The 57,671-nt window shown below is 47.6% G+C and carries 53 protein-coding genes and 1 pseudogene (1 of these 54 running past the window's edge); 41 read left to right on the top strand and 13 right to left on the bottom strand.

From position 1 onward, the window contains the following. From A372_RS0108815 to gyrA, 3 genes are all read left to right on the top strand, one after another. Positions 1 to 68, top strand: partial view of an ABC transporter permease gene (locus A372_RS0108815; RefSeq protein ID WP_019420472.1) — the final stretch only. It extends 922 nt beyond the left edge of the window; the window shows 68 of its 990 coding nt (coding positions 923-990); its start codon lies beyond the left edge, outside the window; its stop codon occupies positions 66 to 68. 142 nt (positions 69 to 210) lie between these two features. After that, positions 211 to 2,202, top strand: a complete 1,992-nt coding sequence (gene parE, locus A372_RS0108810) for a DNA topoisomerase IV subunit B (RefSeq protein WP_019420471.1) — start codon at positions 211 to 213, stop codon at positions 2,200 to 2,202. Between the two features lie 15 nt (positions 2,203 to 2,217). Continuing rightward, entirely contained in the window at positions 2,218 to 4,665 is a 2,448-nt protein-coding gene (gene gyrA / locus A372_RS0108805; protein ID WP_019420470.1) for a DNA gyrase subunit A, read from the top strand. On the opposite strand, the gene A372_RS37910 is transcribed toward gyrA, so the two are convergent. Further along, positions 4,662 to 4,829 (bottom strand): hypothetical protein, encoded by a 168-nt coding sequence (locus A372_RS37910; protein WP_019420469.1) that lies wholly within the window; start codon positions 4,827 to 4,829, stop codon positions 4,662 to 4,664. The genes gyrA and A372_RS37910 overlap by 4 nt on opposite strands. A gap of 311 nt (positions 4,830 to 5,140) precedes the next feature. On the opposite strand from A372_RS37910, the gene A372_RS0108795 reads away from it, so the two are divergent. After that, positions 5,141 to 5,611: a MarR family winged helix-turn-helix transcriptional regulator gene (locus A372_RS0108795; RefSeq protein WP_019420468.1), complete on the top strand. Its 471-nt coding sequence runs from the start codon at positions 5,141 to 5,143 to the stop codon at positions 5,609 to 5,611. A gap of 22 nt (positions 5,612 to 5,633) precedes the next feature. On the opposite strand, the gene A372_RS0108790 is transcribed toward A372_RS0108795, so the two are convergent. The 4 genes from A372_RS0108790 to A372_RS0108775 form a co-directional block, all read right to left on the bottom strand. Further along, positions 5,634 to 7,010, bottom strand: coding sequence for a CapA family protein (locus A372_RS0108790; protein ID WP_019420467.1), 1,377 nt, complete (start codon positions 7,008 to 7,010; stop codon positions 5,634 to 5,636). 36 nt (positions 7,011 to 7,046) lie between these two features. Continuing rightward, on the bottom strand, positions 7,047 to 7,754 hold the full coding sequence (locus A372_RS0108785; protein ID WP_019420466.1) for an RluA family pseudouridine synthase: 708 nt from the start codon (positions 7,752 to 7,754) through the stop codon (positions 7,047 to 7,049). A 6-nt stretch (positions 7,755 to 7,760) separates the two neighbouring features. Next, on the bottom strand, positions 7,761 to 8,624 hold the full coding sequence (locus A372_RS0108780) for a class I SAM-dependent methyltransferase (RefSeq protein ID WP_019420465.1): 864 nt from the start codon (positions 8,622 to 8,624) through the stop codon (positions 7,761 to 7,763). Between the two features lie 480 nt (positions 8,625 to 9,104). Continuing rightward, complete coding sequence (locus A372_RS0108775; RefSeq protein WP_019420464.1) at positions 9,105 to 9,812, bottom strand: response regulator transcription factor; 708 nt, start codon at positions 9,810 to 9,812, stop codon at positions 9,105 to 9,107. 149 nt (positions 9,813 to 9,961) lie between these two features. On the opposite strand from A372_RS0108775, the gene A372_RS0108770 reads away from it, so the two are divergent. Beyond that, the gene (locus tag A372_RS0108770) at positions 9,962 to 12,064 is read left to right on the top strand and encodes a sensor histidine kinase (RefSeq protein WP_019420463.1); all 2,103 of its coding nucleotides are present in this window, start codon (positions 9,962 to 9,964) and stop codon (positions 12,062 to 12,064) included. Here the strand turns inward: A372_RS0108770 and A372_RS0108765 are convergent. The 4 genes from A372_RS0108765 to A372_RS0108750 form a co-directional block, all read right to left on the bottom strand. Continuing rightward, positions 12,061 to 12,387, bottom strand: a complete 327-nt coding sequence (locus A372_RS0108765) for a helix-turn-helix domain-containing protein (protein WP_019420462.1) — start codon at positions 12,385 to 12,387, stop codon at positions 12,061 to 12,063. The two genes, A372_RS0108770 and A372_RS0108765, sit on opposite strands and share 4 nt — an antisense overlap. A gap of 208 nt (positions 12,388 to 12,595) precedes the next feature. Further along, a complete protein-coding gene (locus A372_RS0108760; RefSeq protein WP_019420461.1) occupies positions 12,596 to 12,829 on the bottom strand; it encodes a hypothetical protein in 234 nt (77 codons plus the stop codon). Between the two features lie 272 nt (positions 12,830 to 13,101). After that, positions 13,102 to 13,392: a YxcD family protein gene (locus A372_RS0108755; protein WP_019420460.1), complete on the bottom strand. Its 291-nt coding sequence runs from the start codon at positions 13,390 to 13,392 to the stop codon at positions 13,102 to 13,104. Continuing rightward, complete coding sequence (locus A372_RS0108750) at positions 13,392 to 13,829, bottom strand: membrane protein (RefSeq protein WP_019420459.1); 438 nt, start codon at positions 13,827 to 13,829, stop codon at positions 13,392 to 13,394. The genes A372_RS0108755 and A372_RS0108750 overlap by 1 nt, the downstream gene beginning before the upstream one ends. A gap of 257 nt (positions 13,830 to 14,086) precedes the next feature. On the opposite strand from A372_RS0108750, the gene A372_RS0108745 reads away from it, so the two are divergent. After that, positions 14,087 to 14,650, top strand: coding sequence for a DUF309 domain-containing protein (locus tag A372_RS0108745; protein WP_019420458.1), 564 nt, complete (start codon positions 14,087 to 14,089; stop codon positions 14,648 to 14,650). A gap of 50 nt (positions 14,651 to 14,700) precedes the next feature. Here the strand turns inward: A372_RS0108745 and A372_RS0108740 are convergent, their stop codons facing one another. Further along, positions 14,701 to 15,243 (bottom strand): PadR family transcriptional regulator, encoded by a 543-nt coding sequence (locus tag A372_RS0108740; protein ID WP_019420457.1) that lies wholly within the window; start codon positions 15,241 to 15,243, stop codon positions 14,701 to 14,703. Between the two features lie 311 nt (positions 15,244 to 15,554). Between A372_RS0108740 and A372_RS0108735 the strand changes: the two genes are divergently transcribed. Continuing rightward, complete coding sequence (locus A372_RS0108735; RefSeq protein ID WP_019420456.1) at positions 15,555 to 16,553, top strand: CobW family GTP-binding protein; 999 nt, start codon at positions 15,555 to 15,557, stop codon at positions 16,551 to 16,553. Between the two features lie 70 nt (positions 16,554 to 16,623). Here the strand turns inward: A372_RS0108735 and A372_RS33620 are convergent, their stop codons facing one another. Both A372_RS33620 and A372_RS0108725 read right to left on the bottom strand, forming a co-directional pair. Continuing rightward, positions 16,624 to 17,244 carry a beta-class carbonic anhydrase gene (locus A372_RS33620; protein WP_019420455.1) on the bottom strand — a complete coding sequence of 207 codons (621 nt, stop codon included), beginning with the start codon at positions 17,242 to 17,244 and terminating at the stop codon, positions 16,624 to 16,626. A gap of 20 nt (positions 17,245 to 17,264) precedes the next feature. Next, positions 17,265 to 17,621, bottom strand: a complete 357-nt coding sequence (locus tag A372_RS0108725) for an iron-sulfur cluster biosynthesis family protein (RefSeq protein ID WP_019420454.1) — start codon at positions 17,619 to 17,621, stop codon at positions 17,265 to 17,267. Positions 17,622 to 17,729: 108 nt separating this feature from the next. Here A372_RS0108725 and A372_RS0108720 point away from each other — a divergent pair, with 108 nt between their 5' ends. From A372_RS0108720 to A372_RS33600, 31 genes and pseudogenes are all read left to right on the top strand, one after another. Then, positions 17,730 to 19,244: a carboxypeptidase M32 gene (locus A372_RS0108720; protein WP_019420453.1), complete on the top strand. Its 1,515-nt coding sequence runs from the start codon at positions 17,730 to 17,732 to the stop codon at positions 19,242 to 19,244. A 410-nt stretch (positions 19,245 to 19,654) separates the two neighbouring features. Next, entirely contained in the window at positions 19,655 to 19,915 is a 261-nt protein-coding gene (locus tag A372_RS0108710) for a metal-sensitive transcriptional regulator (RefSeq protein ID WP_019420451.1), read from the top strand. A gap of 179 nt (positions 19,916 to 20,094) precedes the next feature. After that, a complete protein-coding gene (locus A372_RS0108705) occupies positions 20,095 to 21,102 on the top strand; it encodes an ABC transporter substrate-binding protein (RefSeq protein ID WP_019420450.1) in 1,008 nt (335 codons plus the stop codon). Positions 21,103 to 21,146: 44 nt separating this feature from the next. Continuing rightward, a complete protein-coding gene (locus A372_RS0108700; RefSeq protein WP_019420449.1) occupies positions 21,147 to 21,947 on the top strand; it encodes an ABC transporter ATP-binding protein in 801 nt (266 codons plus the stop codon). After that, positions 21,925 to 22,773 (top strand): ABC transporter permease, encoded by an 849-nt coding sequence (locus A372_RS0108695; RefSeq protein WP_019420448.1) that lies wholly within the window; start codon positions 21,925 to 21,927, stop codon positions 22,771 to 22,773. Before A372_RS0108700 ends, A372_RS0108695 begins: the two co-directional genes overlap by 23 nt. A gap of 170 nt (positions 22,774 to 22,943) precedes the next feature. Then, positions 22,944 to 23,930 (top strand): aromatic acid exporter family protein, encoded by a 987-nt coding sequence (locus tag A372_RS0108690; RefSeq protein ID WP_019420447.1) that lies wholly within the window; start codon positions 22,944 to 22,946, stop codon positions 23,928 to 23,930. 124 nt (positions 23,931 to 24,054) lie between these two features. Further along, entirely contained in the window at positions 24,055 to 24,615 is a 561-nt protein-coding gene (locus tag A372_RS0108685) for an outer spore coat protein CotE (RefSeq protein ID WP_019420446.1), read from the top strand. A 240-nt stretch (positions 24,616 to 24,855) separates the two neighbouring features. Continuing rightward, positions 24,856 to 26,469, top strand: coding sequence for a putative amidoligase domain-containing protein (locus A372_RS0108680; protein ID WP_019420445.1), 1,614 nt, complete (start codon positions 24,856 to 24,858; stop codon positions 26,467 to 26,469). Positions 26,470 to 26,574: 105 nt separating this feature from the next. Beyond that, positions 26,575 to 29,364 carry a DNA mismatch repair protein MutS gene (gene mutS, locus A372_RS0108675; protein ID WP_019420444.1) on the top strand — a complete coding sequence of 930 codons (2,790 nt, stop codon included), beginning with the start codon at positions 26,575 to 26,577 and terminating at the stop codon, positions 29,362 to 29,364. Between the two features lie 59 nt (positions 29,365 to 29,423). Continuing rightward, entirely contained in the window at positions 29,424 to 31,598 is a 2,175-nt protein-coding gene (gene mutL, locus A372_RS0108670) for a DNA mismatch repair endonuclease MutL (protein WP_019420443.1), read from the top strand. A gap of 145 nt (positions 31,599 to 31,743) precedes the next feature. Beyond that, positions 31,744 to 32,535, top strand: a complete 792-nt coding sequence (locus tag A372_RS0108665) for a class I SAM-dependent methyltransferase (RefSeq protein ID WP_019420442.1) — start codon at positions 31,744 to 31,746, stop codon at positions 32,533 to 32,535. Next, on the top strand, positions 32,522 to 33,469 hold the full coding sequence (gene miaA, locus A372_RS0108660) for a tRNA (adenosine(37)-N6)-dimethylallyltransferase MiaA (protein WP_026010964.1): 948 nt from the start codon (positions 32,522 to 32,524) through the stop codon (positions 33,467 to 33,469). The genes A372_RS0108665 and miaA overlap by 14 nt, the downstream gene beginning before the upstream one ends. A gap of 50 nt (positions 33,470 to 33,519) precedes the next feature. Further along, positions 33,520 to 33,759 (top strand): RNA chaperone Hfq, encoded by a 240-nt coding sequence (gene hfq, locus A372_RS0108655; protein WP_019420440.1) that lies wholly within the window; start codon positions 33,520 to 33,522, stop codon positions 33,757 to 33,759. Positions 33,760 to 33,954: 195 nt separating this feature from the next. Further along, entirely contained in the window at positions 33,955 to 36,579 is a 2,625-nt protein-coding gene (locus A372_RS0108650) for a transglycosylase domain-containing protein (RefSeq protein ID WP_019420439.1), read from the top strand. A gap of 94 nt (positions 36,580 to 36,673) precedes the next feature. Then, on the top strand, positions 36,674 to 37,303 hold the full coding sequence (locus tag A372_RS0108645) for a YdcF family protein (protein ID WP_019420438.1): 630 nt from the start codon (positions 36,674 to 36,676) through the stop codon (positions 37,301 to 37,303). Between the two features lie 98 nt (positions 37,304 to 37,401). Beyond that, a complete protein-coding gene (locus tag A372_RS0108640) occupies positions 37,402 to 38,379 on the top strand; it encodes an AAA family ATPase (RefSeq protein WP_019420437.1) in 978 nt (325 codons plus the stop codon). 127 nt (positions 38,380 to 38,506) lie between these two features. Further along, on the top strand, positions 38,507 to 39,532 hold the full coding sequence (locus A372_RS0108635) for a methyltransferase (RefSeq protein ID WP_019420436.1): 1,026 nt from the start codon (positions 38,507 to 38,509) through the stop codon (positions 39,530 to 39,532). A 188-nt stretch (positions 39,533 to 39,720) separates the two neighbouring features. Next, the gene (gene hflX, locus A372_RS0108630) at positions 39,721 to 41,007 is read left to right on the top strand and encodes a GTPase HflX (RefSeq protein ID WP_019420435.1); all 1,287 of its coding nucleotides are present in this window, start codon (positions 39,721 to 39,723) and stop codon (positions 41,005 to 41,007) included. 42 nt (positions 41,008 to 41,049) lie between these two features. After that, a complete protein-coding gene (locus A372_RS0108625; RefSeq protein WP_019420434.1) occupies positions 41,050 to 42,309 on the top strand; it encodes a methionine gamma-lyase family protein in 1,260 nt (419 codons plus the stop codon). A gap of 97 nt (positions 42,310 to 42,406) precedes the next feature. Then, positions 42,407 to 42,817 carry a MerR family transcriptional regulator gene (locus tag A372_RS0108620; protein ID WP_019420433.1) on the top strand — a complete coding sequence of 137 codons (411 nt, stop codon included), beginning with the start codon at positions 42,407 to 42,409 and terminating at the stop codon, positions 42,815 to 42,817. A 40-nt stretch (positions 42,818 to 42,857) separates the two neighbouring features. Beyond that, entirely contained in the window at positions 42,858 to 44,186 is a 1,329-nt protein-coding gene (glnA, locus tag A372_RS0108615; RefSeq protein ID WP_019420432.1) for a type I glutamate--ammonia ligase, read from the top strand. A 1,542-nt stretch (positions 44,187 to 45,728) separates the two neighbouring features. Beyond that, positions 45,729 to 46,121, top strand: coding sequence for a reverse transcriptase domain-containing protein (locus A372_RS38115; protein ID WP_026010963.1), 393 nt, complete (start codon positions 45,729 to 45,731; stop codon positions 46,119 to 46,121). 18 nt (positions 46,122 to 46,139) lie between these two features. After that, a complete protein-coding gene (locus A372_RS39035; protein ID WP_202803269.1) occupies positions 46,140 to 46,328 on the top strand; it encodes a group II intron maturase-specific domain-containing protein in 189 nt (62 codons plus the stop codon). Between the two features lie 410 nt (positions 46,329 to 46,738). Then, positions 46,739 to 47,035, top strand: coding sequence for an integrase core domain-containing protein (locus A372_RS35390; RefSeq protein ID WP_026010962.1), 297 nt, complete (start codon positions 46,739 to 46,741; stop codon positions 47,033 to 47,035). 1,124 nt (positions 47,036 to 48,159) lie between these two features. Then, on the top strand, positions 48,160 to 48,465 hold the full coding sequence (locus A372_RS39265; protein WP_443146832.1) for a transposase: 306 nt from the start codon (positions 48,160 to 48,162) through the stop codon (positions 48,463 to 48,465). Between the two features lie 252 nt (positions 48,466 to 48,717). Then, complete coding sequence (locus A372_RS0108595) at positions 48,718 to 49,197, top strand: hypothetical protein (protein WP_019420430.1); 480 nt, start codon at positions 48,718 to 48,720, stop codon at positions 49,195 to 49,197. Between the two features lie 54 nt (positions 49,198 to 49,251). Next, positions 49,252 to 49,710, top strand: coding sequence for a hypothetical protein (locus A372_RS0108590; protein WP_019420429.1), 459 nt, complete (start codon positions 49,252 to 49,254; stop codon positions 49,708 to 49,710). 507 nt (positions 49,711 to 50,217) lie between these two features. Then, complete coding sequence (locus A372_RS33605) at positions 50,218 to 50,478, top strand: toxin-antitoxin system HicB family antitoxin (RefSeq protein WP_337483670.1); 261 nt, start codon at positions 50,218 to 50,220, stop codon at positions 50,476 to 50,478. Positions 50,479 to 51,343: 865 nt separating this feature from the next. Further along, entirely contained in the window at positions 51,344 to 51,496 is a 153-nt protein-coding gene (locus A372_RS37280) for a hypothetical protein (RefSeq protein ID WP_019420427.1), read from the top strand. Next, complete coding sequence (locus tag A372_RS0108575; RefSeq protein WP_019420426.1) at positions 51,493 to 51,804, top strand: hypothetical protein; 312 nt, start codon at positions 51,493 to 51,495, stop codon at positions 51,802 to 51,804. Before A372_RS37280 ends, A372_RS0108575 begins: the two co-directional genes overlap by 4 nt. A 391-nt stretch (positions 51,805 to 52,195) precedes the next feature. Next, a pseudogene (locus A372_RS33600) lies at positions 52,196 to 53,477 on the top strand (transposase). An 816-nt stretch (positions 53,478 to 54,293) separates the two neighbouring features. Here the strand turns inward: A372_RS33600 and A372_RS36270 are convergent. Next, entirely contained in the window at positions 54,294 to 54,632 is a 339-nt protein-coding gene (locus A372_RS36270) for a PAS sensor protein (RefSeq protein WP_083858802.1), read from the bottom strand. 475 nt (positions 54,633 to 55,107) lie between these two features. Between A372_RS36270 and A372_RS0108550 the strand changes: the two genes are divergently transcribed. The 3 genes from A372_RS0108550 (at position 55,108) to A372_RS33590 (ending at position 57,363) form a co-directional block, all read left to right on the top strand. Continuing rightward, positions 55,108 to 55,563, top strand: a complete 456-nt coding sequence (locus A372_RS0108550; RefSeq protein WP_019420422.1) for a hypothetical protein — start codon at positions 55,108 to 55,110, stop codon at positions 55,561 to 55,563. Between the two features lie 114 nt (positions 55,564 to 55,677). Next, entirely contained in the window at positions 55,678 to 56,154 is a 477-nt protein-coding gene (locus A372_RS0108545; protein WP_019420421.1) for a hypothetical protein, read from the top strand. 582 nt (positions 56,155 to 56,736) lie between these two features. Beyond that, complete coding sequence (locus A372_RS33590) at positions 56,737 to 57,363, top strand: D-alanyl-D-alanine carboxypeptidase family protein (protein WP_019420419.1); 627 nt, start codon at positions 56,737 to 56,739, stop codon at positions 57,361 to 57,363. Positions 57,364 to 57,671: the final 308 nt, after the last annotated feature.

The following is a 57,671-nucleotide window of genomic DNA, read 5'->3' as shown; positions in this document are numbered from 1 at the left end:
CCGTCTGGGGGATTGCCGGATTGTTTGTCGCATTCCGTGTCTTTACGAAACAGGACATTTTGAATTAGAATATACAAGAATGCGAAACATCTGTTTGCATCCGGACGATATAATGGTATGGAGGCATACCTTCCTTCGCTCGGACGCGACAGATTTTCTTTTGCCGACGAAAGTTGGAACGCTAAATGTAATTTTGAAGGAGGAGCATGAATGGTCGAGCAAATCGATTCGTTCGGACAGCTACCGGGAAATAAGGGGGCAGCGAGCAACCACAATTCAGACTACGGGGCTGACGACATTCAAGTGCTCGAAGGGCTTGTCGCGGTTCGTAAACGGCCGGGGATGTATATTGGCAGTACAAGCTCCTCGGGGCTTCATCATCTGTTATGGGAAATCGTAGACAACGCCGTCGACGAGCATCTCGCCAAATTTTGCTCCCAGATTGATGTGACGGTTCATAAGGACCAGTCGGTCACCGTGCGCGACAATGGCCGCGGAATACCGACCGGAATGCATAAGACAGGAGTACCGACTCCACAGGTCGTATATACGATTTTGCATGCCGGCGGTAAATTCGGCGGTGCAGGCTACAAGAAGTCGGGCGGGCTGCATGGTGTGGGCGCTTCTGTAACGAATGCGTTATCGGAATGGCTTGAGGTTGAAATTTGTCGTGAAGGAAAGATTCATCGTCTGCGGTTTGAGACTTGGGTAGATGACGACGGCAAGGAACACGTCGGGGAACCGGTTACCGGACTGGAGATTATCGGGAATACGAACCGCACAGGCACGAAAGTAACATTTAAGCCTGATACGAAGGTATTTCACGGCAATATACATTTGAATTATGACAATCTTGCCGAGCGTTTACAGGAGATTGCCTTTTTGAATTCGGGCCTGCAAGTCACATTGAAGGATGAGCGGTCGGGGAAGTTGGAAACTTTCCTATATGATGGCGGAGCGAGTGAATTTGTACGGTATTTGAATGAGGACAAAACGGTCCTGCATGATGTCATCCATTTTGTTGCGGACAAAGACGACATTGAAGTAGAAATTGCGCTTCAATACAACGACGGTTATACGGAGACGCTAGTATCCTTTGTTAACTCCATCCCGACACGTGGAGGCGGAACGCACGAAACGGGCTTTAAGACCGCTTATACGCGTGTCATGAACGAATATGCGCGGAAAAATACGCTGCTCAAAGAGAAGGATAAAAACTTGGATGGGAATGACCTGCGCGAAGGCATGATGGCGGTCATTAACGTCAAGATGTCAGACGTGGAATTCGTCGGACAGACGAAGGATCAACTGGGCAGCGCAACAGCCCGCGGCTCGGTCGACACGATCGTAGCCGAGAACATGAGCATTTTCTTGGAGGAGAACCCTCAAGTTGCGCAAATGCTCGTGAAGAAAGCGATTCAAGCATCGAGAGCACGCGAAGCGGCACGTAAAGCGCGCGAGGAAGTGCGGACCGGCAAGAAGCGCAGTGAAAGCTCCAATTTGAATGGCAAGCTGACTCCGGCGCAATCCAAGGATTATACACGCAACGAGCTGTTCATCGTGGAAGGGGATTCCGCGGGCGGGTCGGCGAAGCAAGGCAGAGATTCGAAGACGCAGGCTATTTTGCCGTTGAAAGGCAAGCCGATGAACCCGGAGAAGGCGAAGCTGGTCGATATTTTGAAAAATGATGAGTATCGCACTATCATCCACGCGATTGGAGCGGGGGTAGGTCCGGAATTCGAAGTAGAAGAGAGCAATTATGCCAAGGTCATTATAATGACCGATGCCGATACGGATGGAGCGCACATCCAGGTGCTGCTGCTCACTTTCTTTTATCGGTATATGAAGCAGTTAATCGATAACGGGCGGGTATACATTGCGCAGCCGCCGCTATACAAGATTACACATAAAAAAGGCAAGCATGCGACGATCCGTTACGCTTGGACCGATGAAGAGCTGAATAGTTACTTGAAGCAGTTCGGACAGAACGCCGAAATACAGCGTTACAAAGGTCTGGGTGAGATGAACCCGGATCAGCTGTGGGAAACGACGATGGATCCGGAGACGAGAACACTGCTGCAGGTGCAAATTGACGATCCGGCGAAGGCGGAACGGCGCGTATTGACGCTAATGGGCGACAAGGTGGAGCCGCGTAAGCGTTGGATTGTCGAGAACGTCGATTTTACGGAGTTTGAGGAATAGAAAGGTGAGAGACACATGAGCGTATCGGAACAATTTAAACCAGCGTTCTTGGAAGATGTGGTAGGCGACCGGTTCGGCCGCTATTCCAAATACATCATTCAAGACCGTGCTATTCCCGACGTCAGGGATGGTCTCAAGCCGGTTCAACGCCGCATTCTGTACGCGATGTATGAATCTGGTAATACGCCGGATAAGTCGTACCGCAAATCGGCAAAGACGGTCGGGGATGTCATGGGTAACTATCACCCGCACGGAGACGCCTCGATCTATGACGGCATGGTACGGATGGCCCAGCCATGGAAGATGGGGCATGTACTCATCGACGGACACGGCAACTGGGGCTCGATTGACGATGATCCTGCTGCAGCGATGCGTTATACGGAAGCTCGCTTGTCCTCTATAGCAATGGAGCTTCTACGGGATATTGAGAAGGATACGGTTCTGTTTCGGCCCAACTTCGACAATACGGAAAATGAACCTTCCGTATTGCCAGCACGGTTCCCGAACCTGCTAGTTAATGGAGTAAGCGGGATTTCTTCCGGCTTTGCGACGGAGATACCGCCTCATAATTTGCGTGAAGTCATCCAAGCGTGCATAGCATCGATCGACAATCCGAACTTATCACTTGATGATCTGATGCAGATTATTCAAGGCCCGGACTTTCCTACAGGCGGTATCATCATGGGGGAAGAAGGAATACGCGAAGCGTATCAGACCGGCAAGGGGCGTATCTACATACGTGCGAAGACGGAAATTGAAGATATGCGCGGTGGACGGCAGCAAATTGTCATTACGGAAATCCCTTATCAAATCGTCAAATCCCGACTCGTCACGGCGATGGAAAATATCCGCCTGGAGAAAAAGGTTGACGGTATAGCCGAGGTTCGGGATGAAAGCGGTCGTGAAGGAATGCGCATTGTGGTCGAATTAAAGAAAGATGCAGATGCGACGGGAATATTAAATTACTTGTTCAAGAAGACTGATTTGCAGGTCACATATAATTTCAATATGGTCGCGATCGTTAACAAGGCACCGCAGCAGCTTGGTCTTAAATCAATGCTGAATTCTTATATTGCTCACCAAAAAGAAGTCGTGACGAATCGAACCCGTTATGACTTGAACAAAGCGGAGGATCGTGCGCATGTCCTGGAGGGCTTAGTTAAAGCTCTGGATATACTGGACGAAGTTATCGCGACGATTAAAGCTTCCAAGAATCGTCAGGATGCACAGCATAACCTGATGGAGAAGTTCCAATTTACCGAGCGTCAGGCGGATGCGATTTTGACATTGCAGCTGTATCGGTTAACCAATCTGGAACTGACGTCTCTCAATAAGGAACTGAACGAGATTCAGAAGAAGGTGGCCGAGTTGCGCGCTATTCTGGATAGCGAGAAGAAGCTATTGAGCCTAATCAAGAAAGAGTTAACTGAAATTCGCGACCGCTATGGTATTGAGCGGCGCTCTGTCGTCCAAGGCGAAGTGGAAGAGATCAAAGTCAATTTAGAAGTTATCGTGAACGCGGAAGATGTTATCGTGACGCTGTCGAACGAAGGATATATTAAGCGTACGAGTCAGTTGTCGTTCACCCGATCCGGAGGCGAATGGGAGAAATCGGGCGTGAAGGAAGGCGACTTTATCCGCCAGATTTTCGAAGTGAACACGCTGGATCGGCTGTTGATCTTTACGAAGCGGGGGCAATACTTCTCTTTGCCGATTCATCTTATACCGGAATTCAAATGGAAAGATAACGGTACTGCGATTGTCAATGTCATTCCGATCGCCAAGGAAGATCGGATCGTCAGTGTCGTTCCTATCAAATCGTTTGATAGCGAGCAGGCATCGCTATTGTTCGTCACTCGCCGCGGTCAAGTGAAGAGGACGCTTCTCAAAGAGTATGAGACGAAGCGGAGTGGGGCAGTAGCCGCGTGTAAAGTGGCGGATAACGATGAATTGTTGAGCGTCATGACGAGTGACGGTGAGATGGAGCTGCTTCTAGTCAGCAATCAAGGGATGGCCATCCGTTTCCTGGAGCGTGAGGTCAATGCGATGGGACGTGCCGCAGGCGGAGTCCGCGGTATGCAGTTAAAGGATGACGATGAGATCGCTGCCGCTATTCGTGTGAACGGCGATGAAGGCGAAATCACGGTGCTGACTGATTTAGGTTGGAGCAAGCGTTCCCTGCTGCTGGATTACCCGACCCAAGGGCGGGGCGGGAAAGGGATGGCTACGTTTGAATTCAAGGAAGGCAAACGGGTGAAGCCGAACGGAACGAAGCTAGTCGGGGCTTATTTCAGCACAGCAGCATATCCAATTACGCTCGTTGCGGATTCGGGCAAGCTCCATCAGTTAATTACAGAGCATGCCCCTCTTATGGATCGGAAGTCGCAAGGCCGAGCCGTAGTCGCATTGGATAAAAATGAACATGTCGTTGATACGCTCGTTATTGCGCCGATTTCAGTTTAATCGAAAGGCTTGTGCGGCGGATTTAATACATCGTGCAATCGCATAACCATTTCAAGCAGGACCCACATGGGAACGGGCTCATCGAGTCGTTCCATCCATTGTGGGTCTTTTACAATTCCAATTTCGATTGCTCTGCGAACCATTTCCTCTTTGACCTGTTCCATCCGAAGTTCCTCCTTTGCGGGTGATACGGGACAGATGCCCATATATTAATTATATGATCCTGCAAACCATCATGTTCCGATTCGTGGAATGTTCCGGTCGGTTGCTTTATTGTTGACAATATGATCACGATAGATGACCGAACTTTGAAGCTGTGGTATAATTTAGTTGTTTTTGATCGTGTATATGAATCAACTTCTTAACGCGGTCGCCCATCTTCGAAAGACATCGATAGAAGTGTATCTGAAGGATGAGTAGGGTTGAGATTCAGGTAGTACAAGATCGGTATGGAGAAAAGGGGGAGTCGGCAATTATGCACGTAACGGAATTTGCCAAGCTGTGGTTGAAGCTATCGAAGGAGTATAAAAATGTGATGGATGAGGCGCTTGCACCGAGTCTGACCGAAAGCCAGCTAACGGTATTGGAGTGGGTGACGGAATATGGCAAGGTGAAGCCTTCAGATTTGCTCCCGCACTTAGCAACGACTCCTGCAGCGATAACGACCCTCATGGATCGGATGGAGAAGAATGCGCTTATTGTCCGCGAACGTGATCAAGGCGATCGGCGTATTGTATGGATACAGGCAACTCCATTTGGAGAACAAGAAATGCGCCGAGGGATTGCGACTCGGGAATCGTATTGGACCGATATTCTTCATCGCATCTCGACGCATAATCAGCAATTGCTTATTTTGTTGTTAGGCAAGCTTGCCAATGCGCCTCAGCCTCAGCCGCAGGTGAACACGACGCGCGATGCTATTGCAGCAGGCAATAAGCGAGACTAGTCGGCTAGCTGGCTATTAGACGTCATTCTGAAGTCAATAGCACCGGAACCGCGGACATCGACTGCAGATGACGGTTCGTATTGTTCAACATGTTCTGCAGCCGTTTGAACTGATTCGTATTTAAGCGTTTATCCGAATGCGACATGATGGTGTCAGACATGGGCAAGACACGGTATTTGCGCTTAGGTCTCGGGCCATCGATATGAACCCAAGTCGGCTCTGCCGTAATCTCTTTCAATTCTATACGTCCCTCAGGCATATGCTTAACCATTTCCACACCGAAGATTACACCGATATCTTTCCCGTCGCCCGTTTGGTTAGAAATAAAATTTCCTAATGAATAAATAATGATTGCATCTCTTGTGTGTCCGTCTGCTTCTTGTACGGTTACCCGTTCATAAGGCTGTAGGACGTGTGGGTGCGAGCCTAGAATTATATCTGCCCCGGCTTGGACGAGCGTACGAGCCAGTTGTATTTGCTTTTGATTCGGTTTGTCTTCATATTCGTTGCCGAAGTGAAGCGCTATGGCGACGACGTCTGCACCGGCTTCCTTCGTCTTCTTAATGTCTCTAATCATCCGTTCCTCATCGATGAGCGACACCAGGTAAGGTTTCTTCTTCGGCAGCGGTATCCCGTTCGTACCATAGGTATAAGCCAGTATCCCTAGCTGTATGCCGTTCTTCTCCAGCAGCGTAACTTGTTCGGACTCCCATAGCGAAGCAGATGTTCCTTTCGTTACGAAGCCGCGGTCTTTGAGCACTTCCAAGGTGCGAAGCGCCCCTTGCTCACGCCGGTCGAGCACATGATTGTTGGCGGTTGTTACAATGTTAAAACCAGCATATTTCAAAGCATCCGCCAGCTCTGAGGGCGCGTTGAACATCGGGTACCCGGTATATACTTTCTCTCCGCCCAGCAGTGGCGTTTCTAAGTTGGCCCAACACCAATCCGCACTTTCTAGTATCGGTTTCACCTGACTGAAATAACTATTGAAATCATACTTTCCTGTCTTCGGATTAACGTAGGCGGGAAATTGCGGAGAATGCATCATAATGTCGCCTACGGCCAAAAGCTTGCCCGATAGCGTATAGGGCTTGACGTTGTTCTCAACGGTGGCAACGGAGCTGTCAGCAGCTTCCTGGGACCCGTTAGCGAGAAGCGCGCTCTGGTTGGTACCTCCCTCTTGTTCTCGTGAAGCTGCAGCTTCATCGGAACTCGCTTCTTGTTGAGATGGTGAGGGAAGCTGCGCGTTATCTTGCTCCTGCGTGCTGGCTGCACCATTCGCGGCAACCGGTGACGCCACTTCATACTGCGTGGTGAAGCTGCAAGCCGCAGTCATTAACATAACTATCATTGCCGTAACCATCAGCAGCCATCTGTAGTATCGAAAATCTGTCTTCATTTTTATTTTACCCCTCCGAACTGTTGCAATGGGATGTTACACCATCGTAGCAACATCCCATTGATTCCAAGGAAATTCCCTTGGCGGAATCGATCGGAATTCCATGTATTCCTTTGTCGTCGGATGAGGAAAAGACAGCTGAACGGACCATAAAGCGATCTGCTGTCCCGGTCGATTCCAGTTGGCCCCGTATTTCTGATCTCCGTATAACGGACAGCCAATGGCTTGCATTTGCACCCGAATCTGATGGGGGCGACCCGTATGCAAACGAACGCGAATGAGTGATAAATCTTGACTGTTGCTTGCCACCTCATAGCTCAATCGTGCTTCTTTGGCCCCAGCAGTGCCTGCCGGTACCGTACGAACGATATTGGTGCGCGTGTCTTTATGCAAATAGTGTGTTAAGTCTCCTTGCAGCTTGCGCGGACAGCCATGCACGACCGCCATGTACAACTTACCCAACTCATGGCGGCGCACGACATCCGACAGTCTGGAAGCAGCCTTAGACGTCTTGGCAAAGACCATCGCCCCTCCGACAGGTCGGTCGAGGCGATGTACAAGTCCGAGAAAGACATTTCCCGGTTTTTCGTATCGGATCTTCAAGTCTTGCTTCAATAGAGTCAGCATATCCACGTCATTGCTGTCATCAGCTTGAGACAATATATTCACGGGCTTCTCCACGACGAGAACGTGATTATCCTCGAACAGAATGGGGATATGTCCTTGAGGCATAGGTATGGACATATGATGTTATGCCTCCCAGCGTCCTAATATTCCGCAAGGCAGAACCAGACCGGACTGTGTGATAGGAAGTCCAATCTCTCCACAAGTCAATTGACCGCCATAGCGCTTCTTCATCGTCATGCTGAGCAGATTGTTCAGCACGGATGGAGACAGACCGGTGGTATAGGAGTTAATGAGCATGAACAACGGATTATCCGACATAATCGTCGTACAGAACTCAAGGAACGGGTATAGGCTTTGTTCCAATTTCCACGTTTCGCCGCTCGGTCCGCGTCCGTACGACGGCGGGTCCATAATGATGGCATCATATTTATTGCCGCGGCGTTGTTCGCGCTGAACGAATTTGAACACATCATCTGTAATAAAGCGAACGGGCTTGGAGGAGAGACCTGACAGTTGCACGTTCTCTTTTGCCCATTGCACCATGCCTTTCGATGCATCCACATGGCATACTTCCGCACCGGCATAAGCGCAGGCAACGGTAGCGCCCCCCGTATATGCAAAAAGATTCAATACTTTAATTGGACGATTAGCCTGCTTAATCTTGTCCATCATCCAAGCCCAATTGACCGCTTGCTCCGGAAACAACCCCGTATGTTTGAAACTCGTCGGACGAATATAGAACTTCAAATCACGGTATTGGATCGTCCAGCGCTCCGGGATAGGCTTCTTCATATCCCAATTGCCGCCGCCAGAGGAGCTTCGATGATAGTGTCCGTGCACATTACGCCACAGGTTGCTTTCTTGTTCCAGAGGCCAAATAATTTGCGGGTCGGGACGACGCAGCACGACATCTCCCCATCGTTCCAGCTTTTCACCGCCCCCGGTGTCAATTACTTCATAATCTTTCCAGTCGTTAGCCATGTACATTGTGTGTGTGACTTCCTTTCTTCATATGCGTGTCCCCTAAAGACCACTTTTCAGCACCGAGAAGCACAAGTTTACGCAAGAAAACTTCATCGGAAGCATTCTTCGAAGAAGAGCGGGTGTAGGCGAGACTACATGAGCACCTGAGATGTTTCCAACGGAAACATTCTTCGGAAGCATAAGCTCTTCGAGAGTGAATGCAAGATTCGATGTCGAATCACATCTTGAGATGCTTCGTGATCAAAAGTGGCTTTCAAACTCACTAAGCGCTATTGTACTATAAATGCGCCTATGCTTACCAGAAAGTAATACGATTTCTCGTGCTGGCGATGATGCGGTGTCACACGCAGCTTCTCAAGACAAGCGGACTTCCTGTTCGCCATCATGAAAAGAAGACCGTCAACCTGTGCAGGATGGCGGTCTCTGGCGCATGGATGGATATACTAATAGTGCGTGTTCAAAAGAGGACTTTTTGAGCAGCCTCTAATAGGAATCGGCCTGAAATTTGTAACCTACACCTCTCACCGTAACGATATACCGGGGTTGTGTTGGATCTGGTTCGATTTTTTTGCGTAGATTGCTTATATGTACCATAAGGGTTCGTGTATCCCCAAAGCTTTCCGTGTTCCAAATGTGCTGATACAATTGCTCCAGCCTAAACACCTTGTTCGGAGATTGAGCTAAGTAGGCGAGTAAATCGAACTCTTTGGCGGAAAGCGCCACAGACTTTCCTTCTATTATTACATTGTGGCTGTGCAGATCGATCTCCAGCGCTCCAAAAGCGAGCTTATGCTGCGGCGGTGTCGGATAATTCCGGGACGAGAGCGAGTTTCTGCGCAAATGTGCTTTGACGCGTGCGACGAGCTGACTCGGACTGAAAGGTTTCGTTATGTAGTCATCCCCTCCGACTGTAAGCCCCATAATGATATCAACGTCATCGCTCTTGCAGCTGACAAACAGAATCGGCACGTTCGAAGTCTTGCGTATCTCCTTGCACACTTCAATTCCGTCAAGCGACTTCAGCAAAATGTCAAGGATGATCAAGTCCGGAGTCACTTCCTTCACCATTTGCAGTGCGGTATAACCGTTATCTGCAATGAAAACGTGATAACCTTCGCGTCGCAAATACAACGATATGAGCTCTGTTATTTCTAATTCATCATCTACGATTAATATCTTAAAATCGTTCATTGCAGGCCGTCACCTCCGTCACTCCTTCCATTATAGCGAACGTTGTCAGAAGATGACAATCTATTCCTTTTTTTTCGGCAATATTTGCTCGATATATCGTCAAACAGTCCCCTGTGTTATAAAATGGTAGGGTTAGAGGGGGAAACGAAATGCGCCGAATCACTTTTCATATTATGATGGCGATGACATTAATAACGATTCTAGTCCTACAGGTGGTCGGCTCGCTAGTTGATGGCAATGCTGCTCCGCAGGTGAGAAATGGAGTGATGGATGTAAGGGGATGGGACTTTAGGAGCCAAGGCCTTGTTCCTCTGAACGGACAGTGGGAGTTCAACTGGCATGAATTGCTGTCTCCAGCCGCCGCTACCGCCCCCCGCAAGGTGACGTATTACGCTCCTGTTCCAGCATCGTGGAATCAGTTCCAGCTTCAGGAAGGGAAGCGCTCGGGAGCAGGTTATGCTACATATCGTCTCCACATTATGAAAGACGACATTGATTCTCTATATGGCGTATGGCTGCCCAGCATATACAGCTCCTATCAATTGTGGGTGAACGGCAGGCTCGTATTAAATGAAGGCACCGTATCCGAAGACGAGAATACGTATGAGCCTTCAACGAGACGGCGGATGGCTATGTTTCACATGCCGGGGGAGCAGGCGGAGATCGTCATTCAGGTTGCAAATTACTCGCACCAACGCGGGGGAATATGGCAATCCCCGTATTTTGGCCTCGCTGAACAAACTATCCGCAAAAGCAAAATGGAAACGGTTCGTGACAGCATCCTCTTCGGGTGCTTGCTAATGGTCGGCTTATATCATATTGGGCTGTTTATCGAACGGCGCAAAGACAGGTATACAATCCTGTTCGGCGTGTTATGTATTGCGATGGCATTCCGTATTGTGACTTCGGGGGATATGCTGCTGCTCTCTTGGCTGCCGATGCTGTCGTGGAGCATCAACACTCGGATAGAATACATTTTGATGTTGATTGCCGCCATGACAGGAGTCGGTTATATTCGCTACTTGTTCACCGAGGACGCGGACGCCTGCTTGCGCACATATCGGTTCCTCATCGGCGGGGGCAGTCTCCTTATCGGAATGACTGTGTCGCTGCCTACGAGCGTTTTTACGTCCTTCTTAAGCGGCTATCAGCTTTATATCGTCGCTGTTGTGCTTTATATTTTTGCGATGAATTTCAGAGCCATCCACCATCATAGATTAGGAGCATATATTGCGCTCATCGGGTTCGCCGTGCTGAGCGTGCTGGTCCTTAACGATATCCTCTATAGCCATGAGCTTGCTCCTATTCGGGACTTGGCGCCGATTGGGCTTGTCGTGTGCATCTTCTTGCAATCGCTCGTCATTTCGCTGCGGTATTCGCAAGTATTGACGGATCTGGAATCCGTCTCGACGGAATTAATCGAGCTGAACGCCAGCTTGGAACAGAGGATTCAAAAGCGCACAGCGGAATTAGTGCACATGAACGCACATTTAGAAAAGAATAATAAAGAGCTGGAACGTATGGAAATATCCCGACGGCATTTATTCACCAACATATCGCACGATTTACGTACTCCGATTACGTTGATTAGAGGGTATTTAGAAGTGCTGCAGGATGAAATCGTGTATGACAAGGCAGAGCAAAAGAAATATATCCGTTTGATGCTCAACAAGATTAACAGTCTGAATCATCTCATCGGTGACATGTTCGAACTATCCAAGCTGGAAGCGGGGCAAGTCCAATTCTCGAAGCAAGAGGTTCTTTTGGAGCATTTCATCACTCATTTGGAAGATAACTACAAGCTGGAGCTTTCCGGAAAGGGGTTGATCTTCGCTTGTTATAACGAGACGTATCGGGATGTTCCTCCAGCCAGCATCGTTCTGAGAGTTGATTTGGACAGAATGACGCAAGTATTCGATAATCTCATCTACAATGCGGTTAAGTTCACGCCGGCAGGCGGGTCGATTACGATTCGCATACAATACACGGCAGAGAAAGAAACCATACATATCGAGGTGACAGATACAGGAATCGGTGTGAGGGAAGAGGACTTGCCTTTTATTTTTGATAGATTTTATAAGAAAGATAAATCACGAAATTCGTCAACTGGAGGAAGCGGAATCGGTCTGGCCATTGCCAAAGAAGTAATCGAGCTTCATTCTGGTCAGATTGGAGTAGAAAGCGGTCAAGGGGCAGGGACGACGTTCCATATCGTGCTTCCTGCGTATCGCATATCTAGCCCACAACGTTAAGGTTGGGCGGGATGATCGGCTTGTTGAATGGACTGGCGCAATATATAAAGCGTATGTTGTCTTGAAGAATGATCCAACGAATGCCAGAGCTGCAGTAATTGTTTTGTTTCACGAGCATAGTCGGTGCGGTCCTCATTGAGAATATAGTCGATCGGAACGTCAAATAACAGAGCGAGCTTATTCAAATTGCTATATACAGGCTGTCGATTGTTGATCTCATAATGACTATAGGCCGAACGAGTCACTCCGATATGACGAGCGACTTCTTCCTGCGACATATTGCGGGCAAGACGCAAGCCGCGTAAGCGCTCTCCAATGGTCATGGTAAAGCTCCTTTATCCATTCTAAAATCGTATAAAACGATTCTATAGCACTATTTGTACTTTATGATACAATTTGTATCGTGTCAAGTGTATTTTTCCAGATGGTTGCATGAGCCGGATGAAAAAGAACGGCGCATATCCTTTACGGGATATGCGCCGAATTCCAATGCCTATTCATCATTTGGTTAGGTGAGAAGTGAGAAGTAAATCAGTACAGGGATAGCGCGAGCGTGTCCATTTCCCGTCTCGTATGTAGGATGGCTTCCGATCCTACGATTTCAATGCTGATTAACGTTTCCAAGCAGGTTTTAATGGCCCGCTTGCCTGTGCGGACTTTGCGATTTAAGGCATCCATAAGCAAAGAAAATGTATTTTTGTGCGATATATTAGTGCAAAACACGGGTACTTGTCGTTCTTGAAATTCAATGTAAACTGTTTTCATATAGCAACAAACCTCCTACTATTAGTGCGTGAACACCGTAATTAATCTTATTCCATTATACCTATCATACTTAAGCAACATTAAATAAACCTTAAAAACAAAAGACAATGTTGTTACAAAATACAAAAAAATGTTCACCAAATCATGAATAAGCAGGAATGAATTTTTGTCACTTTTTCAAGTAAGAAAAACAAAAGGCAATAGTTGCTTGGACCATCACGGAACATCATTGTGTGGATCCAAGCACTATCGCCTCCATGTACTTATGTGATTTATTGGCTTGTATCGATATCTGCCCAGATTTCGTCGTCGACATCCAATGTGATCTGGTGACGAAACACCCGCTGGCCGTATTCTTTATATACATATTGCTCCACGGCTTCGAGCAGATTCGTTTCTACCAAATACTGTTGCCGACCATGAATCCATACTTCGGCAGTGAAGCCATGCTCCTCATCCCAACACAGTTCGACCTGAACGTCTGTCGGCTGCACTTGTCTGCGCATTGCCATGTGGAGACACACCGCGTTGATGAGTTCATCCATGCTGATGCGCATGTTCATTAATTCCACCGCCCGTGTTCCGGCTTCGGAGGATTGCGGCGTTCCTTAATCTTGCGCACGACTAGGAGGACGAGCGATACGAGAAGGAACAACGCCATCAGGTTCACCATTAATCCCAGCAGTTCGCCGAAGAAGCCAAGGTTGCCGAACATGCTGCCGAATAACAGTCCTGCGAGGCCGCCAATCATCAGGCCTTTCATCAAGCTTCCTCCGCTGAAGAAACCGCGTTTCTGTGTTGTGGCGGCTCCTGTCGATTTGGAGTTATTCGAGCTGTCGGAACGATTAACTTGATTCTTATTCTCTGTTTTTTTCGGAGCAGGATTGTAATTCTTAACTCCGGAACGGAAAGACCCTCCGCGCTTGGCATCTACCATAGACGGTGTAGTTACCGCAAAAATAAGAAAGAATGCCATAACAACCATAATCCACTTACGCATGAATTGCCTCCTCATAGAAGAATAGATATCATCCGATACCTAATACGAACGGAGTATGGTGAGGTTTCAAAAAAAGTTGATTTGATGAAAAACATTTACAATTTGCAACTCTCGTTATGCTGTTAATACGTGTTCAAAACACGTTAACTATTCGATATATGTTATTATTAAAAAGCAACCTGCATCTGTGTCGAATATATAGTATAAATGGTTGTTGAAAAATGAGTTATTAATATGCTGTCGGAGGATGAGAAGGTATGCATTATCCGAAACCTTATATCGAGTATTTACTGCACTTTCACGGGTCGCGGGATTGGTTCGAATGCCATGAGATTATGGAAGAAATGTGGAAGGCTGAGACGTCGATGGAACGTAAGCAGTGGTGGCTCACGCTAGTCCAGATTGCCGTAGGTCTATATCATGAGCGCAGAGGGAATACAGCAGGCGCGTGTAAAATGCTAAGAAGCGCGATGTCGCACGCCAATCAAGTTCCTTGGCACGACCTTGGGTTGGATGGAGAGCAATTGTTAAGCCAATTAGAGGCCAAGTTGACAGAATTGAATAGATCAGGGACAGCAGGTGAGAGAATATCGGTCCGTCCTGACTATGAGGAATGGAATCTGCCGATTGCTGATCCAGACTTGTGTGAGCAGTGCCAGGAGCAATGTGAACACCGAGGGTGGACATGGTGCTCAACGAATAGTCATGTAATGGACGATGTCGTTCATCGACATATGCTTCGTGATCGACAAGACGTGATAGCCGCACGGGCGGAAGCGCATCGTCTTAAGCAAAGGGAAAGAGGAGCTGAATCATGCTAATCATCCCGCTCTATTGCACGTGGAGCGCCACAGAGCGGGACGGATATTTCTCAAGATAGCTCTTCTTCTTGTTCCAGCATATTGACAACCCAACGGCACCATTCGATTTGCGCTCCGGCCAATGAAATGGCGCGGTGAAGAAGCACGTAATCGCCAAAATGCTTTGAATGCACGTGGCGTTCTTCCTCAGGAATGCGTTGGAGCAATTTTTCATAATAAGCGGTTCTCGTCTCCAATTGCTTCAGACGGGTTAAAAATAAAGGGATCGAAATGTCGCGCTGCGTCATCCAAATGCACTTCGTCTTTAAGCTCAATTCATCGCGCGAACTCTGTTCTGCAGGCGGTTCGCCCAGCCACTCGAGAACAGCTTCGGTACCTTTCTCGGTTAAGGAATATACTTTCTTATCTGGCTTGTCCCGCTGTTCGATGCGGACATATTGAACGAACCCTTCCCGTTCCAGCTTGGCTAACAGGGGATAAATTTGACTGTGCTTAGCCTGCCAGAACGGTTGAATGCGCAGCATTAAATCATATCCAGAGCAAGATTCGCTCGCGAGCAGTCCGAGTAATCCGTAAGATAACGTATTGAGCATAATAACACCTCCACAGAATGACTTGCTGCTAGACGGCATACTTTCCTTATTGCATCTGTTTTGAACAAGTCTCCAATGATAGTATATGTAATGATTTACATAATTGCAATACTCTATTTCACAACTTCTTTTTTTGTATATATATTCTATCACAATTAGCAAGTTCCCTTCCTTTGAACCTTCTTTCTGTACCGCTTTTTGGCTGTGGCCAAGGCCTTTGTTGCGCCCTTAGTATGAAGGTTGTATCATGTGATGGGAACAGAGAAGACCACAATCAATTTTTGCACTAGATGAAATGAGGTAATGCAATCATGTCCGTTCACGAACAGAATAATAATACGACGATTCCCGTTGTCATCTTATCCGGCTTCCTCGGTACCGGTAAGACGACCTTATTGAAGCAGTGGCTGCAGTGGAGCATGGAACAAGGGTTGAAGCCTGCGGTCGTCATGAATGAAGCGGGCGAAGTGAACTTGGATGGACAGCTGCTGCCAGCTGACGTTGCGATGAAGGAAATGCTGAATGGTTGTATCTGTTGCTCCATGCGGGGAGATTTCGGCTTGAAGCTGTACGAATTGGTTCAAGAGGAACAACCCGATATCATCTATGTGGAATGCACGGGGATTGCTGAACCGATGGAACTCGTGGATTCGATAACGGAAATCTCGCTCTACACGAACGTCGTGCTGACGAGCATCGTTACGTTGGCGGATGCGAAGCATTTAGCCGATCTATTCATCCCGGACTCGGGAGCGGAGCGCGGGACGAGCAACCGCAAAATGATGCATTTGTTGAAAGAACAAGTTCGCGCCGCTCAACTGATTCTGCTTAACAAAGCAGATCTCGCAACAGTGGAGCAGCTTGAAGCGGTTAAACTGCGTTTGCGAGAATGGAATGCCGGCGCTCGAATAGAGGTTACAAGTCATGCTAAGGTGGAACCGGAACTGTGGAGAAGCTGCATGGATGCGAAATTCTCCCATACCGCTGCTGGCAAGTCGAATTCCTCCGCAGGTGAGCACCACCATCATCATACTCACGATGCCGTAACCGTATGGACCTATACGATGCCGCGCGCTGTCGACAGCGAACGATTTGAACAGTGGCTGATGTCGCTGCCCGCGAATGTGTACCGGGCGAAAGGCATCGTTTCCTTCACGGACACGACAAAGCGATATATGTTTCAGTTTGCTTATCGCGCAACCGAATTTGTGCCGATTACGCCGCAAGGTGATGTGAAGGACGTTATCGTCGTCATCGGTGAACAGATGGACACGGCTGCGCTCGAGCAGTCGCTGCAGGCATGTGAATGAACAACCAATAAAAGCTCCTGTCACAGAACGATGGTTCTGAAGCAGGAGCTTTTCCCGTTACGATAACGGCTTAACGAGTGGCGGAAGGAGAATGCTCTTCGTGCGAAGACTCGGAGTTCTGCTCTTCCAAATAGCGATAACCGTCCGCAATCCATTCCAACGCGCCGGTGTCTGGGTGGATGACCATACCGTGAACCGGCACATCCGGTGGCAGGAGCGGGTGCTTGCGCAGGATGCGAACGCTGTTCAGCACGCCTTCGTGCACGTTATCGAAGCCGCGCAGCCAATGATGTAGCTTGATGCCGGAGTTCGTCAACGTATCGAGGACGACATCTTCGATCCCGCGCTCCTTCGCTTTATCGATAATGCCTTGGGAGTTGAGCGCGGTCATTCCGCATTCATAATGGCCGACGATGACTACTTCGGTCGCTTCCAATTCATAAATCGCGACCAGCACGCTTCGCACGACGCTCCCGAACGGCTGCGATATGATAGCGCCTGCGTTTTTGATGATTTTGACATCGCCGTTGCGCAAATTCATCGCCCGCGGCAACAGCTCGACCAGACGCGTATCCATACAGGTGATGATGACCATCTTCTTGTCGGGAAATTTGTCGGTCAAATACTGCTCGTACTGTTTACTATCCACAAATTGACGATTGTAATCCAAAATATTGAACATATTGGACATGTGCGGTTCCTCCAAACCTGTTAGTTTGCATGAGCTCTGCGATGATCTTCGCATGCGACGTGCGTGGAATAAATTTGCTGCGTGCTGCTCAACTTGAACATTCCTGTCGTGCCGCTCACGTCCAGAACGAGCGCCTCATCGAAAAACACCATCTGATGCTTATCCATCACGAGTGTCCAGCTGGTATTCGTGTCCACGGCCAGATCGAATGGGGCAGGCTCATCGATCAGCCACAAGGCCGGCACTCCATTGACAGCGCAGCCGCAACCGTCCGTATCATAAATAAGCTTGATGATTCCTTTCCCAGAGCAGGATGGGACAAGCCGGTTCGCTAGCGCGGAAGCGGCCGCTTCCGTAATTTGAATTATAACGGACATCTGTTCCAGCTCCTTTACGCGATACAACCGTTATTGAAAGTTGATTATATCGTTTACACCACGTATCATCAAGAGGAAAGGGATTACGTAAATAGAGGTGAATGGAACATGAGTACACAAAATCAATCGGTTTTGCAGCAATTTCATAATATCACTGGAAAATTGAAGAGCTATGAAGAAGCGATCGGCCTGATGCAGTGGGACTTGCGCACCGGCGCGCCGCGCAAAGGCGCCGAGCAGCGCGCGCAGACGATTGGCGTCCTGTCAGGCGATATGTTCAAGCTGTCCGTATCGAACGAGATGGGAAGCTGCTTGGATGCGCTTGAGCAGCCGGAGCAATTCGAAGCGTTAAGCGCCGCCGATCGCAAGATGGTGACGGATGCCCGCAAGGAATTTAACCGCAGCCGCATGATTCCGCCAGAGCTGTATCAGGAGCATGTCGTGCTTACGTCTCATGCGGAGACAGTGTGGGAAGAAGCGAAGGAGAAAGCCGACTTCGAGATGTTCAAGCCGTATTTACGGGATATTGTAGCGAAGACTCAGCAATTCATTGATTACTGGGGCGTTAAAGATACGCGCTATGACACTTTGCTCGATATGTATGAACCTGGGATGACCGTAGCTAAGCTGGATGAGACGTTCGGTCAGCTGCGGGACTCGTTAGTTCCGCTTGTACAATCCGTTCAGGCTTCATCGCAGCCTGAATTCGAGTTCCTGTATCGCGAGTGCCCTATTGAAGGCCAAAAAGTGATTAGTCTTCAATTGTTGAAAGAAATGGGCTACGATTTCGATGCGGGCAGATTGGATGAAAGTGTGCATCCGTTCATGATTGGCTTGAATCCGGGTGATGCGCGGATTACGACCAACTATAAGACGGACGATGTGGCCAGCGCCATCTTCAGTTCGCTGCATGAAGGGGGCCACGCGCTCTACGAGCAAAATATTAGCAAAGAGTTCGCAGGGACGCCGCTCTCGAGCGGTACGTCGATGGGAATTCATGAATCACAGTCACGGTTCTGGGAAAATGTAGTCGGCCGCAGCCGCCCGTTCTGGCAGCACTATTATGGATCATTGCAAAAATTATTCCCGACTCAGCTGCAGAATGTAACCGGGGACATGTTCTACCGCGCAATCAACCGGGTGGAGCCTTCCCTTATTCGAATTGAAGCGGATGAGGTCACCTACAACCTACATATTATTATCCGGTATGAGATCGAGAAGATGCTCTTCAATGACGAGCTGTCGGTTGATGACTTGCCACGGGTATGGCAAGAGAAATATGAGTCCTACCTGGGCGTCAGTCCGCAGAACGCCGGTGAAGGCGTGCTCCAGGACGTGCACTGGGCAGGCGGCGGCTTCGGTTACTTCCCTTCCTACTCGCTCGGCAACATGTATGCCGCACAGATTATGAATACAATGCGCAAGGCAATGCCTTCTTTCGACGACACGATTGCGCAAGGCCAATTGCTCCCGATTAAAGAGTGGTTGTCCGAGCAAATTTATCAGTACGGCAAATTGCTGACCCCGTCGGAAATCATCATGAAGGTGACGGGCGAGGCGCTGAATCCGCAGTACTTGGTCGATTATTTGACAGAGAAGACGAAGGACGTCTACGGTATATAATATCGCCATATTATCACACAACGCAGCTCTTCGGGGCTGCGTTTTCATTTTTTTGACGGCTTCTTCTAAGACAGAGATATTCGCCAGCAGATGGAAATATAGCGCATACCTGACGAAAATATTGATTCAAAGCGGGGGCTCTGAGCCAAGCAAACACGCGCTCGGTTCTTCCAATGAGGCACTTGAAAAAAACGGCGGCAACCCGAATAATACTTATTATACAGAAGGACGCACCTTCTTGTACAAAACGGCAGTATGTCGAGATTTTGAAAAACGCGTTGAACAAGGTGCCAAGCCTGGTGGCCTGATGAGTCGGAAAGCGCGTCCTATTGAACCGAAGTCGAAGCCAAGGTATGCTTTATGTATCATATTGAATAGAGGTTTGCCGCTCGATGGGAAGGAGGTATGAGATGGAATATCATGATTCAGTTAAAAATCGGCTCAAGCGTGTGGAAGGGCAAGTTCGCGGCGTGCTCAGCATGATGGAGCAGCAAAAGGATTGCAAGGACGTTGTTACCCAGCTTACGGCGATTCGTACTGCAGTGGACCGCGCAATTGGAGTAGTCATCGGCGCGAATTTGGCTTCCTGCGTGCGAGAGCAGCTGGAGCAGGGCAACGATCCGGACGACGTGATTCAAGAAGCCGTTAATATATTGGTCAAAAGCAGATAAATTGTACCAGCGTACAGCAGAAGCGCATTCCCTTCGAAAAGAAGGGAATGCGTTTTTTTCGTAAACGGGCCAATAACCAATTGTAAGTATGATGCATAGACTGCAATATCCGTTCGACATGGCAAACTGATGGTTTGTCAGACATGGGACTTGACTAAGAAGCAGAGGAGGGAATGATTATGATGCCTAAACGATTGGGTGTATTCGCATTAGCCGCAGTCCTCATATTTTCTATTGTGTTGAGCGCGTGTAGTAGCGGAGGAGACCGCATCAAGGTGAGAGTCGGAGAAGTGACCCGTTCCATATTTTATGCGCCGGAATATGTGGCGCTCGGCAAAGGTTTCTTTGAAGAAGAAGGTTTAGATGTGGAGCTGCAGACGACCTTTGGCGGGGATAAAACGATGACTGCGCTGTTGTCCGGCGGCATAGATGTTGCGTTGGTCGGTTCGGAGACGTCGATATATGTATATCAGCAAGGGACCGAGGATCCGGTCATTAACTTCGCACAGTTGGCGCAGACGGATGGAACGTTCTTAATGAAGCGGACGAAGACGGATTCATTCGACTGGAATCAATTGAAAGGAAGCGTGTTCCTTGGTCAGCGCAAGGGCGGGATGCCGCAAATGGCCGGAGAATTTACGCTCAAAAAGAACGGAATCGATCCACATCAAGATTTGGAGTTAATCCAGAACATTGATTTTGCGAACGTGGCTTCCGCGTATGCGTCAGGTACCGGGGAATATGTTCAGTTGTTCGAACCGCAAGCTTCCATTTTTGAAAGGGAAGGCAAGGGCTATGTGGTCGCATCCTTTGGTGTGGAAAGCGGCCAATTGCCGTATACCGTATTTATGACAAAGCAAAGCTTTATTACGAAAAATAAAGAAACGGTTCAGAAATTTACAAATGCGATAGTTAAGGCACAGCGTTGGGTGAATTCGGAATCACCTGAAGCGATAACGGATGTAATTATGCCTTACTTTAAAGATACAGATCGGGATATCGTCGTTAGTGCCGTGAAGCGGTATAAGGATCAAGGCTCTTTCGCCACCGATCCGATACTGGAGGAGAAGGAATGGAACAACCTGCTTGACGTGCTTGAAGCTGCCGGAGAATTGAAGCAGCGGATCAGCTTGAAGCAGATTGTGAACAACGAATTCGCTCAGGATGCCAAGCAGAAGGTTAAATAAAATGAGGCGCGTGAAGGAACAGAGTTGGGAAAGGGGGCGGACATATGGTTCCAGCGGTACAATTGTCGCAAGTGACGCATGTGTATGTAACGGAACGTGAAGCGAAGCTCGCTATCGACGGACTGTCCGTCACCATCATGCCGGGGCAATTTGTAAGCCTTGTCGGTCCGAGCGGCTGTGGAAAGACGACGCTGCTCTCGATTATGGCAGGACTTATGCAGCCGACCTACGGCAGTGCGTTCGTGTACGGCCAGCTTGTAAACGGCCCTTCGCCGCGTGTCGGTTACATGCTGCAGCAGGACTATTTATTTCCATGGCGAACCATTCTGGAAAATGCCTGTACCGGACTGGAATTGACGAAGCGGTTGAATTCGGCCTCGAAGGAACGCGTAATCAGACTATTGGACGGTATGGGATTAGGAGGGACAGAGTCACTCTATCCTCATCAGTTATCCGGCGGCATGAGACAAAGAGTGGCCTTGGTGCGCACGCTGGCAACCGAACCAGAGCTGCTGCTGTTGGATGAACCGTTTTCGGCACTTGACTATCAGACGAAGCTTCAGCTGGAAGATCTCATTGTAGAAACATTAAAGGCGCATCGCAAGACGGCGGTGCTCGTGACGCATGATCTGTCAGAAGCGATTGCGGTCAGCGATCAGGTCATTGTCCTGAACCGAGATCCTGGCAGTATCCGGCGTGCATTCGATGTGCCGGAATTGATTCGGGAAACCCAGCCTTTTTACGCACGGGAACAGTCGGGATTCAATGATCTGTTTCATGATTTGTGGAAAGAATTAGAAGCGTCGGATCGGAGGGGGATCGATGGCAAAGCAAACGGAGGCTAACAGCGCCGCAGACGAATTTCCTGACTCCCGCAGTATGGTCGAACAGACGTATGCCCGCTATCGCAAGCGGCGCCGCAGATTCGCCACGACCGTCTCCCTGACGCAATTTATCATATTAATTGCATTTGTAGGACTCTGGGAATTAGCGGGCCGCTTCAAATGGATCGACGTGCTGTTGTTCAGTTATCCGAGCAAAATATGGACGCAGATTGTGCAGGATTTTGCCAATGGGTCGATTTGGCCTCATCTCGGCATGACGGTCGGCGAAACGGTGGTCGGTTTTTTTCTTGGCACGGTACTCGGCACGCTGCTTGCGGTATTGATTTGGTGGTCGGAATTTCTCGCGCGCGTGTTGGACCCCTATATGGTCGTATTCAACAGCATGCCTAAGGTGGCTCTGGGTCCGCTGTTCATCGTCGGCTTCGGTCCAGGCTTCACAGCCATCGTCGCCACGACCTTGTCCATTACGGTTATCATAACGACACTTGTCGTCTATAACAGCTTCCGCGAGGTGGATCCGAACTATGTTAAGGTCGTGCGTGTGTTCGGAGGAAGCAAGAGCGTCATCTTCCGCACAGTCATTCTTCCGGCTTCTTTCCCGGCGATTGTATCTACGTTAAAGGTCAATGTGGGGATGGCCTGGGTCGGGGTTATTGTCGGGGAGTTTCTCGTTTCCAAGGTGGGATTGGGCTACTTAATCATTTACGGATTTCAAGTATTTAACTTTACGCTCGTCATGTCGTCACTCGTTATCATTGCGGTTGTAGCCACATTGATGTACAAAGCGGTCGCTTTTTTGGAACGGAAACTGATTCGCCGATCATAACGTTCCTGGCTAACAAGCATGGAGAAATGTCAAAATAAGACATTTCTCTTTTTTTGCAACTATGGAGGGAAGTCGATATAATAAAATATCGGAATGCGTTAAAGTGCGTGTTCAAAGGGGAACTTTTTGAATTACCTTTTATAGACTGGAATGATGAAGGAGTACATATCATGGTGTTTGGATTTGTCGGAGTTCGTGTCATTAAGACGGCGATCGCTTCTATCTTCGCTATCATCACCGCCGATCTTATCGGTGCGATGAATCCGCTTGGAGCGGGTCTGCTTGCCATATTAGGTGTGGACGTAACGCGCAAGCGCAGTGTGAAGACGGTATCCGCACGCTTTCTAGCCTCATTGGTCGGCCTTCTGCTGGCCGCTACATTGTTCGGAGTGCTAGGGTTTCAATTATGGGTGCTTGCCCTATATATTTTGCTTGCCTTTCCCATCATTGCCCGCCTTAACTTTAAGGAAGGCATTGTTACCAGTTCCGTCGTCGTATTTCATATATACGGCTCGGGTGCATTGACGCTGCACGGGATATTCAACGAAGTGCTGCTGCTCATGATCGGATTGGGCGCCGCCACCCTCGTCAATCTCGTCTATATGCCGAATGAAGAAGAGAAGCTTGTTCATATTCGTAAGGAGGTAGATGAACAATTTTCACGTATTTTTATTCAAATCAGCCGGAATTTGCGTGATTCTTCTTATATTTGGGACGGTCAAGAAATTATTGAAGCGGATGCGAAGGTGAATGAAGGGATTGCGATCGCTTCGAAAGCATTGGAGAATCGCCTGCTGCGCACGGAGGAAATTCGAACGGATGAGCAATGGCTTGTCTATTTTTATATGCGCAAAGCGCAGCTGGAGAATGTGCAGAGTATGCTCCAACTGCTATCACAGGTGTTCCAATCGCTGCCGCAATGCTATTTGGTCGCGGATTTGTTCGACCAATTGAGCGACGATGTGAAGGAACCGCATTATACGGGCAAGACCGAGCAGCTTCTAATTGAGCTGGAAGGCGTCTTTCGTGAAATGGATTTGCCTGCTACACGGCAGGAGTTTGAGGTTCGCGCTGCGGTCTTGCAAGTGAACCGGGAACTGCAGCAATATTTAAAAATAGCGAAAAAAGACAAGAAAAGGTTACGAGCTGCACTGTAAACCGCGTCACCATAAGCATTTTTATTCTTTTAAAAAATGAAAGGCCTCTCAAAAATTTTTGTCACCCTAGACGAATGTCCTGCATACACTTTAATTGAATGATTGTATGGAGGAGGTCCATTGGATGGCAATTACAGATAAACACCACTGCCGGCAAATCATCACAAAAGCAATCTGCGGCAAAGGTCGTAAGTTCTCCGTCGTCACACATACGGTCACTCCGCCTCATCATCCGACTAGCATATTGGGGGCATGGATTATAAACCATCAATATGAATCGGTGCGGGCAGGAGATGGCATTGAGGTCATCGGTACTTACGACATCAACATCTGGTATTCGTACAATAGCAATTCCCAAACGGATGTTGCGAAAGAAACGGTGTCGTATGTCGATCTCGTTCCATTGTCGTATGTTGATCCGAAGCATCGTGCCGCTACGGAGGAAGTGTCGGCGGAAGCGCTTCAAGAGCCGAACTGTGTAGAGGCGAGTGTATCGTCAAGCGGAACCGGCGTCATGATTCGCGTAGAGCGTGAATTCGCCGTGGAAATGGTGGCAGAGACAAAAGTATGTGTACGCGTATGTCCGAACGGTTGCCTCGACTTTGAAGATAAAGACTATGATTTTGGCAGCCAGGATGACGGTTTCGACGATTTAGACCCGGACTTGTCGGATGAGGAGTTGTAGTCATCGCCGCAAGCCCTTCACGTTTGCGGCGCTTTTCTAATTTCATTCTCCTTTTTAACTCTCAACCAACATGCGCATGGTGGATGAGTCACGAGTTCTGTCGACAGTCTTCAGTCCTCATCTGTTGTACTTCATATTTTAGAATATGCAGCAATATCATTATCGAAGAGGGCGGGAGCCCTCCTTTTTTTTAATTAAAATGTGATGCTTGACTAACGGCAAGAAAGAGGGGGGAGCCAAGTGAAAGCTGGAGCGATTCCTCATTCTATCCAGCTGCTGACCGACGATGACAGGGTCTGTCAAATGTGGAACGGCACCGGAATCCCGACCGCATTGTGCACGCAAAACAATCGGCTGACGGAATTGGGGCCCGACCGAATGGATGAAGGTTGTCTCGTTGTGCTGTGGATGCGTCGTTCTCACAAGAAGGAGGTATTGCAGGAGTTAACCAAGCGTGCTGTGCGTACTGGGACACAGCACAGGATGATCATCCTGAACCGCTTCGCCCAATCTTGGAATCACCGCACGATGCGCCTGCGCCTGCGCTTATGGGGACTTCCGATCGCGGACGAAGCGGTATGGTCTGAGCCATATCCTATTGAGAACAGCCAGCGGTTTGTTCGGACGTTGTGCTTCTGGGTGAATCAATGCGAAGTCGCCGCTGCTGCTCATTGCATACGCACGCCGCAAGGCGGGTACAGCTACCTTCCGCTTGACGATTGGTCACAGCCTCCGTATCGGCGGCTCGGCCGTATGGCGGTGCGTGCAGCTTATGCACTCGGATGGGATATCGCCGCGATTACGCTCCGGTATCATTCTCAGGAGATGCAGCATAATGCTGAATGGCCAGCAGGCGTTGTGGATGAACCGCAAGCGGGGGACGTTATCGAGCGGGTCGAGCCGGCGCCGCGGCGTCTCCCTGAGTGGGTCATGTCGCGGTACATCGCCGCATGGTCCATGACGCTGGCGGAGACTGCAAGCAGCCGGAATGAGTCGAAGACGTCGTTGAAGCTCGGTCTCGATATGGAACTAATTCTGTATCATCCGGGGCGCCGCAAAATAGTTCCGGCAATCCGGTATTTGCCGCGAGGCGGGGGGGCCGGATGTGATGCGGTGCGCATTCAAGGCAAATTACGTTATCCGCTCATGGAGCTGCGTCCAGAGCCTGCAACGACTCCGGCGCAGCTGCTGCAGCACCTGCGCGATTCCATGGTACGGGCTGCCCGCCTAATAAGAGCGAAGGACGAAGACGGTATCTCGCTGGTATGGCTCGCCGGGAGTCAACCGCTCGGGACCTTTGCGCTTGGCGGACATATCCATGTTAGCGGCATCGCTCTGACGAGCGATCTCGTTCGCATGCTTGATACATATGTCGCACTTCCGTTAGCATTAATAGAGGACTCGCATGGGGCGCTGCGCCGACGGCCTAAGTATGGCACGTTCGGAGACGTGCGCTTGCAGGAGCATGGCGGTGAAGGCGGATTCGAATACCGTACGTTGCCAAGCTTCCTGGGGAGTCCGCAGTTGACGCTGGAAGTGCTTACTTTATTCCATACTGTTGTCGTGCATGGGACCAAGCTTGCGCGAAGAGACAGCGTGCGCGCGGAGATTGTGCGGCGCTATTATCGGTGCAGCGAAGAAGAGGCGGGGACAGAGCTGCGTCCGTTGGCGCTTGCGCTGCTTCAAGAAGTGTTGGACGCGCTGGAGACTGAAATGGGGAGCAACATATCGGGTGTTTCCCGACCTGTCCACGCGGACATTCAAGCCATCCGTTCTCTGTATACGCGAATCAACACAGGTTGGCGCTGGAACGAGAATGATGACATTCGTGCCGCATGGCTGCACGGCAAATAGTATAGAGGGATGTTTAAATACGCACTAGAAGAAAAGATATGCGGCGTGAGTATATGCTCTTTTTTTGATATAATAAAACTCTATTCATGGTAGCGGAGGTTGCTTATGGCGAAACATACGCCGATGATTGAACAATATTTGTCGATTAAACAACAAGCTGAAGACGCATTTTTGTTCTTTCGTCTCGGGGATTTCTATGAGATGTTTTTTGATGACGCCATTCGGGCGGCTAAAGAATTAGAGATTACGTTAACCGGTAGAGAAGGCGGTGGGGAAGAACGCATTCCGATGTGCGGAGTGCCGTATCATTCAGCCGAAAACTATATTCAACGCTTGATTGAAAAAGGGTACAAAGTCGCCATTTGCGAACAAGTGGAGGATCCTGCAGTTGCGAAAGGCGTCGTGCGGCGCGAAATCGTGCGCATCGTCACGCCGGGCACTGTCATGGAAGGCAAATTGATTGATGAGAAATCGAACCATTACTTAGTATGCTTGACCGAGCATGAGGGCGCCAACGCACTGGCTGCCTGTGACTTGTCTACGGGGGAAATGGTCGTGACATCTGCTCCTGCATCCCATTCGTGGCTGCTTGATGAGTTGAATGTATATATGCCGACCGAAATTATCGGCTCAAGCGGACTGCTGGAGCAAGCAGAGCCGATTGCGAAGGCGTGGAATCAGTCGGTGCTCTTTACTTCATGGGCACGGCTGGATGAGTCGTTGGCGCAGAAGCAATTCGGAGAAGCGGAAATGACTCGCTTGGAGCCGGAGCGCCAGCAGGCGGTAGCGACGCTCATGGCTTACTTATCTGAGACGCAGAAGCGTTCTTTAAGCCAATTGACGCAGATTCGCACATATGAGCCTGACCAATACTTAGTGCTGGATTCTTTTACGCGGCGCAATTTAGAGCTGACGGAGACGGTACGCGAGCGGGCGAAGAAAGGTTCTTTGCTCTGGCTGCTGGATCGCACGGAGACATCTATGGGGGCGCGTCTCTTGCGTCGCTGGATTGACAAGCCTTTAATGAATCGCCGCGCTATTGATGAGCGTCTCGAAGCTGTGGAGACTCTTTATCATCAGATGATTTGGCGTGAAGATATCCGCGAGCAGTTGGCTTCCATATATGATTTGGAGCGCTTGGTCGGCCGCATCGCCTTCGGTACGGCGAACGGTCGCGATTTGGTGGCATTAAAAGCATCGCTGCACAAAATTCCAGCCTTGAAGCAGCTCTGTGCGGACACGTCCTCGACGACGCTCCAAGCGCGGGTGGCGGAGCTGGATTCGTGTGAGGATATCCTGGAATGGATTGAGCACACCATTGTGGACGAGCCTCCTATCTCGGTTCGAGACGGCGGCTTAATTAAGCCAGGCTGTGACGATTATCTTGACCAGCTGCGTGAGGCTAGTGTGAACGGTAAGCGCTGGATTGCGGAGTTGGAGCGGAGAGAACGGGAAGCGACGGGCATTAAGTCGCTGAAAATCGGATACAACAAGGTGTTCGGTTACTACATCGAAGTGACACGGTCCAATCTAGCTGCACTGCCAGAAGGCCGGTATGAACGGAAGCAGACGCTCGCCAATGCGGAACGGTTCGTCACAGCCGAGCTGAAGGAGAAGGAATCGCTCATACTGGAAGCGGAAGATAAAATGGTCGGACTCGAGTACGAGCTGTTCAGCGAACTGCGGCAGCGCGTCGCCGAGCACATTCGCCGGTTGCAGACGCTGGCGGAGACGGTGGCTGAGATCGATGTGTATCAATCTTTGGCCAATGTGAGCGCTGCGAGACGATTTGTCCGTCCGCAGCTTAACGACGGCTATGACATGCATATTGATGCGGGGCGCCACCCTGTCGTAGAGGCGGTTATGCAAAGCGGCAATTTCATGGCCAATGACACGCTGCTGCAAGAGGCGGAAGCTGGGATGCTGCTCATTACAGGACCGAATATGGCAGGGAAGAGCACCTATATGCGCCAAGTTGCGCTTATTTCCATCATGGCGCAGATCGGCTGCTTCGTTCCAGCGGAACGGGCGGAGATGCCGATTATCGATCGCATCTTCACCCGCATCGGGGCGGCGGACGATCTAATTGGCGGCCAGAGCACGTTCATGGTCGAAATGATGGACATTCAAGTAATGACGGCGAAAGCCACACGGCGCAGCCTTGTCATCATCGATGAGCTGGGGCGGGGGACATCGACGAGCGAAGGGATGTCCATAGCGCAAGCTGTCATTGAATTCGTGCACGATGAGATTGGCTGCAAAGCGCTCGTGTCAACTCATTTCCATGAGCTGGCGCATTTGGAGGAACGATTGCCTCACTTAAGAAATGTGTGCATGGCTGTGAAGGAAAGCGGCAATCAAGTTGCTTTCTTGCGCAAGTTGATTCCGGGCGCGGCGAGCACAAGCTACGGCATTTATTGCGCCCGTCTTGCCGGAATTCCGGATTCGATTATTACACGCGCATATGACCTGTTGAAGCAGTATGAGCCCCGGACCGCAGCAGAGTCCCTGCTAGATGGGCCATCGAGCTTGCCAGCAGCTGGTGCAGCGGAGGGCTCAGCAGAGGGTGCTGCTGCATCGCTTGCGACTGCAGAAGCACACGTGAGCGCGAATGGTGTGGAGCAGCTGTCGCTATTCGGATGGGGCGAATCAGCAGCAGCGGCAGAGCGGGCTGCAGAAGCCGTGTCTTCGCATGACGCTGGCCAAGATGACGGATTGACGCAAGCTCACCCTGCAGCCGGTACGCCGCAGCACGCTTCAAATGCTGTCGCGGCAGGTGAAGGGGCACAGCTCATCCGCGAGCTGCAGGAAGTGGACGTTTTGTCGATGACGCCGCTCGAAGCGATGAACCGGCTGCACGATTTGATGAGACAAGCTCGTGCATTGAAGCAATAGCAGCCAGGCGGCGTCTGAACACGTGAAGTCAAGCTTGTTGAATAAGGAGGTATCCGAGCATGGCGGTCATAAAAATATTGGACGAGCACATAGCTAACCAGATTGCGGCGGGAGAAGTGGTTGAACGACCGTCTTCCGTAGTTAAGGAGTTAGTGGAAAATGCCATCGACGCCGGCAGCACTCGCATCGACGTGACGGTTGAAGAGGGCGGGCTGCAGCTTATCCGAGTTAAAGACAACGGCTCTGGGATCGGGGACGATGATGTAGAAAATGCGTTCCAGCGGCATGCGACAAGCAAGATTTTAACAGGCAAAGATCTGTTCGCTATCCGCAGCCTCGGCTTTCGTGGCGAAGCGCTGGCGAGTATTGCCGCCGTGGCTAAGGTGGACGTCGTGACATCCACCGATGGCAGCGGCCTTGGGCGACGGCTTGTCATTGAAGGCGGAACCATCAAGACGTTCGAGCCGGCGCAATCGATGCAAGGTACGGAATTTACAGTACGCGAGTTATTTTACAACACGCCTGCGCGCTTGAAATATATGAAGACAATTCAGACCGAATTGGGGCATATTTCCGATTTGATTTACCGTTTGGCTTTATCATACCCGAGCATTGCCTTCACGTTGAAGCATAATGATAATACGCTCTTACAGACGATAGGCAATGGCGATTTGCTGCAGGTTATCGCTGCAGTATATGGCGTCCATACAGCTAAAAGCGTGATGAAGGTGAAGGCAGAGCATTTGGACTTCGAGCTGGAGGGCTATATCGGCAAGCCGGAGATGACACGTTCGAACCGGAATGCGATGTCGTGGTTCGTGAACGGCAGGTATGTGCGCAGCTTTCCGTTGAATCAGGCTGTGCTGCGCGCTTATCATACGCTGCTGCCGATTAATCGCTTTCCTATGGTTGTGCTGCAGGCGCGGATGCATCCGACGCTCGTCGATGTGAACGTACATCCGGCCAAGCTGGAGGTGCGCTTCAGCAAAGAAGCAGAGCTGTGTGAATTCATCGGGAGCACGCTGCAGGAGCTGCTTCTGAAGCAGCAGTTGATTCCGCAGGCGGCTGCCCCGAAAGCGAAGGTGCGCACCTTCGTTGAGCAGACGGAGCTGCAATGGGCTTCCGCCGCGACTGTGGATGCCAACAATGAACAGCAGCTGAAGCCGATGGGAGCATTGGTTCCTTCGTCTGGCAACAAAGGCGCAAGTTTACCGCCTGAGTCTTTCGTCCCTGAGGCGCAAGCAGTGGCTGCTGCAGCTCAGGAAGGGGCCGAAAATGCTGCGGACGTACCAACCGAGACGAAGACCGCGGCAGTAGCGTCTCGTACTGAGCTGAAGCCAACTGTTCTAACGAACAGCGTCATGTCTGTTCAACAGCATGCAGCGGCATCTCACAGTGCAGTTGTTCCGCAAGATGCAGTGAAGCAACAGAGTACATTTTCTAAGCAGAGTGAAACGGCTCAGCATCCTGCAGAAACCGGTGCGCGCGCTTCTTACGTCAATGAATCGAAGCCTCGGTATGGGGAGCAGGAGGGACGCGGCTTCAAGGATAGAGTTCCCCCTTCTGTCTCAGGCAATATGCCGAAGAAGAGCGGAGAAGCATGGAAAGAGTGGATGGACAGCGGCGAACGGTCGGAGGAAGCGACATTGCCACCTTTTCCTGCGCTATCGTTGATCGGACAACTGCATGGCACTTACCTCATTGCTTCCAATGAAGAAGGGCTGTATCTTATCGATCAGCATGCGGCGCATGAGCGCATTAATTACGAATATTATTATGAGCAATTCGGCAGGCCGGCTCAAGCATCTCAGGAGCTGCTGCTGCCGATTACGTTGGAATTCACGCCGTCAGAAGCGGAGCGTATTCGCGAGCGTATGCATTTGTTGGAGCATATTGGTATGCAGATGGAACCATTCGGAGGACAGACGTTTCTGGTCAGATCCCATCCATATTGGTTCCCAAAGGGCCAGGAAACATCGATTATTCAAGAAATGACGGATTGGGTATTGGGCGAAAAGGCGCCGGATATTGCGAAATTGCGAGAAGCGTCGGCTATTATGTGCTCCTGCAAAGCATCGATTAAAGCGAACCAGCGTCTGTCGGATGCCGAAGCGGAGACGTTATTCGCCCGGCTCGCTACGTGCCGTCAACCCTATACGTGCCCGCACGGTAGGCCGATTGTCGTGCGTTTTACTACCTATGATTTAGAGAAAATGTTTAAACGGGTTATGTAAAAGGGCGCGTTCAAAAAGGTCCCTTTTCAGCACGTCGAATGGCCACTTGGGATTCTTCGTGATCAAAAGGGGACTTTTTGAAAAACCTCTAAAAGGATGATATTTGTGTTTCCCTTTCCATAGCGTTTATAATGAGGAGGAGCTAATGATTGTCACAACGGGTGATTTCTCATCCCCGCACATCAAAGAGCGCGCTCGCCACACGGCAGATGCTTTCGGGTATGTCTTTGTTGAGCGGTGCAAGCAATCGCTATCAAGATTGACACGGAAATATGGCGATGATGAATTTCTTGTCTACACGAATGACAGCGTACGCTACACGCAGCTGGGGGTTACGGAATTGACCTATCATCCCAGCATGGCGTTTGTGCGCGCGAAGCGAATTCTGGCCGGTGAATCAGATTCGATGATTAGGGCAAGCGGCGCGACATGTGGAGATGAGGTGCTTGATTGCACGGCGGGATTTGCGGCGGATGCCCTCGTCTTCTCCATAGCGGTCGGAGCCGCCGGGCGTGTTGTCGCATTGGAGAGCGAGCCATCTTTGTTCACGCTGGTACACGAAGGATTGCAGCTGTATGAAAGCGATGTGGTGGAGGTCAATGAGGCGATGCGCCGTATTGAATTGCAGCGCGCAGACCACTCCCAAAAGTTGAAATCGATGCCTGACCGTTCAATGGATATCGTATATTTCGATCCGATGTTCAGGGAGCCGGTTACACATTCGTCCGCGTTTAATCCGATGCGGACGATGGCGAATCATGAAGCGCTATCTCGTCAAGCGATTGCGGAAGCGATGCGTGTGGCGAGAAAAAGAGTAGTCATGAAAGAGCTGCGCAACAGCTCAGAGTTTGCCCGGCTCGGCTTTAACCGTGTCGTCCAGACGGGATCGAAATTAGCTTATGGAGTGATTGACATTGCCGACAATATCATCGTTTAGTAGACCAAGGCTGCTCGTCCTCGTCGGCCCGACGGCTGTCGGCAAGACCAAGCTGAGTTTGAGCGTTGCCAAGCATTATGAATGCGAGATTATTTCCGGTGACAGCATGCAGGTGTACCGTAAGATGGATATCGGTACAGCCAAGCTGTCCGTACAGGAACGTGAAGGCATCCCTCATCATATGATGGATATCCACGATCCGGACGAAGCTTTTTCTGTGGCAGAATTTCAAGATCGCGGCCGGACGCTTATCAGTGAAATTACCGCGAGGAATCATATTCCCTTCATCGTAGGTGGAACCGGTCTATATGTCGAATCTCTCTGTTATGGATTTGAATTCGGCGACAACAGTTCCGATGAGAAGTTCAGGCAGCAGATGGCGGATTACGCTGCTTCGCATGGCACGGAAGCGCTGCATGAGCGGTTGAAGGAAGTGGATTCAATAACGGCGGAGCGTCTGCATCATCATGATCAGCGGCGTGTTATCCGCGCGCTTGAAGTATTCCATCTGAGCGGAGAGCCGTTATCATCTCAATTAGCCCGTCAGAAGAGAGAATCACCGTATGATTTATGCATGATCGGTTTGACAATGGACAGGCAGATGCTTTATAAACGAATTGAGGCCCGAATCGACATCATGCTGCAGGAAGGCTTGATTGACGAAGTTCGCCAATTGCTGGAACAAGGCTATTCGCGTAATCTTGTATCTATGCAGGGATTGGGATACAAGGAAATTGCCGCTTACTTGGAAGGCGAAATGTCATTAGATGCAGCTGTCGAACTGTTAAAGCGAGATACGAGACGGTTCGCCAAGCGTCAATTGTCATGGTTCCGCCGAATGACAGACCTTGAATGGGTTGATGTTACTGACTCGGAACAGACAGACAAACATTTCACACAAATTTGTAAGATCATAGCAGGAAAGTTTCGGTAAGAGGTTGAATATATTTCAACACAATCTCATGATTATTGGGGGTACGGACGATGAATAAATCTATTAATATTCAAGACACTTTTTTGAACCAATTGCGTAAAGAAAGCGTTCCAGTGACGGTGTACTTAACGAATGGATTCCAGATTCGCGGTGTAATCCGCGCATTCGATAATTTCACGATCGTCATTGACAGCGATGGACGTCAACAGATGGTATATAAGCACGCCATCTCGACGTTTACGCCGCAGCGTAACGTATCCCTGATGCAAGATCATCAGAACGAAGCGTAGATGCTTCATGCAGAGGGGCAGAAAGAAATGAAACTTTTTGTCCCTCTTTCACGTCTAAATAATTGAGCCCGCTGCCGAACAACCCTGAAGGGTTGTTCTTTTCATTACGGGTCATATAGGGTATAGGGAATAAGGATTTATCATTCTATAGAGAAAGAGAGAGAAATTCGAGGAGAATAAGGGAGTCGAATGTAGATGGCAAAAGATAAGGATACACCACAGCTTTCCCGCACAAGAACGCCGGCGAAAGGAAAGCCGAAGCAGCAGCAAGCGAAAAAACGCAAGAAGTGGTCTATGAGAAAAACGTTCTGGCTTATGTTCTTTACGGCCGCGTTCGCCATTTTCTGTGCGGTGGGCGGATACTTGTTCATTCTGTTGAACGGCGAACGTCTCATGCAAGAATATAAAGACGCGGACATGTTCCAGCTAGCCGAAGTTTCCACTGTCTATGATATAAATGGCAATGAATTTGCCAAGCTTGGAAAGGGAATCGAGCATAGGGAGATTGCGGAGGCGCGAGAAATTCCTGAAGAGCTGCGCAATGCCTTTATCGCCACTGAAGACCGACGGTTCAAGGATCACCAAGGCGTCGATTTATGGTCTATCGGCCGCGCGATGGTCAAGGACATTGTATCTAGACGGCTTGTTGAAGGCGGCAGCACGATAACCCAGCAGCTGGCAAAAAATATGTTCCTGACGAGCGACAAGACCTTCTTCCGGAAGGCGACGGAAGTGTCCATCGCGTTGGCGCTGGAGAATCACTTCACGAAGGAAGAAATATTAACGATGTATTTGAATCGGATATACTTCGGTAAAGGCGCTTATGGAGTCAAAGCGGCGGCGATCAAATATTTTGATAAAGAAGACTTGAATCAGCTTGAAGTGTGGGAGTTGGCCACGCTGGCGGGGATACCAAAAGCGCCGTCCCACTATAATCCGATCGACAATCCGGAACGCTCGAAGGAGCGCCGCCAGATCGTATTGAAGCTTATGTATGAACAAGGCTATATTACCGAACAGGAAATGAAGGAAGCATCGGAAGTGGATTATGAGCCGAAAGAATCGAAGGACGGCACGCAAACGGACCAAAATGGGACGGATGCCTACCAATCGTTCCTCGATTACGTGGTGAAGGAAGCGGTCGATAAGACTGGATTGAGCGAGGATGAGCTGAACCGCGGCGGCTACCATATTTACACGACGATGGATGCGTCTGCGCAGCGCATCATGTTTAACGCTTTTAACAATGATGAATTGTTCGAAAAGAGCAAAGACGATATTAAAGTGCAAGGAGCCATGGTCATCACGGACCATAAGAACGGGGCGGTTATGGCGATGATGGGGGGCCGCGACTACATTACCAAAGGGTTGAACCGCGCCACGGTTCAACGCCAGCCAGGCTCGTCGTTCAAACCGATCGTCTCCTATGCGCCCGCAATGGAGACCGGAGAATGGTTTCCGTGGTCCAAGCTGAATAACGAGAAGCAATGCTTCGGCGGCTATTGTCCGAGCAACTTGGGCGGCTATAGCGCCACGATGGAAATGAAGGAGGCTGTCAAGCGCTCCGTAAATATTCCGACAGTATGGCTGTTGAATGAGATTGGATTGAAGACGGGCTTTGATTTTGCTAAAAATATGGGCTTCCCATTAACGAAAGACGATTATAACTTGTCTATCGCTCTGGGCGGGATGACGCACGGCGTATCCCCGCTGAACATGTCCGAAGCTTACAACGCGTTTGCGAATGGAGGCAATTATTATCCGGCCTACTCCATTTCTAAAATTACAGACCGGAAGGCACATGATTTCTATGTATATCATGTGCCGAAGCCGAAGCGTGTAATGAGCGAAAAGACGTCCTACTACATGACTGACATGTTGCAGGAGGTCGTGAAGAATGGTACGGGCAAGCAAGCGCGTATCGATGGACGCCAGGTGGCGGGCAAGACAGGGACGACACAGCATTCGGTGCCGGGCTATAACGGCAATGGCGACCGTGATGCATGGTTCGTCGGTTATACGCCAGAATGGACGGCCGCCGTCTGGATGGGGTATGACAAGACCGACCGCGACCATGTGCTGCACGAGAGCAGCCGGGTCCCTTCGCGCATGTTCAGTGAAGTGATGGGCAAAGCGCTGAAGAACAGACAGTCCGGTTCTTTCGGCAAGCCAGATAAGGTCGAAGAGAAGCCGGAACCGGTCAAAGCCGTAAGTGGGTTGAACGCTTCGTATTCTGAAAATACGAAGATGATATCGCTCAGCTGGAACGCGGTAGATGGCGACAATATCGTATATCACGTGTACCGTAAATCGTCCAAGGATAAAGAATACGCCCGTGTTCTGAGCGGCTTGAAGGTAACCAACGCAGAAGATATCGGCGTATTTGCAGGCGAATCATACACGTATTATGTAACGGCTGAGAGCAATAACGAAGAATCGAAGAAATCCAATGAAGTCACGGTGAAGATTGAGGAAGAACAGGTAGAGCCTCCGATCGAACCGATTGAACCACCGATTGTTGATCCGAACAATCCGCTTGATCCGGTAATACCGGACCAACCTGATCCGGGCAATACCGGAGAGCCGGATCCGGGTACCGATCCAGGTGATCAAGGAGGCAATCCGGACGACGGCGCCATCACGATTCCAGGAACAGTGGAACCGGATCCCGGTGACTCGATTGATCCGCCACCTGCGGAGGGCCAAGGTGCCGATAACAGGATCAGCATCCAATCGGATAGTCAAGACAAAAAGGATAACGGACGTCACAACGGGCGGAAGAACCGCGACGCCGATGAAGAACAAAGCGGGACTCCGTAAAGGAGCGCAGCTTAGATCAAAATATGAAGTTACAACATGTGTAACGCGCAATGCACTCATTGCGCGTTCTTTTTTTAAACTGGAGGGGAATCGGTTGCGTAACAGAGGTAAACATAAGGTTTCATTGTGGAGACGCTTGCTCTGGATTGCAGGAGCGGGCATTTTGATCGGCTTGATTTGGTTCGGGTATACGCAATGGAAAATCGGGGGAGCGGGATATGCCAACTTCGCAAATTCATCGAAGCCTACCGAAGTAGGGATTGTACTGGGAGCATCTTTATGGAGAGACAAGCCCAGTCCGGCGCTGCAGGAACGGTTGGATCTATCATTGGAGTTATATGAGCAGGGGAAGTTCGAATATTTCATCGTGACCGGCGGCAAAGATCGTCCTAATGCCCAGTTGAGCGAAGCAGAGGGGATGGCGAACTATTTGATTGAGCATGGTGTGGAGCCGAGCCGGATCGAGATGGAGAAGCACGCAACGAGCACGCTGGAAAATTTAAAATTCAGCCAGGACATTATGAAGGAAAAGGGCTGGAAGAGCGCGACGATTATGACACACGACTTTCATGGGGCGAGAGCCTATGAGATTGCCGATGCGCTCGGGTATGAGCAACCGGAGCTCAAGACGACAGGGAGCAAGGTGCTGTTCCTTCCGTGGCACCGTACGCGCGAGTCACTCGCCTATACGAAATGGAAATGGGACGAACTATGGCTGCGCTAAACTGCTAATAACCTGTTCGACACTAGAATATATTGAACATCAGGAAGATTTCTTTTACATACGGATCAAATTGAGGGATATGATGGGGGGTGTAACTGGTGACTGACGATAACCGTCTAATAACGACTCAAGCCAGAAAAATAAATGTAGTTTTTAAAAATTTTCCTCCCGAACAGATTCGAACTGTCGAAGAAATTCCGGTTAAAGAAACAAACCAACACATGGAAGCTTTTTCGGCAATCTTCAAAGAGCTCGATGAAATGATTGGACTAGAAGAAGTTAAGGAATTGGTGTTTCAAATATATGCGATGCTGCAAATAAAACAGTTGCGTAAAAATGAAGGATTGCAATCAGAATCCCAAGTGTATCATATGTTATTTAAGGGGAATCCGGGCACGGGCAAGACGACGGTGGCACGAATATTGGCTAAAATGTTTCAACAGCTCGGCATGCTCAGCAAAGGCCACCTGATGGAGGTGGAACGAGCGGATCTCGTAGGCGAGTATATCGGGCACACGGCGCAGAAGACACGAGAGGTAGTGAAAAAAGCGCTTGGGGGAATTCTGTTTGTGGATGAAGCCTATAGTTTAGCACGTGGCGGGGAAAAAGATTTTGGAAAAGAATGTATTGATTGCTTGGTGAAAGCAATGGAAGATCATAAAAATGATTTCATCCTTATTCTTGCCGGCTATCCCAAAGAAATCAATAATCTATTAAAAACCAATTCCGGACTGCCTTCCCGATTTCCGATTCATGTCGAGTTTCCCGATTACACCACTGATCAATTAGTTAAAATCGCTTATAAAATGGCTTTTGAAAGAGAATACATTATTCTTACTGAAGCCACAAATAAAATTAAAGAGCATCTTTCTCAGGAAAAACATTTAAACTTTAATTTCAGTAACGCTAGATTTGTCCGTAACCTTCTCGAAAAAGCAATAAGGAATCAAGCAGTGAGATTAATAAGAAAGTCGAGAAAACTAACGAAAGAGGATCTGACGAATCTGACTTATGAAGATTTCCTTATGAGCGAAAAAAGTGAACCTGTCGGAGTGGAAAAAATATCTAGTCTTTAGAGGGTAAATGGTTGGGTGTAAGAGGCGAATTGGTGAAAATATAATTAATTAGGAAAAAGGAGGAATATACCTGTTTATATGGAACTAAATATATGTATCAAAACCATATATTAGGAGGTATATCCATATGTCCATCGTCGTACCCAAATATTTAAATGAATCTGAACGATTGTTGCGTATGCTTGCAGGAAGTCTCATATCACAAGCGGTATATGCCGTAACCCAATTGCGCATTCCCGATTTGCTGGCAGAAGGACCGCGTACCTGTCAAGATCTTGCCAGTCTGACACAGACAGAAGCTTCTATGCTGTACCGTACGATGCGTTTCCTCTGCGATGAGGATATTTTCAGGGAGACGGATGAACAAACATTTGAATTGGGTCCGCTGGGATCGTTTCTTCGTTCTGATACGCCCGATTCTCTGTACGCGCATGCCCTGATGTACGGGCAGCCATGGCACTCGCAGCCGGCCGGTCATTTTCTGGAAGCTCTGACCAAAGGGGTTTCCGCATTTGAAGCTTCGTATGGCATGAACGTGTTCAGCTATTTAGCTAAACACCCGGAGGCCGAGCTTATTTTTCAAAACTCTATGAGCGCTTACTCGCGGAGCATAATTCCAGCCGTCCTCGCTGCTTATGATTTCTCGCAATTCGACACAGTTGTTGATATTGGCGGAGGGCATGGGATATTGATGGAGCAGCTTTTGACATCTTGTACGCATACGAAGGGGATTGTGTTCGATCAGCCCGCAGTCATTGACAGTGCCAAGCAATACATAAAGAGCTTGGGGCTGGAAGCGCGTTGCGATTGCATGGGAGGCAACTTCTTCGAATCTGTGCCGCAGGGTGGAGAAGCCTACGTGATGAAACACATTATCCATGATTGGAGCGACGAAGAGTCCATCTCGATCCTAAGCAACTGCCGCAGTGCCATGAAGGAAGACGGCAAGCTGCTGCTCTTGGAAGTCGTGCTTGCTTCTGGCAACGAGGCTCATTTTGGCAAACTGCTCGATATGGAGATGCTCGCGATGTCAACAGGGAAAGAGCGGACGCAAGCGGAATATGAGCGTTTGCTCCAGCAGTCCGGATTCAGGCTCAATAGAATCGTGCCGACCTCCACTCACGTATCTATCATTGAAGGCGTGCCCAATTAAGGAGAAGTGAGCATCAATCATGATAAAGTTCAGCCTGCCGAGCCCCCTCGACAGGCTGTTTAAGCATGGATTTGTATTTCTGCTTTTATACATATCCCTCATGATTTAAATTTAGAGCCGAAATAAGGTATACTGGGTATCGGACCTTGACGTGCTTCTAACATGAAATTGAAGGAGATTTCGATTGCATGCGAAAAATGAACTATGAGACCAATCAAAATATACAGGACCGTGCGGTGCTGGTCACGTTAATAACCGATGAAGTGAAGCGGAGCGGAATTGATCCGCAATATTCGTTGGAAGAATTGATGCAGCTGGCCGAAACGGCAGGTGTCGAGGTGCTGACGACGATGACGCAGCAGCGGGATACGAAAGATTCGAAATGGTTTATCGGAAAAGGGAAGGTCCAAGAACTGAAAGCGGTCATCGAAGAGCTGGGGGCAACAACGGCCATCTTCGATCAGGAGCTGTCTGGGGCCCAGGTCCGCAATCTGGAGGAATCGCTTGATGTAAAGATCGTCGATCGGACCCAGCTCATCCTCGATATTTTCGCACAACGCGCAAAGACGAGAGAAGGGATTATTCAGGTGGAGCTGGCGCAATTGTCCTACCTGCTGCCGCGCCTGTCCGGGCACGGCAAAAATCTATCCCGGCTCGGCGGGGGGATCGGGACTCGAGGTCCAGGGGAGACGAAGCTGGAGACTGACCGCAGACACATTCGCAACCGCATAACTGACTTGAAGCGTCAGTTGGACGAAGTGGTTCGACACCGCAACCTGCATCGTGAACGCCGTAAAAAAAGCGGAGTCATTCAGGTGGCACTGGTCGGTTATACGAATGCTGGCAAGTCGACCTTGCTGCGTCAGCTTGCGCTGGCTGATGTGTTGGTGGAGAATCAATTGTTCGCGACGTTGGATCCGACTTCACGGCAATGGGAGCTTCCGAATGGCCAGGAAGTCGTGCTGACGGATACGGTCGGCTTCATTCAGAACCTTCCGCATGACCTCGTTGCGGCTTTTCGGGCGACATTGGAGGAAGTGAACGAAGCGGATCTGATCTTGCATGTCGTGGATGCCTCGTCACCGATGCGCGAGGATCAAATGAATGTTGTCGAGGATATTTTGCAGCAGCTTGGAGCGGGCGCCAAGAACGAGATTGTCCTTTATAACAAGAAAGATCTGTGCACGGAAGAGCAGCGTCAGCTTCTTCCACAGAACGGCAATCACTTCACGATTAGCGCTTATGACGAGGCTGATCTGGAGCGGATTCGGCAAGCTGTACAGAAGCAGCTTGTCGGACAGACGGTAACGTATCGGATTCCGACAGACCGCGGTGACATGATTGCTCTGGCCTATCGAATGGGAGAGGTGCTGGAGCAGGGTGTGGACGATGATGATGTAGTCATGCAGGTTCGTCTGGACAAATCGCAAGCGGAACTGCATGGTTACAGACTGGACAGTTATAGGGAAATATAAGGATGGCACATCAGTGCTTTCACACATATAAGGGGAATGAACATGATGCAATTTACATCTGAGTTAATGCAGCTTGACGAGAAAGTGGAAGAAAAAATCGTGGCGCAAGTACGCAGCATTGAACATATTGCGGAGCGCAATCAATGGAAAGTGATTCAAGCGTTTCAGGAACATCGCGTCAGCGATTATCACTTTGCGGGATCTACAGGTTACGGGTACAATGATCGCGGTCGTGAAGTGTTGGATGAAGTATACGCTGCGGTGTTTGGCGCGGAAGCGGCTCTCGTGCGGCCGCACTTCGTATCCGGAACACATACGATTGGTACTGCTCTGTTCGCGGTGCTGCGCCCAGGCGATGAATTGCTCTATATTACAGGTACGCCCTACGACACGTTACATAAAGTAATCGGGCAGACCGGCGATGGCAAAGGATCGCTCCGTGATTGGGGCGTTCTATACAATGAAGTTGAACTGACGGATGCGGATGAAATCGATTGGGATGCCGTGCGCTCCTCCATTTCGGAGCAAACGAAAGTGGTAGGCATTCAACGTTCGCGCGGTTACGGATGGCGGGCCTCCTTCGCTGTGGAGCAAATTGCTGAAATGGTGCGTCAAGTTAAGGAGATCAAGCCGGATGTAATCGTCTTTGTCGATAACTGCTATGGCGAATTTACGGAGCTGCACGAGCCGACAGAAGTCGGTGTGGATATTATGGCGGGCTCTTTAATTAAAAATCCGGGAGGCGGCATTGCGGAGACAGGCGGCTATATTGCAGGCAAACGCCAATATGTAGAGGCCGCTGCCTCCCGCCTCACTGCTCCTGGCATCGGGGGCGAAGTCGGAGCGATGTTGGGGATGACGCGTTCGATGTATCAAGGACTGTTCCTGGCGCCGAGCATCGTTGGACAAGCCGTGCGCGGCAGTGTCTTCGCCGCGGCCCTGTTCGAAGAGCTTGGCTTCGAAACGTCTCCGCATTGGAGCAGCCCGCGAACGGATCTGATTCAAGCGATTCGATTCCACTCCGCCGAGCATTTAATCGCGTTCGTGCAAGGGGTTCAGAAGGCTTCGGCAGTAGATGCCCATGTCGTTCCTGAGCCATGGGATATGCCTGGATATGAGCATCCGGTCATTATGGCGGCTGGCACGTTCATTCAAGGGGGCAGTCTGGAGTTGTCTGCTGACGCACCTATACGCAAACCTTACACAGCATATATGCAGGGTGGGTTAACCTATGCGCATGCGAAGTTAGGTGCGATAACGGCGTTACAAACGATGATAGATAGAGGTCTGCTGCAGCTATAAAATATTTTTGTGAGTTTTCCTGACATCTGTTGACATGTTTATGTGCGGAGGATAGAATGAAGAAAAGAACGGCATAAAAGAGGAAGGTTGATGAACGGTGGGAGATGAAATTCGCAGAAATATGGCTTTGTTTCCAATCGGCATCGTGATGAAGTTAACGGATTTGACAGCACGCCAAATTCGCTATTATGAACAGCATGAACTAATTATGCCTGCTCGTACATCTGGAAATCAGCGTCTTTTCTCGTTTAATGATGTGGAACGTCTACTTGAAATTAAAGCGCTCATTGAAAAGGGCGTGAACATTGCTGGAATCAAGCAAGTGTTGAATCCGGTCTCCAAAGAATCGGAGGAGGCGACAGTGCTGAGTGCCGATTCGGAAAGCAAGCGCAAAGAACTGTCGGATATCCAACTGCACCGCATGCTGAAGCAGCAATTAATGACTGGGAAAAGACCGGGTCAAGTATCGCTAATTCAAGGTGAACTGTCTCGTTTCTTTACGAAATAATCCAATCTATACTAGGTTAACAAGAAGGAGATGTTACCCTGTGGGCTACACCAAAGATGATATTACACGAATTGCGAAAGAACAGAACGTCCGATTTATCCGTCTTCAATTTACGGATTTGCTCGGAACAATTAAGAACGTCGAAATTCCGGTAAGCCAATTGCCTAAGGCGCTGGATAATAAAATGATGTTCGACGGCTCTTCCATTGAAGGCTACGTCCGTATTGAAGAATCGGATATGTATCTCGTGCCGGATTTGGACACTTGGGTCGTATTCCCATGGGTAACGGAAGATCGTGTCGCACGCCTCATCTGCGATGTGTACACTACGGATGGAACACCTTTTGCTGGCTGTCCGCGCGGTATTTTGAAACGTGCGTTGAAAGAAGCGGAGGAAATGGGCTTCACTGCCATGAACGTCGGACCAGAACCAGAGTTCTTCTTGTTTAAAACGGATGATAAAGGAAATCCGACGATGGAGTTAAACGACCAAGGCGGTTATTTCGATTTGGCGCCAACCGATCTGGGCGAGAACTGTCGCCGCGAGATCGTCTTGAAGCTGGAAGAGATGGGCTTCGAAATTGAAGCGTCCCACCACGAAGTGGCGCCGGGACAACATGAAATTGACTTTAAATATGCGGATGCGATTAGAGCAGCCGATCAAATCCAAACGTTTAAGCTAGTCGTTAAGACCATAGCGCGTCAGCATGGCTTGCATGCGACATTTATGGCGAAGCCGTTGTTCGGTGTTAACGGTTCGGGTATGCACTGCAATATTTCTCTATTCCAAGGCAAAATGAATGCGTTCTACGACGAGTCTGATAAGCTCGGCCTAAGTAAAGAAGCGCGCCAGTTCATGGCTGGAGTATTGAAGCATGCACGCGGCTTTGCTGCGATTACGAATCCAACGGTTAACTCTTATAAGCGTCTTGTGCCTGGCTATGAAGCACCATGCTATGTTGCGTGGTCTGCCAGCAACCGCAGTCCGATGGTGCGCATTCCGGCTTCCCGCGGGTTGAGCACGCGGGTTGAAGTCCGCAATCCTGACCCGTCAGCGAACCCGTATTTGGCGTTAGCGGCAATTCTTAAAGCCGGTCTCGAAGGCATTAAGAAGAAAAGTGATCTGCCGGCTCCGACGGACCGCAACATTTATGTCATGACTGAGGATGAGCGAATCGCGGAAGGCATTCCAAGCTTGCCGGCCAGCTTGAAAGAGGCGTTGGAAGCGCTGCTGCGCGATGAGACGATCTGCGATGCGCTAGGCGAACATGCACTGCAGCATTTCTTGGAACTTAAAGAAATCGAGTGGGATATGTACCGCACACAAGTTCATCAATGGGAACGCGATCAGTATATGACCTTATATTAATCTTCCAAACCCTTGCGCCTCTAGGCGTGAGGGTTTTTATTTTGTGGCGTGCCCAGAGGCACGCATTATCTTGTTGGTGCAAGTCCAACCGAAGGAGCGGCCAAGCCACCTTTGTAGCTAGGATACCTACGTATGGCGAAATCCGTGCGTAGAAGCGTATCGACGAAAGTACTTGTCAGAGACAGGGCGAGCAATATGCCAGGCCGTAACATGAAGTGAATCCTGCCGCGTCGTCAAAAATGTCTCGCAAGAGGGACGAGAGGAAGCCGAGCCCCTTATATGGGCGAAGGCCAAGGAAACTGTATAGAACTTGGAACAGCAGTGAAGAATCCTCCGGCGTACGGGGATCGGCATGGGATAAAAAGATAATGCAGTGAACAGGGGAGACTCTCCCCTGCACAGATAAAAAACAGGCATGCCCTTCTTCTGCTGTGAGAAGAAGTGAGCCGAAGTGGCGGTGACTTGCCGACACTGGCAAGGTGACGTAGTCCGTGGGAAACGGGGCTTGCGGCGAAGCGGCTACGCCCAGATGAGACTCTAGGCTGAGCATGGGAAGGTTGAGGGACACGAACCTATTAAACCGCATCTGAGGGTTGAAATGTCACCCCTGCCTACAGCGCTTAACAGACAGGTCGCGGACTGAACTTCCGTTAACCGTATTGACGGAATTCACGAAAGTCGACTAGACATGTAAGCTGATCGACATGGAATCATGAGGAGCGCACAGCTAGAGTGTGAAGTCCGCGAAGACTTGCAGAAAGCAAGGACAAAGGCTGGGACAGGCAACCTAACCTGTGTCTAGAGTCCAACATGTGAACTGGGGAAAGTCTGCATAAATGCCAAGGGAGTGTATTCTCCGATTATGTGCAGACCGACGGAGCCTTCGTAGTAGTCCGAGACCGGGAAAGCCGGTTACATGGCGAAGGGAGACAGTTTAAGTGGTTTGTTTAGCTCATTAACTGACCTTAGTGAGGTGAAGACCTTTGATAATCAGTGAAATGCAAAGCAAACTGGCGACATGGTCAACAGAAAACAAAGAACGAAAGTTCGATCGTTTCCTGAGACTTATTGCTAGCAGATCATGGTTATGGGAAGCCGCTCATAATACTCTGGCATCCAGCGGTTCCCGAACACCGGGCGTAGATGGCGTTGACAGACGCAGAATGGAAGAGAATCTCCTAGACGAATTGAAGACATTCGTCACGAATTGCTGACAGGTACCTACAATCCAAGACCTGCTCGCCGTGTGTACATCCCGAAAGAGAATAGCAAACTCAGACCATTAGGTACCCCTTGCCTCAGAGATCGCATCGTGCAACGAGCGATGCTGATGGCCATGGAACCCTATGACACCGACATCACCGTTTGCTAATGAAGTCAGTCCGTAAACGTATCTCTGACAATAGGTTCCTTGCCTTGCTTTGGAAAATAATCAAGGCAGGGTGCGTAGACCGTGGATTATTCCGCGCCTCACGAAGGCGTTCCGCAGGGCGGGGTCATTTCTTCGCTGTTATCTAATATCATGTTACACGAATTTGACCAGTGGATGGAAGCAAAGCACCTAACAAAAAGGTGTGGAAAGATCGCTGGGCATGGAACTTTGGTATTCTGAACCAGCGCCCCATCGCAATACGTGAAAATCGGCAATGGAAACCAGCGATTTCTTATTACCGCTATGCGGATGATTTTGTTGTGGTTGTTAAAGGAACAAAGGCACACGCGGAAGAAACACGTGAAGTTTGTCGGGAATTTCTCAAAGATACCCTGAAGCTAACGCTAAATATGGAGAAGACAGATATTACGCACGTGAACAACGGTTTTGTTTTCCTCGGACATCGCATCATTCGTAAACGGGGAGCTAAGGGACGCCTGTGTCCTATCTCGTCCATTCCATGGGAGAAACACCGTCGATTTGTCGAGAAACTTGTCAAGTAACTATCAGGGAACTACAGCATGAACGCCATGGACTTGGTTGAAAGCCTAAACCGACAACTTGCAGGATGGGCAAACTTCTACCAATATACCGACCACACAGCAACTAAATATAACAAAGTGGATCGCACGGTATTCTGGAAACTCGGATACTGGCTAGCACGAAAGTATAGGTGTGGCTTCCGAGCGTTGATGCGAGAGTACGTCTGATCACCAGAGAAAGGAAAGGCTAAAATCTGGGTGTTACAAGGTCAAAACAGCCGGGGATTTTATCAAGAGTTGGCACTGAGAAGATTGATAACTAGTCGCAAAGGTTGGTTTAAATGGCGGAGTCCAGATGAAAATCCATATATTCTGCGTCCAGAGAAACAACGTACCATTGAATCCTATTATAACGAAGTCGCCTTTGCTTTGAGCAACACTTAAATGGAGAGCCGGATGCGCTGAGAGGTGCAAGTCCGGTTCGGGAAGGAGAGGTAGGGAAATAGCTCGACTACGCCCTGGCTCTTACTTCACTCCGCATGGCAAAGGATTCATGTACCTGTTCAATATTATTGGCTGGTACAGCCGTAAGGTGATGGATTACGAGCTATCCAGTACGCTGGGAGAAAGGCTTTATTTTGACCTGCCTGAAACGGGCTTTTCGTCGCTGTAAACCGGAGATTACGAACAGCGACCAAGGCTCTCATTTTACCAATGCGTCTTACCTGGAACTGTTGGAAAAGGAGAATGTTAAGATCTTCATGGGCGGCAAGGGACGGGCTACAGACAACAGCCGTACCGAGCGTTATTTCAGGTCTTTAAAGTACGAGTGCATCTTTTTGAACGAGTTTGAAACGCCCCGTGATTTGCGTAGGGGCATTACGGATTATGTGAAATTCTACAACTCAAAAACGTCCGCGCCAAGCGCTAAATGAAGTTTCACCAGACAGTATTTATACTCAGCTTTTGAATACGAAAGCTTCTTAAAACCTACCATTTCAAGCAGAGGAGGAGCTAACTTATTTTTTTTGATCTGTGTCTTGACAATGGGAAGCATTACATCTATCGGTATCAGTCCATCAGCATTTGCTTATACCGGTGGGGCTTTAGAAAATATGCCAGTATAAATATTAAATGAGAAAAATGTTGTTGTAAGTGAAACAAATTTAGTTACCGACAACGATGAATCCACCTTTATTGAGGTGCCTTCTAAGTATCATATACACACAAGTGGTATAAAGTATCCTCTTAAAAGTTACAAATTAAAATCTTCTAAAGTAGTTGATATTCGTTTTTATAAGAATTCTACATTAATATATAGCGAAAAAATTCTGGGAGACGGACAAGAAAAATTACTGCTTAATGAATTGTATGATGTGACTGGAGTTGCTATTGTGGGGGGTGGTACAAAGATACATCTGTAATAAATGGGTTTACATACTACTATGTTGTTACTGCGGTTAATCTAGGCGAAGAAAGTCCCAATTCAAACGAAGCATCAGCAACGCCGCATCGAGATGAGCCAACCCCAAACAGAGAACGAGCGATTCTTGTTGTAACATTGATCACTGGACTCGAAAAGGAATACGATCTCTCCATGTCTGAAGTAAATGCTTTCATCGATAGGTACGAAGCTAAATCAAATGGAGCCGGTTCTTTGAAGTTCATGATCGATAAAGGGGCAAACAATAAGGGGCCATTCACAAGTCGTAAGGACTACGTGATTTTTGATAAGATTCTGACATTTGAAGTAAATGAATATCAAACTAAATAAAGTACAGGCCGCTGCTTTGTCAGTGGCATTTTTTTCCCTTACAAATGCCACCTATATATAGACGCATATATTACAGAAGGGAGAACAAACCCGGGCATGGTACGCCAGCTGGGCTCCATTTCTCCGGTGGAAACCGTGCTGCGTCTACTTACTATGTTATTCACACCTTTTTTCCTCTATATAGCCGCTCCTTCGGGGGCGGTACTTTTATTTCTAAGAATATGCTGAACCACATGACGTGTGGCAACCGATTTGATGTAGGTTACAGCCGAACAAATTGCGCAGATGTATAAAGCTCGTTGGCAGGTGGAGGTCTTTTTTCGATGGATCAAGCAACACTTGAACGTGCCGACTCTATGTGGTACGACAGAAAATGCCGTCTATGGTCAATTGTACACGGCCCTCATGGTGTATGTATTGTTAAAGTCGCTGTATGATGCAACAAGTTCAATCCTATCACAACATGTGGCACTGTCATTCGCACGTTTTACACGTTTGCTTGATCTTGGGCAACTCCCAGCCGAATGGCGGTTAAGGCTTTTTCACATTCTTCAAACGGACGAGCAGAACGGGTATAATTGTGTTACATAATTTGGTTAATCAACAGGTGTGTTACTGTATATTAATAGGTTGATAGAGAGCAGATTTCTTTCTGCTCTCTTTATTTTTCTATCAAAGTACCTTAACCGATGCTTTTTTATTTGAATGAAGCCTCCTAAAAATAGCAATAAAGTGGAATAATATAACTAAAGTACTATATACTCCTTCAGTAATATATTGGTATCATCTAGGTGGGAGTTGGAAGTCTTAAACTCTACTACATAGTAAAGGTGGAAAAGAACTATGAGAATCAAGAAGATGATTACTGTTCTTTTTGCATCCATGATGCTACTGACATTCACACAACCAGCTATGGCAGCTACAGGGGTAGCTGACACACCAGAAACCGCAATCACATTAACAACGGAATCTAATACTTTTAGTCTTTACACGAATGGCAAGGGGGATGATGATTGGTTTGCTTGGACAAATAATACGGGAGAAATGAAAAAATTATTTGTTGCAGTAGCAAATGGAACTACAGGTAAAGCAGACTTAATGCTCGGCATGAGAATACAATATAAAAACGGGAAAAAAACGAGCTTAGTCTATGCAGAGAAATTGGGAGGGATTAATTCTGGTTTATTTTCAGACTTCTTAATTCCAAAAGGTGCAACAATTTATTTTGTTGTTAGAGCAAAAGAGTATTCCATGGAACAATACAATTTCCTTTTTTCAGTGTCCAATGCAATAGATTACTATGAAGCTCAACAAGCTAGGTAGCCTCAACTAACACTAATAAGGAAAAGATGAAGACGAAAGGTGGAATACAATAGAATGAAACACAAAAAGTTTATCTCTATGTTTCTTGTATTCGCAATGGCTTTTATATTTTCACAGAGTGCATTTGCTGCTAAAGGGATTGGTGACACAAAAGAGACTGCTATTAATATCTTCCCTAAACAAGAGATTAGGTTATTTATAGAAGGTGATGGGGATAAAGATTGGTTTATCTGGACCAACAATACAGGCGCAACAAAGTATTTATCGGGTGCTTTAGAGCCAGGTGTGGGTAAATGCAGATATAAATTTGGAGTAATTATTGATTATAATAATGGTCGTGTTTCCGACATACTTTTTGCGCAAGATCCAGTGGATATTGGACAGTCCGAGTGGAGTATACATACCATAAATGGTATACTTATTCCTCCTGGCGCAACAGTTTATTATGTTGTGGAATCGAAAAATGGAGTAATGGAAGAGTACAAAATATCTCATAGAATCTCTGATGTGTAATTACCAGGCAAATCAAAGCATCCATTGCGGTGCTTTTCTTTTGGGGGGAGAGAGAGAATGGAAAATTCCTTTAACTAATTAAATACCGGAAAGGTCTGCGCCTACAAATACTGTGGAATCTGTACGAATTTCACTTAGAAAATTCGGCGATGATTGGTATGAGGCACGAATTAGTATTCATGGTATTGATGAGATAGAAAGTTACATTATTAATAATATAGGCCAATGAATCGAGCACCCACACGGGTGCTAACCACCCACAATGTCACCCACAAAATGATGAAATGCTATGAAATCGTATGACAGACGAAATATGAAAAAGGTTGATACAGCGCATATACAATGAAGAAATGAAACGGTATGACAGCTGTGAACTTAAACCGCACACAAGTCCATCAATGGGAACGCGATCAGTATATGACCTTATATTAATTTTCCAAACCCTTGGCGCTCTAAGCGTCGAGAGTTTTTTATTTGGGGGCATGGATGAGATAATTCACGGCGCTGGTGGTGATACCAATATATGGATGTCAAAGCCACGGAGAAACCCCAGAAGAAGCGTTTGCTATGATCCGTGACGCTATGGAGGGTTATTTTGAAGTAAAGCTTGAGCATGGGGATGACATTCCGGAACCGGCTGAAACCGACGCATTCAGCGGGAAATTTAACGTCCGGATTCCGAAGATCCCTCACCGGCAACTGGCAGAAAAGGCAGAGCGTGAAGGAGTATCTTTAAACCGATATGTGCTTTACAAATTGAGTCGCTGAGTAATCAGCGGCTTTTTTGTCAGGAAAGGTCGAGCTTTTATAACGCCTATTGGTGTTCAGTTATAAAAAATGTTGAGATATGTATATATGGTTAAATTACGAATTGTGAAGGGATGAAGGTGAATGAAAAGTTAATGTCTATTTTTTTCCGTAATGTTAGTCTTTTCATTTGCATCATCGGCGTTTGCAGATTCATACGAGCCCAATGACACCATCGACAGAGCCACTTACATAGTCAGTTATGGGACTGTATACGCAAAAATATCAAGTCCTACAGATGTAGATTGGTTTAGTTGGGCTAACCGCTACGGGACTCACAGTGTAACCCTTACAGCTCCAAGCGGATACACCTATTATGCGGAGTTGTATTCCAACATTATTGGAGTTCTACTTGGTCTTATGTGGGTTTTACTAGTAGCAATGGATCTCCTTCAATTATTTTCTATACCGATAGTTCATTAGGGAAAGTGTACAAACTTGTTGTTTATTCACAAGGTGACTGGAGCGATACTGAATACTACAAGCTATTTTTAACGTAATGATAAGGCACCCTAACCAGTGCTTTTTCTTTTGCAATACAAACTCAACGCCGGGGGTGGTGATGATTCAGTGGCAGTAATGCATAAGGAGGCCGAATGAGATTACCTGGAGTTAAATATAAAGACATTTCAAGAAGGTTCAGGCACAAGCCCTATGCAATGTTGTCTTTATGCTATAAAGTGGAAATAACCAATTCAGAGTTAAAACGATAGCAAATATATTGAAATTGTTGGGGTATTTTGATGAAACATTGATTCTGTGAAATGTTTAGAAGATCTCCTTCGCTGTATCTCTGGCGTTTATATTAACCTTTGTAGTAGGCCTTGTGAATCCTTCATCTATTAAAGCAGAAGGACTTAAAAAACTTGATGGAGTGGAAGTTCTCGTAAACAATGAGAAAGAGATTAGATTAAAGACAGAAGTTGATGGTTTCGTTGGAATTTTGGAACAAGACCAAGCAATAAAAGAGATACAATGACTACATATAAAGCGACTGAAGTCAATCCTAATCTTTTTTCTATAAATTCTTTAAATAACGAGGAAGTAAATCAATATTCACTTTGTTTAAATGAATTTACCGATTCAGGAGCTAATATAAGACCTTCATTTGTTTGGTTTGTTCCTCTTGCACAAGTAGTAGGGGCAAAATTGATCGAAGCTTTACTTTTGACTGCGGCTGTTGTAGCAATAAATGAAATCGAATTCGCCAAAACAGATTCTATCGCGGGAAACCTTAGAAACAATAATAAATACGATCACTATTATGCTTGTAGAACCAGAGATTGAAGGCTCTGGCTTAGGGTTTGGGTACTATTATCATTTTCACACTTGGAATCGTGTAGGTGGACATTCGTTCTTTTAAACAAGCGGAGGTGTAGTTACGTGGAGGAACTTCACAAAAAATTCATTGAACAACAATTTCCGCTTAAATATACTAATCTTGCAGTTGAAAGAATGTTAAAAGAAAGATACTCTGCCAAAGAGATCCTTAATCATCATTAAGTGACTTGCAATATGATCGGCAAGGGAATTATGAAAAGATATTTAAGTGAATCAATTTCATAAATCATAAGCCTTAATCTAACAAGGTTTTTTAGACACAGAAAAAGGAGTACCTCCCCAAATCTCGAATAGGTTAAGCGACAAAACCAACCAAAAGAGACGAGGTGGACTCCCTGTGACATATATTCGACACGAGAGCCTATTTACCCTGCAAGATTTATATAAAATGCAACAAAGGTATCGCTTTGAAGCCATTTTTGCAACCCTAGATATTACGCCCATTCTTTGTTTGGTCCGAAAAAAATCCCGTCATGGTGCACCTGTTGAAGTCAATTATTCCGCGATGATTTACTCCCTCATTGCACGAATTGTTGAACGGATTCCAACCATTAAAGATCTATTGAAACGACTTCGGGAAGACATCTTATTTCGCTTGGATTGTGGCTTCTCTCTTGCGGAAGAAATTCCATCGGCAGCTTCCTATTCACGACTTGTGAAGAAGATGAGTCAAAGTTATGCGTTGGAGGAGATTCAAGAGCAAACCCTAAAACAAGCTATAGACGAAGGTTTCATTTTGGATGAAACGGTGGCGATCGATGCCACGCACATCGAGTCCCGGGATCAAGGCCCCGCCAAGGAGGAAAAGGAAAAACCTGAACCAAAGAAACGAGGTCGCAAGTCGAAACAAGAACGTGAAGCCTGGTTAAAACAAAAGCAAGCCGTAGAAGAACAAAAACCAATCTTCGAAAAAGAGATTGCTGCTCAATTAACTGAAACTTATGTGACCTTAAGAGACCAAATTCCACTAGCTCCCCAGTGGGGGGTTAAGAAGAATAGTGAAGGAAAAAACCTCTTCTGGAAATCTAAATGACGGAAAAGCTGCAATTCCATTATTAAAAGGGCTTGCCTTTCAATATCCAAGCTACAAATTGAAGTATGTAACCATGGATGCTGATTATGACTACGAACCAATATACAAAGAAATACGTCAGACTAAGGCCCAAGCGATTATTGCTTACAATCGACGGCGTGAGTCGGAGTTAGTTGGATTCAATGAACACTTTGCTCCAACTTGTGTACGAGAGCACTCTTATCGATATGACAGTTATGATTTAAAGTACGAGACACTCAAATATATTCGACCGAAGGAATGTGAAAGTTGTCCGCTAGCTCGAGACTCGCTTTGCCAGAAGGTATACAAGATGAAGATTACGAAAGACCTCAGAAAATACACGGCTCCAGCTCGTGGAACAAAGTCATGGAAGCAGATCGCAAGACAAAGATCTGCCGTAGAACGTGTAAATGCTTATCTGAAGGGATATTTTCAACTCAATAATGTAAGATACCGTACAGGACAGAAAGCCAAGTTTCACTTTAACTTGGTAACTTTAGTTTATAATTGTACAAAATTAGCTTGTGATCGCTTAAACAAACAAGCCCAATTGGCCGCAGCCTAATTTTAAAAATAATGATGCTTGAGATTGGGTTAGTCTATCGTTTTGTAAAATGATGCATTATGAAATTGATTCAAGTGTTTCGAAATTGATGAGAAAAAGATTTTGAAACGAGTATTTAGTGAGACGGATAAAATGTTTCATGAAGAATACAAGAATGGACGATCACCAAACTCACTTGAGACCGATTGGAGTAAAATAAAAGCCGGAGAATTACTCCGTGTAATTCTGATAAGTGATGATGGCGAAACAATGAGTAATTACACAGTGCAAGGAATTTGTACGGCTTTAGCCAATGATCTCACTGTTATGCTGGGTATTTCCCAAGAAAAATGTTCGCTAGATAACAACTATTATGTGATCTTCAATTGCTACAATTACGAGGTTACTTGTAGTATCGTAATTTTAGGTTAAGAGGATGGTGCTTAGGCATTGTCCTTTTTTTGATATCTATTCAAAACATGGCCGAATTGAACGGCGAATCACCGGGGCGCACCTCTTTTCGCCGTTTCTGTTGAAATAGAGAGCAAAGAAGAGAAGATCGCGCGGCCAATCGGTGTGACGGCGATTATTCGGGGAACTGTGTTTCGACTCCGATTTTCGCGGCTCGGTAGAACGAAGCAATTTTGCGGACGCACCTGCTCGAACAAGACTCGTTGCTCGAATAAACTTAATACATAATCCGAAGTCGCTCATTCCAACAAACCCGGGCATGGTCCGCCGAGGGGCTCCATTTCTCCGGTGTAAACCATGTGACCTCCTCTGACTATGTTAACTTTAACCATAGCCGCCCTGTAAAAGGGCGGCATATATTCAAAATTAAACAGGATAAATAGAATAGACAGGATAAACAGGGCCTTCATAAGTAACGCCCCACCACTCTCCTGCTCTATCTCTGTACGAAATGACAGTTGTAATCTTAAGTTGTCCAGCGTATTTTCCGTCGTTGTACTGATAAACTTGTGGGATGGATGATCTTGTCGAGTAGAGCTTTTTATTGTATGCCCTTACTTCTCGTTCGGTACGGTTGATTGCATTGTCTTCTGATACTGATGAGTTTTGGCCCTTAGCAGGGACCGAGGTTGCACCGGCAGCAGGTGCAAACGCACTTGCTAACAACATGCCTGACAATCCAACTGACAAGATTTTGAAACGCATGAGTATCACCTTCCATATTCAGATTTATTAACACAATATCATCCATATGTTCTAATTTGAATAATATGCTAAAACTGTTTGCTGACCACTTTATCATAACGGGGAGCTCCATAGGCGCTCCTTCGGGGATTGAGGCACCCTAACCGATGTTTTTCATTTGTCACTAATGTATGGGGGCATCGTTGCTCCTGGAGGAACATTGTACTTAAAAGATTTTGGTCACTCTCCAGCAGACTATAGCGATCAAGATGAATGTAAACTATCAATTAAATTTATTATGGCGCGAAAGGGTGCTAGGCTCGACAAACTCAGCCGTCCAATTACAGGGGGCATTTCTCATCATTGGATAAGATAAGCAGGGTTATATATAAGGACAAGTATGATTTTGTGAATAAGTATATAGAAGGAATAATATTCAAATAAACTCAATATCCTGATACAGATAAAGGAAATAATTTCGGAGGAGTGAGTGGAGTTGAAAAAGATTCTAGCTTTGCTGCTGGTAGCTTCAAGTGTTGCTGCAATTTCTCAGACAGCTTTTGCACAGACTAACCCTGCTGAGACTCACAATCAGAACTCAACTGTTTCCCAAAAAGAAACTACTGCAGAGAGTGTGATTTATACTTTTTGGCATCGAAATCTTTACAAAGAGAGTAATATGACAAAAGTAGGCGGGACATTCACGCTCAACTTTCAACACACCGTGACATTTCGAGTTTTCCAACATCCCACTAATGATTCAGATAAAGGAAAACCTATTTCCGCACACTACATTTTACAAAATGATAACACCGGCACATTCGTGCCCGTAATTGTAAATGGTGAGTTTTACAATGCCCCTGCTACATTATCTCCTGGGACATATAGCATGTACTATATTAATAAATCGGATTTTCCGATTAATTTCGACGCATTTGTAATTAGTCCTTGAATTTTTGATGGAGTCGCTAATTATTCAGCGACTATTTTGTACCATGTGGGTAATTCTTTTTAGTGGTAAAAATAAGAATATGACACTTGGAAAAATCAGAAAGGTAGAAGTCTGATGAAAATAAGAAAGGTTTTCTCTTTACTTTTTGTTGCCGTCTGCTTGTTTGCATTGTCCACATCTGCATTTGCTAGTGAATTTACCCCAACTGCTATTGGTTTTGCAGATACTAAAGACCAAGCCCATCTGCTAACTCCAACACCTGCTGGGGTTGTAGCATTTGCTATGTCATTAACTAACAGTACGGATGTCGATTGGTATAAGTGGACAAACACTGCAGGACAAAGTAAGTTGATTAATCTATTACTTTATAAAACCGGAGAAGGAAATTACGATTTGGGTATTATGATTCGTTACCAAGACGGGAAAGAAACCACCAAACTATATGCAGCTGAAGACGGCAAAGTCCGTTATATTCCAAATTTATATATCCCTGCGGGTGCTACACTCTTTTTTGTAATCGAAGCGAAAGTTTTCTCTGATCCATCTGATGTATATAGTATTTATCTTGTAGATCCTTCGTTAGAAAAATGAGTTTATAATAATTAGCGATGGTTTTATAGGCACCTGCGGGTGCTTTTTTTGTTTTGCTAGAAAGGATGATAACAATGAGATAAACGCATGGAAATCTCCTCCGAGCTCTAAACAGTGACCAGGGAGGAGGGGCAATGCGTTAATTTGGTGTCGGAATCTTGTACCGGATTTGCACCAGCCGCGAGTGGGAACATGCTGAAAGCAAGTAAAGAGACAAGCAATAGTTTTCTTATTTTCATAAAAAACCTCCTTGAATAAGGTAATTATAATATAAAGTGTATTGAAAATCGCGCAAATAGATTCCTGTTTTCTGAAAAGATTGAAAACAGTGCTTGAGGTGATTACAGGGCAGTTAGAATAAACTAGGAGCTTAGCTTATCGTATAGATTTCAGGTTGTGAAAATGTATAGTGTACGAAGCCATACACGCAAATAATAATTGCTAGAAGAGAAGAGCCGTAGGGAGTCACGGCTCTATTTCATTTTCAAATATATTAATTTTTTGAAAACTATATAAAAAATAGAGATTATTTGGTATATTTGGATCAGGTAAAAAATAACAATATTTTAGGAGGTATTAATTATGAAGCTATTTAAAATTGCTGTTATGCTGATTCTTACTTTATCACTTGTTGTGCCTGCAACAGCATTTGGAGCGTCATCTACTTACAGTGGTGTAAGCGGGAAGAGATGGGTTCAAGAATTTCCTAATTCTGCAAGCGTCAGTGATTTGAGCAGTGAATTCAAACCTAAAGTTGAGAAGTTCATTAAAGCGATGAAGGATGCCAATATTACGGTTACAGTGACTTCTACGTTAAGACCAAAAGAACGAGCATATCTTATGCATTATTCATACAAAATTAGCAAAGGGCAAATCAGTCCTAAAGATGTTCCTTCAATGAGCGGCGTCAATATTCAATGGGTACATCCAAATGATGATAGCAAATATACTAAATCCAAAAACGCTGCTGCTGAAATGGTTGCCGCATACAGCATTGTGGCCGCCCCTGCACTTGATTCGGATCATATTCGCGGAAACGCAATTGATATGAACTCCCCGGTTACCAAGAAGACTACTATAAAAAAAGCGGATGGAACATCTATTAGTATTTCGAATTACGATGATCTTGTAAAAGTGGGTGCAACGTACGGGGTGTATCACCTCATGCCGATCTCTAAAGATCCTGTGCATTGGTCTAATAAATCCTAGCAGATTTTTATATCTTACTTTTTAAGTTAAGTACGACAAGCGGAAAAAATGTATTGTAACCCTTATTGTGACGGTTTGAAAAACACGATGGCCTAGACTGCAAAAGGTGACTTCTGGTATTCATCAGGAGTCATCTCTTTTTTATAAACGAACGATTATTGGCTCATGCTTTGAGAAAGTGAAATAGAATGGTTTATCATATATCTTTACTTGTGAACATGGTGTAGTGCGCGAAGTCACTTCCGCAACTAAACATTGTGAGGAGAAAAGAGCCGCAGGCATCCTATGATATGCTCCCATCATAGTAG

The sequence above is a fragment of the Paenibacillus sp. OSY-SE genome, from assembly GCF_000283315.1.
GTDB lineage: Bacteria > Bacillota > Bacilli > Paenibacillales > Paenibacillaceae > Paenibacillus_B > Paenibacillus_B profundus.
This window is presented reverse-complemented; position numbering and strand designations above follow the sequence as displayed.

Bases quoted from the DNA above. Each gene is read 5' to 3' on its own strand.
- A372_RS0108770 (WP_019420463.1), top strand. From the start codon at position 9,962: ATGCGCCGAATCACTTTTCATATTATGATGGCGATGACATTAATAACG.
- A372_RS39265 (WP_443146832.1), top strand. From the start codon at position 48,160: ATGTATAAAGCTCGTTGGCAGGTGGAGGTCTTTTTTCGATGGATCAAG.
- A372_RS0108725 (WP_019420454.1), bottom strand. From the start codon at position 17,621: ATGTCCGTTATAATTCAAATTACGGAAGCGGCCGCTTCCGCGCTAGCG.
- A372_RS0108735 (WP_019420456.1), top strand. From the start codon at position 15,555: ATGTCCGTTCACGAACAGAATAATAATACGACGATTCCCGTTGTCATC.
- A372_RS0108765 (WP_019420462.1), bottom strand. From the start codon at position 12,387: ATGACCATTGGAGAGCGCTTACGCGGCTTGCGTCTTGCCCGCAATATG.
- A372_RS0108775 (WP_019420464.1), bottom strand. From the start codon at position 9,812: ATGAACGATTTTAAGATATTAATCGTAGATGATGAATTAGAAATAACA.
- A372_RS33590 (WP_019420419.1), top strand. From the start codon at position 56,737: ATGAAGCTATTTAAAATTGCTGTTATGCTGATTCTTACTTTATCACTT.
- A372_RS0108700 (WP_019420449.1), top strand. From the start codon at position 21,147: ATGGTTCCAGCGGTACAATTGTCGCAAGTGACGCATGTGTATGTAACG.
- A372_RS0108780 (WP_019420465.1), bottom strand. From the start codon at position 8,624: ATGTACATGGCTAACGACTGGAAAGATTATGAAGTAATTGACACCGGG.
- A372_RS0108790 (WP_019420467.1), bottom strand. From the start codon at position 7,010: ATGAAGACAGATTTTCGATACTACAGATGGCTGCTGATGGTTACGGCA.
- hflX (WP_019420435.1), top strand. From the start codon at position 39,721: ATGCGAAAAATGAACTATGAGACCAATCAAAATATACAGGACCGTGCG.
- gyrA (WP_019420470.1), top strand. From the start codon at position 2,218: ATGAGCGTATCGGAACAATTTAAACCAGCGTTCTTGGAAGATGTGGTA.
- A372_RS0108685 (WP_019420446.1), top strand. From the start codon at position 24,055: ATGGCAATTACAGATAAACACCACTGCCGGCAAATCATCACAAAAGCA.
- A372_RS0108710 (WP_019420451.1), top strand. From the start codon at position 19,655: ATGGAATATCATGATTCAGTTAAAAATCGGCTCAAGCGTGTGGAAGGG.
- parE (WP_019420471.1), top strand. From the start codon at position 211: ATGGTCGAGCAAATCGATTCGTTCGGACAGCTACCGGGAAATAAGGGG.
- A372_RS37910 (WP_019420469.1), bottom strand. From the start codon at position 4,829: ATGGAACAGGTCAAAGAGGAAATGGTTCGCAGAGCAATCGAAATTGGA.
- mutL (WP_019420443.1), top strand. From the start codon at position 29,424: ATGGCGGTCATAAAAATATTGGACGAGCACATAGCTAACCAGATTGCG.
- A372_RS0108750 (WP_019420459.1), bottom strand. From the start codon at position 13,829: ATGCGTAAGTGGATTATGGTTGTTATGGCATTCTTTCTTATTTTTGCG.
- A372_RS0108665 (WP_019420442.1), top strand. From the start codon at position 31,744: ATGATTGTCACAACGGGTGATTTCTCATCCCCGCACATCAAAGAGCGC.
- A372_RS36270 (WP_083858802.1), bottom strand. From the start codon at position 54,632: ATGCGTTTCAAAATCTTGTCAGTTGGATTGTCAGGCATGTTGTTAGCA.
- mutS (WP_019420444.1), top strand. From the start codon at position 26,575: ATGGCGAAACATACGCCGATGATTGAACAATATTTGTCGATTAAACAA.
- A372_RS0108760 (WP_019420461.1), bottom strand. From the start codon at position 12,829: ATGAAAACAGTTTACATTGAATTTCAAGAACGACAAGTACCCGTGTTT.
- A372_RS0108545 (WP_019420421.1), top strand. From the start codon at position 55,678: ATGAAAATAAGAAAGGTTTTCTCTTTACTTTTTGTTGCCGTCTGCTTG.
- A372_RS0108795 (WP_019420468.1), top strand. From the start codon at position 5,141: ATGCACGTAACGGAATTTGCCAAGCTGTGGTTGAAGCTATCGAAGGAG.
- A372_RS0108575 (WP_019420426.1), top strand. From the start codon at position 51,493: ATGACTACATATAAAGCGACTGAAGTCAATCCTAATCTTTTTTCTATA.
- A372_RS0108650 (WP_019420439.1), top strand. From the start codon at position 33,955: ATGGCAAAAGATAAGGATACACCACAGCTTTCCCGCACAAGAACGCCG.
- A372_RS0108690 (WP_019420447.1), top strand. From the start codon at position 22,944: ATGGTGTTTGGATTTGTCGGAGTTCGTGTCATTAAGACGGCGATCGCT.
- A372_RS0108755 (WP_019420460.1), bottom strand. From the start codon at position 13,392: ATGAACATGCGCATCAGCATGGATGAACTCATCAACGCGGTGTGTCTC.
- A372_RS0108625 (WP_019420434.1), top strand. From the start codon at position 41,050: ATGATGCAATTTACATCTGAGTTAATGCAGCTTGACGAGAAAGTGGAA.
- A372_RS0108590 (WP_019420429.1), top strand. From the start codon at position 49,252: ATGAAACACAAAAAGTTTATCTCTATGTTTCTTGTATTCGCAATGGCT.
- A372_RS0108635 (WP_019420436.1), top strand. From the start codon at position 38,507: ATGTCCATCGTCGTACCCAAATATTTAAATGAATCTGAACGATTGTTG.
- A372_RS0108785 (WP_019420466.1), bottom strand. From the start codon at position 7,754: ATGTCCATACCTATGCCTCAAGGACATATCCCCATTCTGTTCGAGGAT.
- A372_RS0108740 (WP_019420457.1), bottom strand. From the start codon at position 15,243: ATGCTCAATACGTTATCTTACGGATTACTCGGACTGCTCGCGAGCGAA.
- A372_RS0108705 (WP_019420450.1), top strand. From the start codon at position 20,095: ATGATGCCTAAACGATTGGGTGTATTCGCATTAGCCGCAGTCCTCATA.
- hfq (WP_019420440.1), top strand. From the start codon at position 33,520: ATGAATAAATCTATTAATATTCAAGACACTTTTTTGAACCAATTGCGT.
- A372_RS0108595 (WP_019420430.1), top strand. From the start codon at position 48,718: ATGAGAATCAAGAAGATGATTACTGTTCTTTTTGCATCCATGATGCTA.
- A372_RS33620 (WP_019420455.1), bottom strand. From the start codon at position 17,244: ATGTCCAATATGTTCAATATTTTGGATTACAATCGTCAATTTGTGGAT.
- A372_RS0108745 (WP_019420458.1), top strand. From the start codon at position 14,087: ATGCATTATCCGAAACCTTATATCGAGTATTTACTGCACTTTCACGGG.
- A372_RS0108695 (WP_019420448.1), top strand. From the start codon at position 21,925: ATGGCAAAGCAAACGGAGGCTAACAGCGCCGCAGACGAATTTCCTGAC.
- A372_RS0108720 (WP_019420453.1), top strand. From the start codon at position 17,730: ATGAGTACACAAAATCAATCGGTTTTGCAGCAATTTCATAATATCACT.
- A372_RS39035 (WP_202803269.1), top strand. From the start codon at position 46,140: ATGAACGCCATGGACTTGGTTGAAAGCCTAAACCGACAACTTGCAGGA.